This is a genomic window from Halopseudomonas sp. Lyrl_26 (genome assembly GCF_051948695.1).
Taxonomy (GTDB): Bacteria; Pseudomonadota; Gammaproteobacteria; order Pseudomonadales; family Pseudomonadaceae; genus Halopseudomonas; species Halopseudomonas formosensis.
In genome coordinates this window covers 1-56858 of record NZ_JAYJLH010000012.1, presented here as the reverse complement: position 1 = coordinate 56858, position 56858 = coordinate 1, and the positions used below count along the sequence as shown (strand labels likewise).

The 56858-nt window shown below is 63.2% G+C and carries 52 protein-coding genes and 1 other RNA gene (1 of these 53 running past the window's edge); 18 read left to right on the top strand and 35 right to left on the bottom strand.

The features are described from left to right. Positions 1-587 carry the 5' portion of an FKBP-type peptidyl-prolyl cis-trans isomerase gene (locus VF673_RS12695; protein ID WP_440292227.1) on the bottom strand. The gene continues 28 nt to the left of window position 1, outside the view, so 587 of the gene's 615 nt are visible here — the first part of the coding sequence; the start codon lies at positions 585-587; its stop codon lies beyond the left edge, outside the window. A gap of 202 nt (positions 588-789) precedes the next feature. Between VF673_RS12695 and VF673_RS12690 the strand changes: the two genes are divergently transcribed. From VF673_RS12690 to VF673_RS12680, 3 genes are all read left to right on the top strand, one after another. Continuing rightward, a complete protein-coding gene (locus VF673_RS12690) occupies positions 790-2082 on the top strand; it encodes an NCS2 family permease (protein ID WP_440292226.1) in 1293 nt (430 codons plus the stop codon). Next, positions 2082-3170, top strand: a complete 1089-nt coding sequence (gene trmA / locus VF673_RS12685; protein WP_440292225.1) for a tRNA (uridine(54)-C5)-methyltransferase TrmA — start codon at positions 2082-2084, stop codon at positions 3168-3170. Before VF673_RS12690 ends, trmA begins: the two co-directional genes overlap by 1 nt. Positions 3171-3292: 122 nt before the next feature. Then, positions 3293-4744, top strand: a complete 1452-nt coding sequence (locus VF673_RS12680) for a PLP-dependent aminotransferase family protein (protein WP_440292224.1) — start codon at positions 3293-3295, stop codon at positions 4742-4744. Here the strand turns inward: VF673_RS12680 and VF673_RS12675 are convergent. Continuing rightward, entirely contained in the window at positions 4741-6939 is a 2199-nt protein-coding gene (locus VF673_RS12675) for a hypothetical protein (protein ID WP_440292223.1), read from the bottom strand. The genes VF673_RS12680 and VF673_RS12675 overlap by 4 nt on opposite strands. Before the next feature lie 205 nt (positions 6940-7144). Here VF673_RS12675 and VF673_RS12670 point away from each other — a divergent pair, with 205 nt between their 5' ends. Then, a complete protein-coding gene (locus VF673_RS12670; protein ID WP_440292222.1) occupies positions 7145-9532 on the top strand; it encodes a DUF6351 family protein in 2388 nt (795 codons plus the stop codon). Positions 9533-9688: 156 nt separating this feature from the next. Next, positions 9689-10204, top strand: coding sequence for a GspH/FimT family pseudopilin (locus VF673_RS12665; protein ID WP_440292221.1), 516 nt, complete (start codon positions 9689-9691; stop codon positions 10202-10204). 26 nt (positions 10205-10230) lie between these two features. Here VF673_RS12665 and argJ read toward each other — a convergent pair whose 3' ends face one another. From argJ to VF673_RS12650, 3 genes are all read right to left on the bottom strand, one after another. Then, complete coding sequence (gene argJ, locus VF673_RS12660; protein ID WP_090540512.1) at positions 10231-11448, bottom strand: bifunctional glutamate N-acetyltransferase/amino-acid acetyltransferase ArgJ; 1218 nt, start codon at positions 11446-11448, stop codon at positions 10231-10233. A 117-nt stretch (positions 11449-11565) separates the two neighbouring features. Next, positions 11566-14307, bottom strand: coding sequence for a preprotein translocase subunit SecA (gene secA, locus VF673_RS12655; RefSeq protein WP_440292220.1), 2742 nt, complete (start codon positions 14305-14307; stop codon positions 11566-11568). A 180-nt stretch (positions 14308-14487) separates the two neighbouring features. After that, positions 14488-15429 (bottom strand): M23 family metallopeptidase, encoded by a 942-nt coding sequence (locus tag VF673_RS12650; RefSeq protein ID WP_440292219.1) that lies wholly within the window; start codon positions 15427-15429, stop codon positions 14488-14490. Between the two features lie 70 nt (positions 15430-15499). Here VF673_RS12650 and VF673_RS12645 point away from each other — a divergent pair, with 70 nt between their 5' ends. Beyond that, positions 15500-15955 (top strand): DUF721 domain-containing protein, encoded by a 456-nt coding sequence (locus VF673_RS12645; RefSeq protein ID WP_440292218.1) that lies wholly within the window; start codon positions 15500-15502, stop codon positions 15953-15955. Positions 15956-16175: 220 nt separating this feature from the next. Here VF673_RS12645 and lpxC read toward each other — a convergent pair whose 3' ends face one another. From lpxC to rsmI, 18 genes are all read right to left on the bottom strand, one after another. Then, positions 16176-17087, bottom strand: a complete 912-nt coding sequence (gene lpxC, locus VF673_RS12640; RefSeq protein ID WP_090540521.1) for a UDP-3-O-acyl-N-acetylglucosamine deacetylase — start codon at positions 17085-17087, stop codon at positions 16176-16178. Between the two features lie 113 nt (positions 17088-17200). Further along, positions 17201-18373 (bottom strand): cell division protein FtsZ, encoded by a 1173-nt coding sequence (ftsZ, locus tag VF673_RS12635; protein WP_090540523.1) that lies wholly within the window; start codon positions 18371-18373, stop codon positions 17201-17203. 106 nt (positions 18374-18479) lie between these two features. Continuing rightward, positions 18480-19712 (bottom strand): cell division protein FtsA, encoded by a 1233-nt coding sequence (ftsA, locus tag VF673_RS12630; RefSeq protein WP_320330350.1) that lies wholly within the window; start codon positions 19710-19712, stop codon positions 18480-18482. 9 nt (positions 19713-19721) lie between these two features. Then, complete coding sequence (locus tag VF673_RS12625) at positions 19722-20582, bottom strand: cell division protein FtsQ/DivIB (RefSeq protein ID WP_235818654.1); 861 nt, start codon at positions 20580-20582, stop codon at positions 19722-19724. A 14-nt stretch (positions 20583-20596) separates the two neighbouring features. Beyond that, the gene (locus VF673_RS12620) at positions 20597-21514 is read right to left on the bottom strand and encodes a D-alanine--D-alanine ligase (protein WP_440292217.1); all 918 of its coding nucleotides are present in this window, start codon (positions 21512-21514) and stop codon (positions 20597-20599) included. Further along, on the bottom strand, positions 21514-22932 hold the full coding sequence (murC, locus tag VF673_RS12615; protein ID WP_440292231.1) for a UDP-N-acetylmuramate--L-alanine ligase: 1419 nt from the start codon (positions 22930-22932) through the stop codon (positions 21514-21516). Before murC ends, VF673_RS12620 begins: the two co-directional genes overlap by 1 nt. A gap of 34 nt (positions 22933-22966) precedes the next feature. Further along, the gene (gene murG, locus VF673_RS12610) at positions 22967-24040 is read right to left on the bottom strand and encodes an undecaprenyldiphospho-muramoylpentapeptide beta-N-acetylglucosaminyltransferase (protein ID WP_273125586.1); all 1074 of its coding nucleotides are present in this window, start codon (positions 24038-24040) and stop codon (positions 22967-22969) included. Beyond that, positions 24030-25205, bottom strand: coding sequence for a putative lipid II flippase FtsW (gene ftsW, locus VF673_RS12605; RefSeq protein ID WP_177197880.1), 1176 nt, complete (start codon positions 25203-25205; stop codon positions 24030-24032). Before ftsW ends, murG begins: the two co-directional genes overlap by 11 nt. Further along, a complete protein-coding gene (gene murD, locus VF673_RS12600; protein WP_440292216.1) occupies positions 25205-26554 on the bottom strand; it encodes a UDP-N-acetylmuramoyl-L-alanine--D-glutamate ligase in 1350 nt (449 codons plus the stop codon). Before murD ends, ftsW begins: the two co-directional genes overlap by 1 nt. 10 nt (positions 26555-26564) lie before the next feature. Continuing rightward, entirely contained in the window at positions 26565-27647 is a 1083-nt protein-coding gene (gene mraY / locus VF673_RS12595) for a phospho-N-acetylmuramoyl-pentapeptide-transferase (RefSeq protein ID WP_090540536.1), read from the bottom strand. Beyond that, positions 27638-29026, bottom strand: coding sequence for a UDP-N-acetylmuramoyl-tripeptide--D-alanyl-D-alanine ligase (locus VF673_RS12590; protein WP_440292215.1), 1389 nt, complete (start codon positions 29024-29026; stop codon positions 27638-27640). Before VF673_RS12590 ends, mraY begins: the two co-directional genes overlap by 10 nt. Next, positions 29019-30470, bottom strand: a complete 1452-nt coding sequence (locus VF673_RS12585) for a UDP-N-acetylmuramoyl-L-alanyl-D-glutamate--2,6-diaminopimelate ligase (RefSeq protein ID WP_440292214.1) — start codon at positions 30468-30470, stop codon at positions 29019-29021. Before VF673_RS12585 ends, VF673_RS12590 begins: the two co-directional genes overlap by 8 nt. Beyond that, positions 30467-32227, bottom strand: a complete 1761-nt coding sequence (locus VF673_RS12580; protein ID WP_440292213.1) for a peptidoglycan D,D-transpeptidase FtsI family protein — start codon at positions 32225-32227, stop codon at positions 30467-30469. Before VF673_RS12580 ends, VF673_RS12585 begins: the two co-directional genes overlap by 4 nt. After that, positions 32224-32532: a cell division protein FtsL gene (gene ftsL, locus VF673_RS12575; RefSeq protein ID WP_273128149.1), complete on the bottom strand. Its 309-nt coding sequence runs from the start codon at positions 32530-32532 to the stop codon at positions 32224-32226. The genes VF673_RS12580 and ftsL overlap by 4 nt, the downstream gene beginning before the upstream one ends. After that, positions 32532-33470, bottom strand: coding sequence for a 16S rRNA (cytosine(1402)-N(4))-methyltransferase RsmH (gene rsmH / locus VF673_RS12570; RefSeq protein WP_440292212.1), 939 nt, complete (start codon positions 33468-33470; stop codon positions 32532-32534). The genes ftsL and rsmH overlap by 1 nt, the downstream gene beginning before the upstream one ends. After that, positions 33467-33922: a division/cell wall cluster transcriptional repressor MraZ gene (gene mraZ, locus VF673_RS12565; RefSeq protein WP_090540550.1), complete on the bottom strand. Its 456-nt coding sequence runs from the start codon at positions 33920-33922 to the stop codon at positions 33467-33469. Before mraZ ends, rsmH begins: the two co-directional genes overlap by 4 nt. 305 nt (positions 33923-34227) lie before the next feature. Next, an RNA gene (rnpB, locus tag VF673_RS12560) (RNase P RNA component class A) lies at positions 34228-34578 on the bottom strand. A 455-nt stretch (positions 34579-35033) separates the two neighbouring features. Next, positions 35034-35882: a 16S rRNA (cytidine(1402)-2'-O)-methyltransferase gene (rsmI, locus tag VF673_RS12555; RefSeq protein WP_440292211.1), complete on the bottom strand. Its 849-nt coding sequence runs from the start codon at positions 35880-35882 to the stop codon at positions 35034-35036. 126 nt (positions 35883-36008) lie between these two features. On the opposite strand from rsmI, the gene VF673_RS12550 reads away from it, so the two are divergent. From VF673_RS12550 to VF673_RS12535, 4 genes are read left to right on the top strand one after another with little or no spacing between them, the layout of a single operon-like run. Further along, positions 36009-37832, top strand: a complete 1824-nt coding sequence (locus tag VF673_RS12550) for a penicillin-binding protein activator (protein WP_440292210.1) — start codon at positions 36009-36011, stop codon at positions 37830-37832. Continuing rightward, positions 37826-38206, top strand: coding sequence for a YraN family protein (locus VF673_RS12545; RefSeq protein ID WP_090540557.1), 381 nt, complete (start codon positions 37826-37828; stop codon positions 38204-38206). Before VF673_RS12550 ends, VF673_RS12545 begins: the two co-directional genes overlap by 7 nt. Positions 38207-38220: 14 nt before the next feature. Next, a complete protein-coding gene (locus VF673_RS12540; RefSeq protein ID WP_440292209.1) occupies positions 38221-38814 on the top strand; it encodes a phosphoheptose isomerase in 594 nt (197 codons plus the stop codon). Then, positions 38811-39377 carry a BON domain-containing protein gene (locus tag VF673_RS12535; protein ID WP_440292208.1) on the top strand — a complete coding sequence of 189 codons (567 nt, stop codon included), beginning with the start codon at positions 38811-38813 and terminating at the stop codon, positions 39375-39377. Before VF673_RS12540 ends, VF673_RS12535 begins: the two co-directional genes overlap by 4 nt. A 97-nt stretch (positions 39378-39474) precedes the next feature. Here the strand turns inward: VF673_RS12535 and VF673_RS12530 are convergent, their stop codons facing one another. The 7 genes from VF673_RS12530 to rplM form a co-directional block, all read right to left on the bottom strand. After that, entirely contained in the window at positions 39475-39867 is a 393-nt protein-coding gene (locus VF673_RS12530) for a ClpXP protease specificity-enhancing factor (protein WP_440292230.1), read from the bottom strand. Positions 39868-39894: 27 nt separating this feature from the next. Next, entirely contained in the window at positions 39895-40524 is a 630-nt protein-coding gene (gene sspA / locus VF673_RS12525; protein WP_440292207.1) for a stringent starvation protein SspA, read from the bottom strand. 192 nt (positions 40525-40716) lie between these two features. Next, a complete protein-coding gene (locus tag VF673_RS12520; RefSeq protein WP_440292206.1) occupies positions 40717-41496 on the bottom strand; it encodes a cytochrome c1 in 780 nt (259 codons plus the stop codon). Continuing rightward, positions 41496-42719: a cytochrome b gene (locus VF673_RS12515; protein WP_090540568.1), complete on the bottom strand. Its 1224-nt coding sequence runs from the start codon at positions 42717-42719 to the stop codon at positions 41496-41498. Before VF673_RS12515 ends, VF673_RS12520 begins: the two co-directional genes overlap by 1 nt. Beyond that, positions 42719-43315, bottom strand: a complete 597-nt coding sequence (petA, locus tag VF673_RS12510; protein ID WP_440292205.1) for a ubiquinol-cytochrome c reductase iron-sulfur subunit — start codon at positions 43313-43315, stop codon at positions 42719-42721. The genes VF673_RS12515 and petA overlap by 1 nt, the downstream gene beginning before the upstream one ends. Before the next feature lie 269 nt (positions 43316-43584). Continuing rightward, positions 43585-43977 carry a 30S ribosomal protein S9 gene (rpsI, locus tag VF673_RS12505; RefSeq protein WP_273127390.1) on the bottom strand — a complete coding sequence of 131 codons (393 nt, stop codon included), beginning with the start codon at positions 43975-43977 and terminating at the stop codon, positions 43585-43587. Between the two features lie 12 nt (positions 43978-43989). Beyond that, positions 43990-44418: a 50S ribosomal protein L13 gene (gene rplM / locus VF673_RS12500; protein ID WP_440292204.1), complete on the bottom strand. Its 429-nt coding sequence runs from the start codon at positions 44416-44418 to the stop codon at positions 43990-43992. 272 nt (positions 44419-44690) lie between these two features. Here rplM and VF673_RS12495 point away from each other — a divergent pair, with 272 nt between their 5' ends. Further along, complete coding sequence (locus VF673_RS12495) at positions 44691-45731, top strand: NADP(H)-dependent aldo-keto reductase (RefSeq protein ID WP_440292203.1); 1041 nt, start codon at positions 44691-44693, stop codon at positions 45729-45731. An 87-nt stretch (positions 45732-45818) separates the two neighbouring features. Here the strand turns inward: VF673_RS12495 and zapE are convergent, their stop codons facing one another. Together zapE and VF673_RS12485 are read right to left on the bottom strand one after the other, a co-directional pair. Beyond that, positions 45819-46913, bottom strand: a complete 1095-nt coding sequence (zapE, locus tag VF673_RS12490; RefSeq protein WP_440292202.1) for a cell division protein ZapE — start codon at positions 46911-46913, stop codon at positions 45819-45821. Positions 46914-46973: 60 nt separating this feature from the next. Further along, positions 46974-47597 carry an alpha/beta hydrolase gene (locus VF673_RS12485; RefSeq protein ID WP_440292201.1) on the bottom strand — a complete coding sequence of 208 codons (624 nt, stop codon included), beginning with the start codon at positions 47595-47597 and terminating at the stop codon, positions 46974-46976. A 185-nt stretch (positions 47598-47782) separates the two neighbouring features. On the opposite strand from VF673_RS12485, the gene VF673_RS12480 reads away from it, so the two are divergent. From VF673_RS12480 to VF673_RS12460, 5 genes are read left to right on the top strand one after another with little or no spacing between them, the layout of a single operon-like run. Continuing rightward, positions 47783-48232, top strand: a complete 450-nt coding sequence (locus VF673_RS12480; protein ID WP_440292200.1) for a YhcB family protein — start codon at positions 47783-47785, stop codon at positions 48230-48232. A 34-nt stretch (positions 48233-48266) separates the two neighbouring features. Further along, the gene (locus VF673_RS12475; protein WP_440292199.1) at positions 48267-49403 is read left to right on the top strand and encodes an MlaE family ABC transporter permease; all 1137 of its coding nucleotides are present in this window, start codon (positions 48267-48269) and stop codon (positions 49401-49403) included. Next, on the top strand, positions 49400-50206 hold the full coding sequence (locus VF673_RS12470; protein ID WP_440292198.1) for an ABC transporter ATP-binding protein: 807 nt from the start codon (positions 49400-49402) through the stop codon (positions 50204-50206). Before VF673_RS12475 ends, VF673_RS12470 begins: the two co-directional genes overlap by 4 nt. Beyond that, positions 50206-51123: an MlaD family protein gene (locus VF673_RS12465; RefSeq protein ID WP_440292197.1), complete on the top strand. Its 918-nt coding sequence runs from the start codon at positions 50206-50208 to the stop codon at positions 51121-51123. The genes VF673_RS12470 and VF673_RS12465 overlap by 1 nt, the downstream gene beginning before the upstream one ends. After that, a complete protein-coding gene (locus tag VF673_RS12460; RefSeq protein ID WP_440292196.1) occupies positions 51120-51749 on the top strand; it encodes an ABC-type transport auxiliary lipoprotein family protein in 630 nt (209 codons plus the stop codon). The genes VF673_RS12465 and VF673_RS12460 overlap by 4 nt, the downstream gene beginning before the upstream one ends. A 1-nt stretch (position 51750) precedes the next feature. Here VF673_RS12460 and VF673_RS12455 read toward each other — a convergent pair whose 3' ends face one another. The 3 genes from VF673_RS12455 to VF673_RS12445 form a co-directional block, all read right to left on the bottom strand. After that, entirely contained in the window at positions 51751-52656 is a 906-nt protein-coding gene (locus VF673_RS12455; protein ID WP_440292195.1) for an AEC family transporter, read from the bottom strand. Continuing rightward, entirely contained in the window at positions 52653-53894 is a 1242-nt protein-coding gene (locus tag VF673_RS12450; protein WP_440292194.1) for an MFS transporter, read from the bottom strand. Before VF673_RS12450 ends, VF673_RS12455 begins: the two co-directional genes overlap by 4 nt. Positions 53895-54055: 161 nt before the next feature. Beyond that, the gene (locus tag VF673_RS12445; protein ID WP_273128295.1) at positions 54056-54766 is read right to left on the bottom strand and encodes a phosphoribosylaminoimidazolesuccinocarboxamide synthase; all 711 of its coding nucleotides are present in this window, start codon (positions 54764-54766) and stop codon (positions 54056-54058) included. A gap of 450 nt (positions 54767-55216) precedes the next feature. On the opposite strand from VF673_RS12445, the gene sul2 reads away from it, so the two are divergent. Further along, entirely contained in the window at positions 55217-56068 is an 852-nt protein-coding gene (gene sul2 / locus VF673_RS12440; protein WP_011270145.1) for a sulfonamide-resistant dihydropteroate synthase Sul2, read from the top strand. Beyond that, the gene (gene aph(3'')-Ib, locus VF673_RS12435; RefSeq protein ID WP_001082319.1) at positions 56055-56858 is read left to right on the top strand and encodes an aminoglycoside O-phosphotransferase APH(3'')-Ib; all 804 of its coding nucleotides are present in this window, start codon (positions 56055-56057) and stop codon (positions 56856-56858) included. Before sul2 ends, aph(3'')-Ib begins: the two co-directional genes overlap by 14 nt.

The window sequence follows — 56858 nt, the reverse complement described above, 5'->3', positions numbered from 1 at the left end:
AAGATCAGGGTGCTGTGCGGCGGGATGCTGCCGGCGGCGCGGCCGCCGTAGGCCAGATCCGCGGGGATGTAGAGGCGCCATTTGGCACCTTCCTTCATCAATTGCAGTGCTTCGGTCCAGCCGGCGATAACGCCGCCTACCGGGAACTCGGCGGGTTGGCCGCGCTTGTAGGAGCTGTCAAATACCTCACCACTGATCAGGGTGCCTTCGTAGTGGGTACGGACGGTAGAGCTGGCAGTCGGAGTGGCGCCGGTGCCTTCGCTGATCACCTCATACTGCAGACCGGACGGCAGCGTGATCACGCCTTCGCGACTGCTGTTGCGCTCGAGGAACTCCTGACCGGCCTTGCCTGCAGCGCGGGCGGATTCTTCCGCCAGCGCCTGCATCTTGGCCTGCAGGGTCTGGAAGGCAGCCTGCATGGCAGCGTCATCCACCTGACTGGGCTGTTGGGTGTAGGCGTCGTGCAGGCCGGCCAGAACCAGCTCGACGCTCAGATCCGGAATGTGGCTCGACAGCAGCTGATCACCCATCTGCCGGCCAATGCCGTAGCTGACGCGCTGTTCGTCGGTTTCAAAGGTGTGGGTCATGGCTGCTCTCCTGAAAAATGACCGACAAGCCTGACACAAGATCACCGAAAATTCACCTGCGGGTTGCCCGATGGCGTCCCTCCGGCGGTCATCCCGGCCTCTCCTGCCGCACACCACCGCCGCGGCAACCAAAGATGCTGCGTGGGCCCGGCAGATAGGCTAGAATGGCACGCTTTTCGGCCCCTCTACCGAGACCTTCCCCATGCTGGAAAAGCTGTTTCAACTCAAGGCCCATGGCACCAACGTCCGCACCGAGATCCTTGCCGGTGTGACCACCTTCCTGACCATGGCCTATATCATTTTCGTCAACCCCATGATGATGGCCGACGCCGGTATCGATCCGGGCGCCGCCTTCGTCGCCACCTGTCTGGCGGCCGCCCTGGGCTCGCTGATCATGGGCGCCTGGGCCAACTATCCCATCGCCCTGGCTCCGGGCATGGGTCTGAACGCCTTTTTCAGCTACACCGTGGTCGGCTCCATGGGCTACAGCTGGCAGGTCGCCCTGGGTGCGGTATTCGTCTCGGGCTTCCTGTTCTTCATACTGAGCATCTTCCGCGTCCGTGAATGGGTGATCAACAGCATTCCCATGCCGCTGCGCTCGGCGATTGCCGCAGGCATCGGCCTGTTCCTGGCTCTGATCGCCCTGAAGAGCGCGGGCATCGTCGTGGACAACCCGGCCACCCTGGTGAGCGCAGGGGACCTGACTCAGGCCGGCCCCATTCTGGCCGCCCTGGGCTTCATGCTGATCGTGGCTCTGGCCTACCATCAGGTAACCGGCGCGGTCATGATCGGCATCCTGGTGATTACCGGCATCAGCCTGCTGCTGGGGCTGAGCCAGACCACCGGCTTCGTTTCCACACCGCCGAGCCTGGCACCCACCTTCCTCGAACTGGATATCCGCGGAGCGCTGGACGTGGGGCTGGTCGCGGTGATCTTCGCCTTCCTGTTCGTCGACCTGTTCGACACCTCGGGCACCCTGATCGGTGTGGCCCAGAAGGCCGATCTGGTGGACAAGGACGGCAAGCTGCCGCGTCTGGGCCGCGCCCTGATGGCCGACAGCACTGCCACCATGTTCGGCTCCCTGCTGGGCACATCCACCACCACCAGCTACGTCGAATCCGCCGCGGGCACCGCTGTCGGTGGCCGTACCGGTCTGACCGCCTGCGTAGTGGCCGCCCTGTTCCTGCTGAGTCTGTTCCTGTCGCCGCTGGCCGGCGCGGTCCCGGCTTTTGCCACCGCACCGGCACTGTTCTTCGTTGCCGTACTGATGACCAGCGGCCTGGTTCAGGTGAACTGGGAAGACCTGACCGAAGCCGCCCCGGTGGTGGTAACGGCGCTGATGATGCCCCTGACCTTCTCCATCGCCAACGGCATTGCCCTGGGCTTCATTACCTGGACCGCGATCAAGCTGCTGTCCGGTCGCTGGCGTGATCTCAATCCCAGCCTCTACGTGCTGTCTGCCCTGTTCATCGTCAAGCTCGGGTTCTTCAGCTGATGGGGGTGAGCTTTGATCCGGCCGGGTACGAGCAGCAACTGGCGGCCAAGCGCGAGCGACTGACAGAACTGCTCGCGCCCTTCTCAGCCCCCGAGCCGGCGGTGTTTGCCTCGCCCCGGGAGCATTTCCGTCTGCGTGCCGAGTTCCGCCTGTGGTATCAGGATGGCCAGCCACACTACGCCATGTTCGAGCCGGGCAATAACCGCCAGCCGATCCTGATCGAGGAGCTGCCGATTGCCAGCCGCCGCATCAACGAGCTGATGATGCCTCTGCTGGAGGCCTGCAAGGCTGACCCCGAGCTGGGTCGCAAACTGTTCCAGGTGGAGTTTCTCACCACGCTGTCCGGCGAGGCCCTGGTCACCCTCTGCTACCACCGCCCGATTGATGAGCAGTGGGATCAGGCTGCCAGGAAACTCGCAGAGCAGCTGAACATACTGCTGATCGGCCGCAGCCGTGGGCGCCGCCGGGTGCTGGCGCGCGATCATGTAATCGAGGAGCTGCAGGTGGATGGCCGCACCTGGCGTTACCAGCAGGTCGAGGGCGGCTTCACCCAGCCCAACGGCATGGTCAACCAGCATATGCTCAGCTGGGCGCTGGAGGCCGCCGGGCACAATACCGATGACCTGCTGGAGCTGTACTGCGGCAACGGCAACTTCACCCTGCCGCTGTCTACCCGCTTTCGCCGGGTACTGGCCACAGAGCTGTCCAAGAGCTCGGTACGCTCGGCGCTGGAGAACATCGCTGACAATCAGGTAGAGAATGTCACCCTGGTGCGCCTTGCAAGTGAAGAGGTAACCCAGGCGCTGACCGGCGTGCGCGAGTTCCGCCGACTGCAGGGTGTCGACCTGAGCGGCTACCAGTTCGGCACCGTCTTCGTCGACCCGCCCCGGGCTGGCCTGGATCCGGGCACCCTGGAACTGGTCAAGGGCTACAACCGCATCCTGTACATTTCCTGCAATCCGGAGACCCTGGCGGCCAACATCGCCGAGCTTCAGGCCAGCCATCGCATCACCCGCTGCGCCCTGTTCGACCAGTTCCCCTATACCCACCACATGGAAGCCGGAGTGCTGCTGGAGCGCCGGACCTGAGCGCCAGCAGTACAGATCCGCTCCAGGGCGGCGCGACCCCATTCTGGAGTAATGGCTTAAAGCCGTTATACTGATCACCTCAGAGGAACAACAATAATCACTACCTCGAGAGGGACTGACCCTTGCTGGATCAGGATCTTTATCTTTATGAAAGTATCAGTCTGCAACTGCGTCGTCATATCGAGGGCGGCAGTTACAGGCCGGGGCAGCGGTTGCCCTCAGTTCGCAATCTGAGCCGGCTGTTCAATACCAGCGTCAACACCATCATTCAGTGCCTGCGGCAGCTGGAGCAGGAGAACTATATCGAGGTGCGCGCCAGATCCGGCACCTTCGTGGCGGCATCGCCCCCTGCAGGCTTGCACGGCTCCACGGACTTCGACCCGCTTCCCGTGGAAATCTCCCTGAGCGACGACATCCTCCATTACATGGAACCCCATCATCAGGCCGATCTGGTGCATCTGGGCATTGCCCTGCCCCACCCCCGGCTGATGCCCATGGAACGGATCATGACCACCCTGCGTGACATTACCCGGCGCCAGGCCCGGGATGTCTGGGATTACAGCCATCCACAGGGGCATCAGCGCTTCACCCTGCAGTTGGCGCGGCGCAGCCTCCATTACCCCAACCCGATATCCCAGGACGACGTCATCATCACCAACGGTTGCATGGAAGCCATTGACCTGGCATTGCGTACCGTCACCAGACCAGGGGATACGGTGGCCGTCGAGTCCCCCACCTATTACGGAACCCTGCTGGCACTGGAAGTCCTGCGTCGCAAGGTGCTGGAGATCCCGACCTGTCCGGAACGCGGGATCTGCCTCTCCACCCTGGAGCAGGCCTTCAAGCATCGCCGGGTTTCAGCCTGCATCATCTCCGCCAACGCGCAGAACCCGCTGGGCTTCTCCATGCCGGAACAGAACAAGCTCAAGCTGGTAGAGCTGGCCAGCCGACACGGTATTCCCGTGATCGAAAATGACGTCTGGGGTGACACGCTCTATACCGAAGGCGCCATGCCGGCCAAGGCCTATGATCAGGCGGGCATGGTGGTGTACTGTCACTCGTTCTCCAAGTCCCTGATGCCCGGCATCCGTCTTGGCTGGGTAGCACCGGGGCGTTTCCATCACCGGCTGCGTGAACTCAAGCTGGTAAGCAGCATCACTACCGCTTCCGCTCCCCAGCTGCTCATGGCCAGGCTGATGGAAAGCGGCTTTTACGCCCAGCACCTGAGTACACTGCGCCTGCAGCTGGCGAAACAGGCACAGCAGGTCCGCGAGGTGGTGCTGCGCTGTTTCCCCGCGGGTACGCGGGTTCACCAGCCCAGCGGGGGTTGTGTTCTCTGGGTCGAGCTACCCTCCCACATGAATACCGAGATTCTGTTTGAAGATGCTCTGCGGGCCGGCATCCATATCTTCCCGGGCAGCGTGTTTTCCCCGAGTCAGCAGTACGCCCATTGCCTGCGGCTGAATGTGGGCAGTCCCGTGGATACGCCGCTGTTGAAGGCGGTGGCCCGCCTCGGCGAGCTGGCCAGGTATCGATCGGCCCCCCGGGTAGAGGGACCGATCGCAGAACACTAGGGTAAACGGGACACGCCGGTGTAATCGTCGCTGTAGCAGGGTGCGTCGCCACAGACGTCCGTCACCGCGCCATCGCGCTGCATGAAGGCGGACTTCTGCTGACGCGCTGCCACCGTGCTGCGCGGCGAACTGTGCGGGTCGTTGCCAAAGTCGGCGCCAGGGCCCTTGTTAATGGTGGGCGGGAAATCATTGCCGCTCCAGCCTCCGCCGTCGCGTTCCACCTTGGCACCGGAGTCCCATATCATCATCCCATGACCATGGTGAGGATACTGCTCGATCCGCGGGATCGCGAACAGCGGGTTGCTGTCGGGACTTTCGCCAAGCCTGGCCGTGGGCTCATGTACTGCAGCGCCTATGGTGCGCGCCATCACTTCCGCACTCCACTGGGTCACCTGGAAGTCCCCCAGCGCCACATGCAGCAGCACATGCTTGTCCGCCGGTGTATTCGGCAGATGACGACCCGCCAGATGACTGAGATAACCGTTGTTCTCCGCCCGGTCCCAGAGCATCTGCATCAACGCGAAATTGAGCGACTGATCCAGTCCATCGGGATAGGCGGCATAGAGGACGGGGGCAAAACGCTGCTCGAAGGGGCCGTAGCGGCGCAGCAGCAGACTGTAGTTGCTCCCCGGTACCCCCAGCACGCCACGATGGAGGTTGGGCGCGGTGGCAATCAGGGCGCCACCCAGAATGCCACCCTGGCTGTTACCGTCGTAGAACACCTCGGTCGGATCATAGACCAGCTGGCCCTGATGGCGGAATTCGTCAGCGGAGGCGAAGCCATCCGGGTGCTGCATGAGTTCGGCCAGAAACATGAAGTTCAGCAAGCCCTGCTGGCTGCGATCCAGCTGCCGTGGCAGGCCGGTCAGGTCAGCCATGATCTGATGGATATTGCCGGCCAGAATGTCCTCCTGGGACATGCCTATCCAGTCGGTAGCGCAGAACATGATGTTATGTTCGCTCTGCATGGCCCGCACGTTGCTGCTGCCGAATTCGCCCCCACTGATATTGTATGAGCTTTCGCCGAACAGGCCGTGACCGTAGATGGCCGCTCTGGCAGTCTGCACATCGGCTTGCGCGAAGTCGGTTGTCGCCAGGGGAATCTGGCAGCGGAAACCGGCACGCACCACGTCTTCACCCAGGGTCTGCGGCAATGCATCGGGATCATCACTGGCGTAGTTGAAGGTCGCCCCCACCCCACCACCGGTCTGATTGAGGTAGTTGGGTACATCAAAGGTGCCCTTGATGTTGCGACTGAGGCCGCTGGCCGGGTTATCACGCACCTCGGTGATGCGGAAGCTCGGGCTGGCTCCGGCCAGGCGGGCGAAGGCGTCATCACGGCTTGCCAGCAGACGTTCGGTGAGCGACTGCTGACTGGCGATGGTGAAATCCCAGGCCAGAGTCAGTTCCCCGCGCTCCACACCCGCCTGCTCCAGGATGGCAAAGACATCTTCCATCGCCTCGCGGCGCGCCTCGAACACCGGCTCTCCGGTATCGATGCCGTCACGATAGGCCCGAAACAGTTCATTGACCGGCAGCAACTCACCCTCGGCATCTCGAGCATTGCGGACCACTGCGATATAGCGGTTGCCCTCTTCAAAATTCCGTGCTGGCCGGATGATAAGCGCCTGCTCCGCCGGGTCGGTATTGTTGGCGTCCAGCTCGACCCATATCAGCTGCCGCTCGAGCGTCGATGCGTTGATGACCAGAACGGGGGCGTCAGGATCCAGCGAGGGCTCGATGTCCGTGATACGCACGGCGCCGGTCCGCTCCAGATCGATGCCCGGCAGATGTGCCAGCAGCATGGATCCAGGTGAGAAACCATCATTGCGGTTCCACTGGGTCGGCTCGATAGGTGTGGCTTCCGTTGTCCGGATCGGCACGAAGCGGGTGTTGTCCGGCGAGGCGGGCATGTCCACCGGTTGTGCAACCGGCATGGCGCGGATATCGAAGTCGATCCGAAGTCCGGTCGGTGTGGAACCGTCTTCCCGGGTAAACAGGTTGTTGGGGAATGGATACAGACAATGGCCGAGCACGGTATGGTCGCAGTACGCGGCCGACTCCACATCAAAGTCGCTGAGATCGACCTTTTCGGTCTCCACTGGCCGCGAACTGCTCGACCCGCCTGAACTCAGACAGCCCTGAAGCAGCAGTGCCCCGCACGCCGTAGCAACGGCGAGATAGATATGACGCATGGCTCGGTCCCTCTTCTCTTGTTGTTGTCGAGCCAGCCTAGAAAAGTCGGCAAGGCTTTAACAGGCACAGTTACTGCCAACTGACTCAAACAGACTCCTCAGGCAGCGGTTCTGTTTCAGTCAGATACCGCAATCTGTACCTGTTTTCGCTTCTGGGGTGGGCATAGGATCAGATTTCCATAATAAGAAGATGGAGCAAGCCACCATGAAACCTGCAAAGTGCTACTGGCTGCCTTGTGCGGCCGGCCTGCTAGCGATCGCCCTGACCGGATGCCTGAGTGGATCAGGCGGCTCCAGCAGCAAGAACCAGTCAAGACCTGACCTGAGCCTGGCGGTACTCTCGAGTGCACCGGACCAGGTCAGCGGCGGTAATGTGCTGGTTACCATCGAGGGTGATCCGGCCGTCATCGAGAAAGAGCTCGAGCAGCTGGAGTTCTGGGTCAACGACCAGGAAGTCACACCAGCCCTGGTGCGGACCCGCAACAACCAGCTGGAGATCCTGATCGAGGGTCTGGAACTGGGTGACAACCAGCTGGAGCTGCAACACAGCCGCAGCGGCCGTCTGGATCAGCTGGAGCTGGTCAACCACCCCATCACCGGGCCCATCTTCTCCGGCCCGCATCAGTACCCCTTTGTCTGCACCACGGTATCCGAACTGGGCATTCAGCCGCTGGTGGACACCGATGGCGAGATGGGCTTCCCGGTCCTGGACGAAGGCGGGCAGCAGATCGGCCTGAGCAAGGACTGCAGCATCGAGCCTGTGGTGACCTTCCTGTACCGCACCACCGGCGGCGCCTACCGCGATCTGCCGACCGATGGCAGCCGTCCGGCCGACATGGCACGCACCACTCTGACCGACGGCCGCGAGGTGGACTTCATCGTCCGCCGTGAGGTCGGCACCATCAACCGCTTCATCTACAGCATGGCCACCCTGGCCAACCTCGGCGACGCGCCGGACACCGCCTCCACCAACAACTGGAACGGGCGGCTGCTCTATCACTTCGAGGGCGGCGTGGCGATCGGTCACAGCCAGGGGCGCCTGAGCGGCCGGGCACTCAGCCCCGAAGCGCTGGGCCAGGGCTACGCGGTGATCTACTCCACCGGCAACCGGACCAGCACCCACTACAACCTGCAGGTGGGTGGCGAGACGGCGCTGATGGTCAAGGAGCACTTCGTCAAGCGCTTCGGGATGCCCGACTACACCGTGGCCATCGGCGGCTCGGGTGGTGCCATTCAGCAGTATGTGTACGCGCAGAACCATCCCGGGTTGATCGACGCCGGGGTACCGCAGTACTCCTACCCGGACATGGTGACCCAGACCATCCATATCGGCGACTGCGAGCTGCTTGAGCACTACATGGACGTCACCGACAAGGACAACACCCTGTGGACCGATACCCTGAGCCGGCGCCTGCTGGTGGGACTCAATGCCACCGAGGACTACCCTGATCCCTTTGCCGGTGCCAAGGGTCTGCTGGGGTTGAGCACCGCTCCGGGCATGACCGAATGCATCCCTGCCTGGCGTGGACTCTCCCCGCTGGTGATGAACCCGCTGTTCGGCCAGGCGCCCAACCAGGACAAGATGCAGCCGCCGGGCATCATGAATACCGTGCAGTGGAGCCATTACGACGACCTGCGCAATATCTACGGGGTCGACGAGAACGGCAACCCGCGCACCCTGTATGACAACGTCGGTGTGCAGTACGGCCTGCAGGCACTGGTGGAGGGCAACATCACGCCCGACGAGTTTCTCCGTGTCAATGCGCTGATCGGCGGCTGGAAACACCCCAGCGAGATGGTGCAGGAAGGCTTCCCCTTCCTCGGCAGCGTGGACGAAGTACTCGCCGATCCGAGCAAGTTCGACCCCTGGAGCAGCCGCAACATGAACCTGAGTCCGGATGGCGTCACCCCGGCACCGCGCACCCAGGGTGATCTGATCGCGATCAATGCGGCCTATGAATCGGGCATGGTCTTCGACGGCCAGCTGGATATTCCGATCATCGACTGGCGCCATTACCTCGAGGAGGTACTGGACATGCACAACAGCCACCAGTCTTTCTCGGCTCGCCAGCGCATCCGCAACAGGATGGGACATTCGGATAATCAGGTGATCTGGTTCACCGATGCCCGACCGACCATTCTGGACGATCCCGAGGAGCCGGAACCCCGGGACGAGTTCGACCAGACCTGGATGGCGCTGGAGGTACTGCACGAGTGGCTGATGAACATTCGCGCCAACCCCGACCGCAGCATCGGCGAAAACCGCCCAGCCGCGGCCGTGGACAGCTGCTTCAATACCCAGGGCGAGCTGATCGCATCCGGGGCGGATGTGTGGGATGGGATTCTGGATGACCGCCCGGCGGGCACCTGCACCCAGCAGTTCCCCACCTATACCACCTCGCGGATCATCGCGGGCGGCCCCATCGAGGGCAACGTGTTCAAGTGCACGCTCAAGTCCGTGGACACCGCCCTGGCCGATGGTACCTACGGCAGCTGGGTGCCCACACCGGGTCAGGTCGACCGCCTGAAGGAAATCTTCCCCCAGGGCGTCTGCGACTACAGCAAACCTGATCAGGGCCGTCCCGGCGCCTGATGCAAACACAACCGGGCAAGGCCTGCTGGCCTGCCCGGTTGTGATCCTTCTCCCAGTTTCAGTCCCTCGCCCTTGGGTGATTCCCGGGGTATCTATAGCCTTGGCCCTGAACAGGATCGGGCAGCACGGCAGTAGCCCCTGAACGAGGAGCTCGCCATGCGGCACAGAGGCTTTACCCTGATCGAACTCATGGTCGCCGTGGCGGTACTGGCGATTCTGCTCTCCATCGGCGTGCCGGCTTTCGGCACCATGATCGACGCACAGCGCCTGGACAACGAAGCCCACCGGCTGATGCGCAGCGTACAGTTCACCCGCAACGAGGCCGTGCGGCGCAACCGCCATGTGCTGATGCAGCCGGTGAACGGCAGCTGGACCAATGGCTGGGTGGTGTTTCTGGATGACGACCGCAATGGGCAGCACGATCCGGACGACCCCCTGCTCAGGGTCGAGGGCCCCGCCGGCGCGGTTATCCATGCCAACGGCAGCCTGACCGGCTATGTGCGCTACAACAGCCAGGGCGAATCGGAGCTGCTGAACGGAGGCTTCCTGTCAGGTACCTTTTCCCTGTGTCCCCGGCAACCGGGGGTCGAGGCCAGGCAACTGGTCATCAATCGGGTGGGTCGGGTGAGGATGCAGCGGGCGGAGCCCGCTGCAGGGAACTGTCCGGAATGACGGGGCGCCTGCCGCGCCCCCCACTGTCAGGTGCGGTATTCCGCGTTGATGCGCACGTACTCGTGGGACAGGTCGGTGGTCCAGATCGTCTCGCTGACGTTGCCACGGCCCAGTTCGATGCGGATGGTGATTTCCTCCTGGGCCATGACCCGGGCACCCTGCTCTTCGGTGTATTCCGGCGCACGCCCCCCATTGCGGGTGATGCAGACGTCGTCCAGGTACACATCAATGCGCTCGACATCCAGATCGGGCACGCCGGCATAGCCGACCGCGGCGAGAATGCGGCCCCAGTTGGGGTCGGAGGCGAACAACGCGGTCTTGATCAGCGGCGAGTGGGCCACGGCGTAGGCCACATCCAGGCATTCGTCCCGGTTGGCACCGCCGTTGACCCGCACAGTCACGAACTTGGTCGCCCCTTCGCCGTCGCGGACAATCGCCTGGGCCAGCTCGAGCATGACCTCGTTGACCGCCCGCGCCAGCTGGGCGTATTCGGGACTGGTCAGATCATTGATCTCGTCCATCTGCGCCTGGCCGGTGGCAATCAGGATGCAGGAATCGTTGGTGCTGGTGTCGCCGTCGATGGTAATGCGGTTGAACGACAGGTCGGCAGCCTGACGCAGCATATGCTGCAGTACCGGCTGGGTTACCCTGGCGTCGGTGGCCACGTAACCCAGCATGGTCGCCATGTTCGGGCGGATCATGCCGGCACCCTTGGAGATTCCGGTAACGGTCACTGTCCGGCCACCAAGACTGATCTGGCGGCTGGCGCCCTTGGGCAGGGTGTCAGTGGTCATGATGCCCTCGGCCGCCTGGGCCCAGTTACCTTCGGCCAGATCGGCCAGGGCCTGGGGCAGTACCGCGATTATCTTGTCGGCCGGCAGCAGCTCGCCGATGACGCCGGTGCTGAAAGGCAGTACTCGTACCGGCTCGACACCGGTCAGACCGGCCAGCGCTTCACAGGTACGCAGGGCCGCTTCCATGCCCGGCTTGCCGGTACCGGCGTTGGCATTGCCGGTATTGACCAGCAGGTAGCGCGGACCGCTGGGCAGATGCTGTTTGCACAGGGTCACCGGGGCAGCACAGAAGGCGTTACGGGTGAATACCCCGGCCATGCGCGCACCTTCGGCCGCTTCCATGACCACGACGTCCTTGCGCCCGGCACGTTTGATGCCGGCGCAGGCAATACCCAGGCGAAAGCCGGGAACCGGGTGCAGAGTCGGGAGTGGGCCAAGTCCGACGGGCATGATGCGATATCTCCAATTGAGTGAGGTGTACAAAGACAAAGGGGCCGGCACGCTGCCTGCGAGGCGGGTGCCGGCCCTGGGGTGTTACTGCAGTACCCGGATATCCGAATCAGCTGCTCAGACGATGCTGCCGTGACACTGCTTGTATTTCTTGCCCGAGCCGCAGGGGCAGGGGTCGTTGCGCCCTACCTTGGGCCCTTCACGGGTGATGGGACCGGCCGGGGCCGCCGCTGCAGGCTCGCCCTGCGGCTCCTCTGCCTCATTCTCGACCCCCGGCGCTGCTTCATGCTTGAACTGCATGCGCTGGGCCAGCTCCTCGGCCTGACGGCGCAGACGGGCTTCCTCTTCGGCCGGGTCCTCGCGGCGCACCTGCACGTGGCTGAGGATACGCACGGTGTCGTGCTTGATGGAGTCCAGCAGCTGCTCGAACAGCTCGAAGGCCTCGCGCTTGTATTCCTGCTTGGGGTTCTTCTGCGCATAGCCGCGCAGGTGGATGCCCTGACGCAGGTGGTCCATGGTCGCCAGATGCTCCTTCCACAGATCATCCAGCACCCGCAGCAGCATCTGCTTCTCGAAGGTACGCAGCGCTTCCGCGCCGGCCAGGGACTCCTTCTCGGCGTAGGCTGCGCTCAGCGCCTCGCTGATGCGCTCGCGCACGCCATCCTCGTGCAGGGAGTCGTCTTCATCCAGCCACTGCTGTACCGGCAGCTCCAGGGCCAGCTCGGAGCGCAGGTGCTGTTCCAGGCCGGCAATGTCCCACTGCTCGGGCACGCTCTGGGGCGGCATGTGCTGGCTGACGATGCTCTGCACCACGTCCTCGCGGATGGCCTTGATGGTATCTTCCACCGACTCGGCGGCGAGGATCTCATTGCGCTGGGCATAGATCACCTTGCGCTGCTCGTTGGCCACATCATCGTATTCCAGCAGCTGCTTGCGGATATCGAAGTTGCGGCCCTCGACCTTGCGCTGCGCCTTCTCGATGGCGTTGGTAACCATGCGGTGTTCGATGGCCTCGCCCTTCTCCATGCCCAGGGCCTTCATGAAGTTCTTCACCCGGTCAGAGGCGAAGATGCGCATGAGGTTGTCTTCCAGCGACAGGTAGAAGCGGCTGGAGCCCGGGTCACCCTGACGACCGGCGCGGCCACGCAGCTGGTTGTCGATACGGCGGGATTCGTGGCGTTCGCAGGCGATGATGTGCAGGCCGCCGGCATCCAGTACCTGCTGGTGGCGCTCCTGCCACTCGGCCTTGATCTGGTCGATCTGCTCGGGGGTCGGGTTCTCCAGGCTGGCAATCTCGGCCTCCCAGCTACCGCCAAGGATGATGTCGGTACCACGACCGGCCATGTTGGTGGCGATGGTCACGGCGCCGGGGCGACCGGCCTGGGCGATGATCTCCGCTTCCTTCTCATGGTACTTGGCGTTCAGTACCTGGTGGGCGATTCCTTCCTTCTTCAACAGGTTGGAGACCACCTCGGAGGACTCGATCGAGGCGGTACCCACCAGCACCGGGCGGCCACTTTCCATGCAGCCCTTGATGTCCGCGACGATGGCCGCGAACTTCTCGTCGATGGTCAGGTAGACCAGATCGTTGTAGTCCTTGCGGATCATGGGCTTGTTGGTGGGAATCACCACCACGTCCAGGCCGTAGATCTGGCGGAACTCGAAGGCCTCGGTATCGGCGGTGCCTGTCATGCCGGACAGCTTGTTGTACAGGCGGAAGTAGTTCTGGAAGGTGGTGGAGGCCAGGGTCTGGCTCTCGGCCTGGATCTTCAGCCCTTCCTTGGCTTCGATGGCCTGGTGCAGGCCTTCGGAGAGCCGGCGTCCGGGCATGGTCCGACCGGTGTGTTCGTCGACCAGCACCACCTGCCCATCCTGCACTATGTACTCCACGTCCCGGTGGAACAGGGTATGGGCACGCAGGGCCGAATGCACATGGTGCAGCAGGTTGAGGTTCTGCGCCTGATACAGGCTGTCGCCCTCGGCCAGCAGGCCTTCACGGGTGAGCAGCTCCTCGACGTACTGGTGACCGTCCTCATTGAGCTCGACCTGACGGGTCTTCTCATCGATGTAGTAATGGCCGTCGACGCCCTCTTCACCTTCCTCCGGCCGTACGCCGCGCTTGAGGCGGGGAATCAGCTTGTCGATGGTGGTGTACAGCTGGGAGCTGTCCTGGGAGGGGCCGGAAATGATCAGCGGCGTGCGCGCTTCGTCGATGAGGATGGAGTCCACCTCGTCGACGATGGCGAAGTTCAGCTCGCGCTGGAACTTGTCTTCCAGACGGAAGGCCATGTTGTCGCGCAGATAGTCGAAACCGAATTCGTTGTTGGTGCCATAGGTGATGTCGCAGCGGTAAGCGGCGCGCTTCTCCTCGGGATCCTGAAAGGGCACCACCACGCCGACGGTCAGGCCGAGAAACTCGTGGAGCGGACGCATCAGGTTGGCGTCGCGGCGGGCCAGATAATCGTTGACCGTGACCACGTGCACGCCCTTGCCGGACAGGGCATTGAGATAGGCCGGCAGGGTGGACACCAGGGTCTTGCCCTCACCGGTCTTCATCTCGGCAATCTTGCCCTCGTGCAGGACCATGCCACCGATCAGCTGAACGTCGAAATGGCGCATGCCCAGCACCCGCTTGCTGGCCTCGCGGACCAGGGCGAAGGCTTCGGGCAGAATGGAATCCAGGCTTTCGCCCTGGCTTACGCGCTCCTTGAACTCGCCGGTCTTGGCCCGCAGCTGCTCATCACTCAGGCTGTTCAGGCCTTCTTCGAGCGCGTTGATGGCATGCACTGTCTTCTGCATGCGCTTCAACTCGCGCTCGTTCTTGCTTCCAAACATCTTCTTCAATAGAGGCGCAAACATAGTCGACTTCAGTATCCATTTGAGGTGGCTGACGCTGTTCCGTACTAAGGCGGTTCACCGGCAAAAAAACCATTCTACTCTGAAACTCTCGCGACAATAAACCGTAGAGCCGGCAGCGTGATTTCGGAAGCAGCAGCACACTGGCAGGGCCGAGTCAGTTGACCCGACCTGGGGCGGGGATCAGTTCAGAGCGAGGAAGCGGGCCGGATCGATGGCCCTGTCGTTGCGATAGACCTCCAGATGCAGGTGCGGTCCGGTGGAGCGGCCGGTGGAACCCACAGTGGCAATCTGCTCGCCCTTCTTGACCAGATCACCTTTATTCACCATCAACTCCTGGGCATGAGCATAACGGGTCTTGTAGCCGTTGCCGTGAGTGATCTCGACCATGTTGCCATAGGCGCCCCGGCGACCGGCGTAGGTGACCACGCCGGCACCGACGGCGTAGATCGGCGTGCCGCGGGGTGCAGCGAAGTCCAGTCCCGAGTGCATGGCGATACGCCGGGTAATGGGATCGGCACGGCGACCGAAACCGGAGGAGATGTAACCCACGTGCACCGGGGTGAAATCCAGCGCCGAGTCGGCATCGGTCTTGCGGTTGAGCATCAGCTCCTCCAGCAGACGCAGCTGCTGGGTGCGATCTTCAACGCGTGCACTGAGGCGGTCGAGTACCAGCTGCAGGTCCGCCCCTTCACGGGAAACCAGCACGCTGGGCACCTCGGGGCCGCCCATACCGGGATCGGTCTCGGTGCTGAAATCGAATTCGCCATCGGACAGTTCGGCCAGCTCGGTCAGACGCTCGCCCAGGGCGTCAAGACGAGACAGGCGGACCTGCAGACGACCCAGCTGCTGGGTCATGTGCTCGAGCTGAACCCGCGACTCTTCCTTTATATAATCCGCGCCGGTGGCATAATCACCTTGAACTGACTGCTGCCAGAGGGTGTCATAATCCAGGACCGCGGTGTCGGTTTCGATCGGCTGCTGCGATCCCGCCAGATTCCAGGCCAGCAGCCCGGCGAGCAACGGCATCAGCAGGATGCCTGCGAGACCGGCGATCAACCAGGGCGAGGACAGATTCAATGCCCGGCTGGTACCGTCACGCTCGGTAACTATGATGATGTTCAATGAAAGATCCCCAAATTTGTCCCTGCGGTTCTGCTAGGATGATCGCTGTTTCAGTCACACCGAGATAGCCATGTCTTTCTATCCCATGGACGCACGTCGCCCGGGTGACCTGCTGAAAACCCACTCCGCCCTGAAGGGTCTGTTTCGCCAGGCTCGGGCCATAGAACGCATGCAGGTTCTGCTCGACTCGGTATTGGAGCCAGCAGCTCGCGAGCACTGTCGCGCAGCCTCTTACCGCGACGGTGTTCTGAGGGTGCTGGTGACCGATAGCCAGTGGGCTACCCGGGTCCGCTACCAGCAGAAACGCCTCATCCGTCAGTTACAGGCCTACGCGGAGTTCGCCACCTTAACGAAAATCCACTGTAGGGTACAACCGCCACTGGTCAAAAAAACGCCACCAGTTCGCAAAATGAGGCGGTCAATTGTCGCAGCTGAGACCCTGTTCGAAACCTCCAGGGAGATCAGCGACCCCAATCTGCGGGCGGCCCTGGAACGCCTGGCGCGTCATCATAATGGCGAGCCGTGACCCTACGTCATTGGCAAGAACATAACCCTGCATCCCAGACCGCCTGCACACTCCGAGCCGGCGATGGCTTGTCCTGCAGCAGCCAGGAAGTTCCCGTCGTTGCGCGGCCTGCCCGATCTCCCAGGCTGACTTTCTGAAGAACTTCCAGACAGGCTTCCAGATAAACAAATAAGCAAAAAAAACGGCCACCGAAGTGGCCGTCAAACGAAACGAGTAAAAATCAGACTGCAGCGGCGGGACGCATGAAGGAGATGGGTGCGGTCCCGGCGTCTTCGAAGGTTACGATTTCATAGGCATCGGGCTTGGCCAACAGGGCACGCAACAGCTTGTTGTTGAGGGCATGACCGGACTTGAAGCCGCGGAACTCGCCTACCAGGCTCTTGCCCAGCAGGTAGAGGTCACCGATGGCATCGAGGATCTTGTGCTTGACGAATTCGTCCTCGTAGCGCAGGCCGTCTTCGTTCAGTACGCGATACTCGTCCACCACAATGGCATTGTCCACACTGCCACCCAGAGCCAGATTCTGCGAGCGCAGGTATTCGATATCCCGCATGAAGCCGAAGGTACGCGCACGGCTGACTTCCTTGACGAAGGAAGTACTCGAGAAGTCGACACTGGCGGTCTGGCTTCTGCCGCGGAATACCGGATGGTCGAAGTCGATGCCGAAGGTCACCTTGAAGCCCTCGAAGGGCACGAAGGTTGCCGTCTTGCCGTCCTCTTCCACGGTCACTTCACGCTTGATGCGAATGAACTGCTTGGGCGCGTCCTGTTCCTCGATCCCCGCTGACTGGATCAGGAACACGAACGGACCGGCGCTGCCGTCCATGATCGGTACTTCCGGCGCACTGAGCTCCACCACGGCGTTGTCGATACCCAGGCCGGCCATGGCCGACAGCAGGTGCTCGACGGTATCCACCTTGACTCCATCCTTGATCAGCGTGGTAGACATGGTGGTCTCGCCGACGTACTCGGCCCGCGCCGGAACCTCGGCCACGGGGTCGAGATCAGTGCGACGGAACACGATGCCGCTGTCCACCGGCGCCGGTTTCAGAGTGAGGTAGACCTTCTCACCCGAGTGCAGGCCAACACCGGTGGCCCGGATGGTGTTCTTCAGTGTGCGTTGTCTGATCATGCTTGAACTGGCTTCCGCTGTAATTGCGAATAATTTTCAACTAGATGGCGCGTAGCATAGCAAAATTCGCCCCTATTGAACACTAATCAGCCCTATTCAACCGATTGACCCACTCAATCAGCCTGACGCCGCAGGAAGGCCGGAATATCCAGATAATCCAGGTCTTCGTTCGGACGTGCAAGGGCTGTTGCCGCTGTCTGGGCGCCACCGGAATTGCGCATCACGGTCGGACGATCCAGGTCGCGGTAGTTGGTAGCCATGCTCTCGGCCGGACGGCTGGCCTGCACCGGGGCAGCCGTGTTGTCCACAACCTTGACCGGCTTGTCCATGCGTGCGCCCAGACCGGTGGCAACCACAGTTACCCGCAGCTCCTCACGCAGTTCCGGATCGATCACGGTACCCACCACCACGGTGGCGCTCTCGGAAGCAAACTCCTCGACGGTGTTACCCACTTCGGAGAACTCGCCCAGCGACAGGTCAGGACCGGCGGTGATGTTGACCAGGATGCCGCGGGCACCCATCAGGTTGACGTCTTCCAGCAGCGGGCTGCGGATGGCGGCTTCGGCGGCTTCACGGGCGCGGTTCGGGCCGCTGGCGTGGCCGGTACCCATCATGGCCATGCCCATTTCGCTCATCACGGTCTTCACGTCGGCGAAGTCGACGTTGATCATGCCGGGACGGATGATCAGGTCGGCAATGCCCTGGACGGCACCAAGCAGTACGTCGTTGGCCTTGCTGAAGGCAGACAGCAGGCTGGCGTCCTTGCCCAGAACGGTCAGCAGCTTCTCGTTGGGGATGGTGATCAGGGAGTCGACGTGCTGGCTCAGCTCGCGGATACCTTCCTCGGCGATCTGCATGCGCTTGCGGCCTTCGAAGGGGAACGGCTTGGTTACCACGGCAACGGTGAGGATGCCCATTTCACGGGCAACTTCGGCAACGATGGGTGCAGCACCGGTACCGGTACCGCCACCCATGCCGGCGGTGATGAACACCATGTCCGACCCCTGCAGCACCTCGGCGATGCGCTCGCGATCTTCCAGGGCGGCTTCACGGCCGATCAGCGGGTTGGCGCCAGCACCCAGACCCTTGGTCACGGCGGTACCCAGTTGCAGTACGGTACGGGCGGTCATGTTCTTGAGCGCCTGGGCGTCGGTGTTGGCGCAGATGAAGTCCACGCCTTCGACATTGTTGATCACCATATGCTGCAGGGCGTTACCGCCGCCGCCGCCAACGCCGATGACTTTGATGACCGCGTTTTGCGGGAGGTTATCGATCAATTCAAACATGGTCCCATCTCCTCGAGTTGATACTCGTCTTGTTTCGTTGTAAGTCGCTTCGTCTGGTACCGCTGTCCGGTTTCCCGGGTGCCCGCTTGGTTTCCCTGCGGGTCTGTTAAAAATTCCCTTTGAACCACCGCTTGACCTTGATCAGCGGTGATTCCCTGCTCTGTTCCGGCCCCCCGTGCTGGGGGTCACCGTGGTGTTTCATGCCGTAATGCAACAGTCCCACGCCGGTGGCGTAGATGGGATTGCGCACCACGTCGCTCAGCCCCTTGAACTCCTGCGGCACGCCCAGGCGCACCGGCATGTGGAAGATTTCCTCGGCCAGCTCGACCGCCCCTTCCATCTTTGCGGTGCCGCCGGTCAGCACTATGCCGGCGGGGATCATGTCCTCGAAACCGGAGCGGCGCAGTTCAGCCTGGATGAGGGTGAACAGCTCGTCATAGCGCGGCTCCACCACCTCGGCCAGGGCCTGGCGGGACAGATCCCGCGGCGGGCGCTCGCCGACGCTGGGCACCTTGATGGTTTCCTCCGGCCCGGCCAACTTGGCCAGGGCGCAGGCGTAGCGGATCTTGATCTCTTCGGCGTGCTGGGTCGGGGTACGCAGGGCCATGGCGATATCGTTGGTGACCTGGTCGCCGGCAATCGGAATCACGGCGGTATGACGGATGGCACCCTCGGTAAAGATGGCGATATCGGTAGTGCCACCACCGATATCCACCATGCACACGCCCAGTTCCTTCTCGTCCTCGGTCAGCACCGAGTAGCTGGAGGCCAGCTGCTCGAGGATCACGTCCTCCACTTCCAGGCCGCAGCGGCGGATGCACTTCTCGATGTTCTGCACCGCGTTCATGGCGCAGGTCACCAGATGCACCTTGGCTTCCAGACGCACGCCGGACATGCCGCGGGGCTCGCGCACACCCTCCTGGTTATCGATCACGTATTCCTGAGGCAGGATGTGCAGCACCTTCTGGTCCGCCGGAATGGCCACGGCCTGGGCCGCATCCAGTACCCGGTCGATATCCGCCTGCACCACTTCACCTTCGCGGATCGCGACTATGCCGTGGGAGTTCATGCTGCGGATGTGGTTGCCGGCAATCCCCGCATATACGGAATGAATCTGGCAGCCTGCCATCAGCTCGGCTTCTTCAATGGCTCGCTGGATCGACTGCACGGTGGACTCGATATTCACCACCACGCCCTTCTTCATGCCGCGGGACGGATGCGAGCCGATACCGACGATTTCCAGCTCGCCGTCCGTGCCGATTTCGCCGACCAGCGCCACCACCTTGGAGGTGCCGATATCCAGTCCGACGATCATCCTGCTACCCTGCTTGCTTGCCATGATTGCTCGTTACTCCCCGTTAACCGTTACGGGCTCGCGCCACGCCACTGCCATTCCATTGCTGTAGCGCAGGTCCACCCGTGCTATGAGCTCCCGACGCTCGGCCAGCATCAGCCGGTCGATGGTCAGGAACCGTTGCATCTTGTCCAGTACATCATCACGCCCCAGCAGCATCTCGATGCCGCCGCGGGTTGTCAGGAACCAGCTGCCGCGGTCGCGCATTTCCAGCCGCGCCACCTCGTGTCCATGGGGCCGCAGCAGGCGATTGAACTGCTGATAGTTCTGCATCACCCGCTTTTTCGCCCGCTCCGGGCCGTTCAGCAGTGGCAGGCCCTGGAAGCTGTCGATCTGCTCCGGGGTGAAGGCACGGCCGTTGTTGTTCAGCAGCGCGTCATCACCCCAGCGCGCCACCGGCAGGTGCTCGTCGAGATTGATCACCAGCTGATCCGGCCAGACCCGGCGTACACTGGCCCCGGACACCCAGGGCATGGCCAGCAGATCCGCACGCAGGGCATCCAGATCTATGGTGACCAGGCTCTTCTGCTGATAAGGCGCCAGCGCCGCCTGGACCGAGGCGCGATCTATGTACTGCAGATCCCCTTCCACATTGATCACGCTGATCGGACGCTGGGCCAGCGGCTGCAGACGGTCGACCAGCTCGTACAGCCCCATGCCCAGCACCACCAGCAACAGCGGCCAGAGCAGTTGCTGAAGACGCCGACCGCTGCCGCGCAGGCCCTGCAGCGAGGGCATGCCGAGCCGCGGCCAGCTGCGCGGGGCCGGCGGGGTCACGCGCACGGCGCCACGGGTCGGCGCACCACGCCGGCCCGGGTTTCTGCCGCTACGCTGATCCCTGATCATCAGCCCCATGTCGATTCCCTGCCTCAGTAGCGGGCACTGGCGAGAATCGCCAGCACCAGATCGGTGAAATTCAGCCCCGCCGCCGCAGCGGCCATGGGCACCAGGCTGTGGTCGGTCATTCCGGGCGCGGTGTTGACCTCCAGCAGGTAGAAACTGCCATCGGTGTCCTGCATCACATCGACCCGGCCCCAACCGCGGCAGCCCACGGCGTCGAAGGCGCGCAGACACAGGTCGGCCAGCTCTGCTTCGCGCTCCTCGCTCAGGCCGCAGGGGCACTGGTACTGGGTGTCGGAAGCCAGGTACTTGGCCTGGTAGTCATAGAAGGTGTTGGGCGTGCTCAGCCGGATCGCCGGCAGCACCTGACGATCAAGAATGCCGACGGTGAACTCGGCCCCGGTGACCCACTGCTCCACCAGTGCCACGTCGTCGTACTGCCGTGCCTGCTTCCAGGCAGCCTGCAGCTCCTCCAGGGAATGCACCTTGGCCATGCCGATGCTGGAGCCTTCGTGAATCGGTTTGATGATCAGCGGGGTCCCCAGCTGCTCGACCACCCCGGCACACTCGGCCTCGTCGCGCAGGACCGCATAGGCGGGCGTCGGCAAGCCGATGCTCTGCCAGACCTGCTTGGTACGCAGCTTGTCCATGCCCAGGGCAGAAGCCATGACACCACTGCCGGTGTAGGGGATCTGCAGGCATTCCAGCAGACCCTGCAGGCTGCCGTCCTCTCCGCCACGCCCGTGCAGGGCAATGAATACCCGGTCGGGGCGCTCGGCAATCAGACGCTCGACCAGATCGGCCCCCGCATCAATACCGAACGCATCCACACCGGCGCCCTGCAGGGCAGCCAGCACCGCTGCGCCGGATTTGAGCGAAACTTCACGCTCGGCTGAGGTGCCGCCGTAGAGCACCGCGACACGCCCAAAGTCATTAACGTCGACCATCAGGCCTGACCTCCCTTGAGTTCGTTACCCAGCCGCGTCAACGCCTCGGCCAGTTGCGGGGCGAGCCCGCCGATATCGCCAGCGCCCTGGGTCAGCAGGATATCGCCCGGCTGCAGTACCGCGCGCAGCAGCGGCATCAGATCCGCGTCCCGCGCCACATACAGCGGGTCGATCTGGCCACGCAGCCGGATGCTGCGACACAGATGCTTGCTGTCCGCCCCCGGTACCGGCTCTTCGCCAGCGGGATAGACTTCCATCAGCAACAGCACGTTGGTTTCGCCCAGCACCTGAACAAAGTCCTCGTACAGGTCCCGGGTACGGGTGTAACGGTGCGGCTGGTAGACCATGACCAGCCGTCGCTCCGGCCAGCCGCCACGCACGGCCTTGATCACGGCATCCACTTCCCGCGGGTGGTGGCCGTAGTCGTCGACCAGCATCACGCTGCCCTCGTCACCGAGCGGGAACTCGCCATGCACCTGGAACCGGCGGCCCACGCCCTGGAAGCTGGTCAGCCCCTGAACGATGGCCTCGTCGCTGACGCCCTCGTCCGCGGTCACGGCAATGGTCGCAAGCGCATTGAGCACGTTGTGCACGCCGGGCATGTTGACGAATACCCGCAGCGGCTCGCGGCCTTCGCGCAGTACGGTGAAGTGGGTCTGCATGCCCTTCTGCTCGATATCCACGGCGCGGATGTCGGCGTCTTCGGACTGGCCGTAGGTGATCACCTGACGGTTGATCTGCGGCAGAATGTCCCGCACCACCGGATCATCGATGCAGAGCACCGCCAGACCGTAGAACGGCAGGTTGTGCAGGAAGTCGACGAAGGTGCGCTTCAGGCGGTTGAAGTCGCCTTCGTAGGTGGCCATGTGATCGAAATCGATATTGGTGACGATGGCGGCCATCGGCTGCAGGTGCAGGAAGGAGGCATCGCTCTCGTCCGCCTCGGCCACCAGGTAGCGCCCCTCGCCCAGCTGGGCATTGGTGCCGGCGGCGGTGAGTTTGCCGCCGATGACGAAAGTCGGGCTCAGATCTGCTGCGGCCAGCACCGAAGCAATCAGGCTGGTGGTCGTGGTCTTGCCGTGGGTACCGGCTACCGCAATGCCATGGCGGTAGCGCATCAGTTCGGCCAGCATCTGCGCACGGGGCACCACGGGAATGCGTTTTTCCAGGGCCGCGGCGACCTCGGGATTGCTCTTGTTGATGGCGCTGGAAACCACCAGCACATCGGCGTTCTGCACGTTCTCCGCGCGATGGCCGATATCCACCCGGGCGCCGAAGCTTTCCAGCCTGGCAGTGACTGCCGAACGCTTCAGGTCGGAACCGGACACTTCGTACCCGAGGTTGAGCAGCACTTCGGCAATGCCGCACATGCCCACCCCGCCGATACCGACGAAGTGGATGCGACGAATGCGGCGCATGGCCGGCAGACTGAAGGTGGCCTCGGGGCGCTTGTCAGTGCTCACGGGCAACCTCCAGGCAGGCGCGGACCACGTCTGCTGTTGCATTGGGTCGGGCCTGTTTGCGGGCTTGTTCTGCCATCAGTCGTACTGTCTCCGGTTTGCCAAGCAGGGTGCCGAGGCGCTGGGCCAGCAGCTCGGCGGTAAGGGTTTTCTGCGGCAGCAGCTCGGCTGCGCCGCGATCGGCCAGGTAGCGCGCATTGGCTGTCTGGTGATCATCAATGGCATGGGGCAGCGGGATCAGCAGCGCCGGACGGCCGGCTGCGGCCAGCTCGGCCACGGTCAGTGCCCCGGCCCGACATACCACCAGATCGGCCCAGGCATAGGCCTCGGCCATGTCTTCGATGAAGGGCTGCACCTCGGCCTTCACACCCACTGCCGCGTAGGCCTGGCGGGTATCGTCCACATGCTGGCGACCGCACTGGTGGCGGATCTGCGGGCGCTGGCCGGCGGGTAACAGGGCCAGGGCCAGCGGCAGCAGTTTGTTCAGCGGCAGTGCACCCAGGCTCCCGCCCAGCACCAGCAGACGCGGCTGACGCAGCCCGTCCCAGATCAGGGGCGGTACCTGAAAGATGTGCTCACGTACCGGGTTGCCGGTGGTGCGCCGGGCACTGCCGGGGGCAAAGCTGTTGTCGAAACCTTCGCAGCGACGGGTGGCAATGTGCGCCAGCAGCCGGTTGGTGGTGCCGACCACCGCGTTCTGTTCATGAATCACCAGCGGGATACGGCGCAGCCAGGCCGCTACGCCACCGGGTCCGGTAACGTAGCCGCCGGCACCCAGCACCACCGCCGGCTGCAGCTCGCGCAGTACCTGCAGGGACTGCCACAGGGCGCGGACCAGACGTACCGGTGCCAGCAGCAGCCCCAGCTTGCCCTTGCCGCGCAGTCCCTGGATATCGATGAAATGCAAGGGGATGCCGGCCTGCGGGATCAGCTCGGCCTCGATGCCCCGGCGGGTACCCAGCCAGTGCACCTCATAGCCCTGTTCCTGCAGCAGACGGGCACAGGCCAGCGCCGGGAACACGTGCCCGCCGGTACCACCGGCCATGATCAGCACCTTACTGGCCATCGGCAGCCTCCCGCAGCGCCTGACGGCGCTCCCAGTCGATCCGCAGCAGGATGCCCAGGCTGATGCAGCACACCACCAGCGAACTGCCGCCATAGCTGAGGAATGGCAGGGTCAGCCCCTTGGTCGGCAGCAGGCCGATATTCACGCCGACGTTGATCAGCACCTGCCCGCACCACATGATCGCCAGGCCATAGGCCAGATAGGCCGAGAACAGTCGACCGGCGCGCTCGGCCCAGAGTCCGATGTAGAGCGCCCGGCCAGCGATAAACACCAGCAGGGCGAAGGCCGCCAGGGCGCCTACCATGCCCAGCTCCTCGGCCAGTACGGAAAACACGAAGTCGGTATGGGCCTCCGGCAGATAGAACTGCTTCTGGATGCTGTTGCCCAGCCCGACGCCAAGCCACTCGCCACGGCCGAAGGCGATCAGTGCCTGGGTCAGCTGGTAGCCGGTGCCGTAGGGGTCGTTCCACGGATTGAGGAAGCCGGTCAGGCGCTGCAGTCGGTAGGGTTCGGACCACACCAGCAGCGCCGCCATGCCGGCCAGCGAGCCGAACAGCAGGGTGAAGCGCAACAGCCCCACCCCACCGAGGAACATCATGCCCACTGCCGCACCCATCAGCACCACGGTGGCGCCGAAATCCGGTTCCATGATCAGCAGGAAGGCCATGGGGCCCAGCACCAGGAATGGTTTGATGAAGCCCAGCCAGCCTTCCTTGACCTCGTCCTGGCGATGCACCAGGTAACCGGCCAGGAAGACCACAGCGAACAGCTTGGCCAGTTCCGAGGGCTGCACGTTGATCGGCCCGACGGCGATCCAGCGCCAGCTGCCGTTGACCTCGCGGCCGATACCGGGGATCAGCACCGCAATCAGCAGCACGAAGGCCAGCACCAGCAGCAGGAAGCGCGACTGCTCCCAGAATCGCAGCGGCACTGCCAGGGTGCCGAGCAGTGCCAGCACGCCGATGAACATGTATACCAGCTGACGCTTCATGTAATACAGCGGACTGCCGAGCTGGCCGGCTGCCACTTCCATGGAGGCGGAACTGACCATCACCAGCCCCAGCGACAGCAGCGCGATACCACCCAAGAGCAGCGGCATGTCCATGTCGAAGCGGCGCTCCCCGGTCAGGGGGGCCAGGGATCTGTGCAGCATCTGGGTGACCATCATGGCGCCAACCTCCCGACCGCAGCGGCGAACAGCCGACCACGCTCCTCGAAGTTGGCAAACATGTCCAGGCTGGCGCAGGCCGGCGACAGCAGCACCGCGTCACCAGGCTGCGCCAGGCTGGCAGCGGCGTTGACCGCCTCATCCAGACTGCTGACCCGCTGCAGCGGCACATGGCTCTTGAGCACCTGTTCCAGCTTGTCGGCGTCGCGACCGAGCAGCACCACGGCACGGCAATAGCGACTGATCGGCTCGCACAGCGGCGAAAAGTCGGCACCCTTGCCATCGCCGCCGGCAATCAGCACCTGCCTGCCCTGCAGGGTATCGCCGAAACCTTCAATGGCCGCCAGCGCCGCACCGACGTTGGTGGCTTTGGAATCGTCGTAGTAGTCCACGCCGGCGTGCTGCCCGACCCACTGGCAACGGTGGGGCAGACCGGGGAAGTCGCGCAGGGCATCGAGCATGGCCGTCATCGGCAACCCGACAGCGTGACCCAGCGCCAGCGCCGCCAGGGCATTGGCCTGATTGTGGGCGCCGCGGATCTTCAGCTCGCTGACCGGCATCAGCGCCTTGAATTCGAAGGCCAGATGTTTCTGCCCATCCTGCTCGATCAGCCCGAAGCCCCTGAAGTCGGGCTTGTCCAGACCGAAGCTCCAGCAGGGCAGACGATCGGCAACCAGCGGCCGGGTCAGGGCATCATCGCGATTGACTACAACCTGCCGGGCACCACGGAAGATGCGGTGCTTGGCCAGGTGATAGGCGCCCAGATCGGCGTAGCGATCCATGTGGTCTTCGCTGATGTTGAGTACGGTGGCGACCTCGGCATTCAGCGCCTCGGTGGTCTCCAGCTGGAAGCTGGACAGCTCCAGCACATAGAGATCCGCCTTGCTGTCCAGCAGATCCAGTGCCGGAGTGCCGATGTTGCCGCCGACTGCCACACGCCGACCGGCCTTCTCGGCCATCAGCCCGACCAGGGTGGTCACAGTGCTCTTGGCGTTGGAACCTGTGATGGCGACTATGGGCGCCTCCGCGGCACGGGCGAAGAGCTCAATATCACCCACTACCTTCACCCCGGCCTGAATGGCCGTCTGGATGGCTGGTGTGGACAGAGGGATACCCGGATTAACGATCAGCTCGTCAGCCGAACTCAGCAGCTGCGCATCCAGCTCGCCCAGGTAGAGGTCTGCCATGGGCGCAAAGCGCTTGAGCTTGTCCAGGCCGGGCGGATTGGTGCGGGTGTCGCAGACGGCGAACGGCAGATCACGGCCGGCCAGATACCGGGCGACCGATAAACCGGTAACCCCCAGTCCGACTATGATCCGTTGCTTGTCCGTGGAAATCAGCGACACCTTGGGTTCCTCAACGCAGTTTCAGAGTGGACAGACCGATCAGCACCAGAATCACGGTGACGATCCAGAAGCGCACGATGACGCGCGGCTCCGGCCAGCCCTTGAGTTCGAAATGGTGGTGGATGGGTGCCATGCGGAACACCCGGCGGCCGGTCAGCTTGAAGGAGGCCACCTGGACGATCACCGACAGGGTCTCGACCACGAAGATGCCGCCCATGATGAACAGCACGATTTCCTGACGTACCACCACCGCAATCACACCCAGCGCGGCGCCCAGCGCCAGCGCGCCGACGTCACCCATGAACACCTGGGCCGGGTAGGTGTTGAACCAGAGAAAGCCCAGGCCTGCACCGATCAATGCCCCGCAGAAGATCAGCAGCTCGCCTGAGCCCTGCACATAGGGGATCAGCAGGTACTGGGAGAACTGCACGTTGCCGGACAGGTAGGCAAAGATGCCCAGGGCGCCACCGACCATCACCGTCGGCATGATGGCCAGCCCGTCCAGACCATCGGTCAGGTTGACGGCGTTGCTGGCCCCGACGATGACGAAGTAGGTCAGTACGATGAAGAAGGCACCCAGCTGGAACTCGACGCTCTTGAAGAACGGCAGGATCAGGGTGGTCTCTGCGGGGGTGTCGGCGGCCAGATAAAGGATCACGGCGGCGACCAGGCCGAACACCGACTGCCAGAAATACTTCCAGCGCGACGGCAGACCGCGGGAGTTCTTCTCGATCACCTTGCGGTAGTCATCTACCCAGCCGATGGCGCCGAAGCTGATGGTCACACCCAGCACCACCCAGATATAGAGGTTGCTCAGGTCCGCCCACAGCAGGGTACTGATGGTGATGGCGGTGAGGATCAGAGCGCCCCCCATGGTCGGGGTGCCCTTCTTGGACAGGTGAGACTGGGGACCATCGTTGCGCACGGCCTGGCCGATCTGGCGCAGTTGCAGGGTGCGGATCATCCAGGGACCGAGGAACAGCGCCATGCCCAGGGCAGTCAGCACGCCGAGGATGCCGCGCAGGGTCAGGTACTGGAAAACACCGAAGCCGGTGTGAAATTGTTGCAGGTATTGCGCGAGTATCAGCAGCATGTCGGCTTGCCCTCTTCCTGATGTTGCGAGCCTTCAACCAGAGCGGCGACGACCTCTTCCATACCCGCACTACGCGAGCCTTTTACCAGAACCCGGGTGTGCGGGTTCAATTCTTTGTTCAATGCCGCAGCCAGTGCAGCGCGATCGGCAAAACTGTGACCGCCGGGACCGAAGGCCCGGGCGGCCAGTGCCGACAGCGGGCCGGTGCTGTACAGGGCATCCAGGCCGCGGCTGCGTGCGTACTCGCCGATGTCCCGGTGGGCCTGCTGTTCGGTTGCACCCAGCTCGCCCATATCCCCCAGCGCCAGTATCCGCTGACCGTCCAGGGCAGCCAGCACATCGATGGCAGCGCGGACCGAGGCCGGGTTGGCGTTGTAGGTGTCGTCGATGACCAGTGCGCCGTTGTGCCCGGGCAGGCTGCGGCCGCGACCGGAGACCGGCTGCAGGGCCGCCAGGCCGTCGGCGATGGCCTGCAGGGGAATGTCCAGCGCCAGGGCGGCTGCGGCCGCAGCCAGGGCGTTGGCCACGTTGTGCCGACCCAGCAGGTTGAGCTGCACGTGCTGACTGCCCAGCGGCGACATCAGTTCGAAACCCGGACAGCCACGCTGGTCGAGCTGGATATTGCGGGCATGCAGATCGGCGCGGCAGTCCTCGATACTGAAGCTCCAGCGCTTGCGCTGACCCAGAGTGGCCTGCCAGTCCGCCTGCCAGGGGCTGTCGAGGTTGATCACGCCCTGTCCATCGGCATCCAGACCGGCGAAGATTTCGCCCTTGGTCCGGGCAATGGCCTCTTCGCTGCCGAAACGGCCGATATGGGCCACGCCGGCATTGGTCAGCACGCCCACCTGCGGGCGGGCCAGCTGCATGCAGTAGGCGATGTCGCCCACCGCGCCGGCGCCCATCTCGACCACGGCAAAACGGTGCTCGGGAGCCAGCTCCAGCAGGGTCAGGGGTACGCCCAGCTCGTTGTTCAGATTGCCGCGGGTGGCCAGCACCGGTCCGCAGCCACGCAGGATGGCGGCGAGCATTTCCTTGACCGTGGTCTTGCCGCTGGAGCCGGTGATCGCCACCAGCGGATGGCGGAAGGCGGTGCGGTTCAGCGCACCCAGCTGGCCCAGGGCGAGCTGACAGTCGCTGACGATCAGTTGTGGCAGTGCGTCGTCCAGCGGCCGTTGCACCAGGGCGGCGACGGCGCCATTGGCGCGGGCCTGGGCGATGAAGTCGTGCCCATCCACACGGCTGCCGGGCAGGGCCACGAACAGGCCGCCGGGCTGCACCCGACGGGCATCGATGCTGACGCTGTCAAAGCTGACGTCGGCACCCTTGAGTGTGGCATTGAGCGGTGTGGTCAGGGCGGAGAGGCGCATGGCTTCAAGCATGATGCCCCCCCCGGCCAAGCAGAGCGCGTTCGGCCTGTTCGATGTCGCTGAAAGGGTGACGCACCCCGTTTATCTCCTGATAAGTCTCGTGCCCCTTGCCGGCCAGCAGAATGACATCCCCTGCGGCGGCAGCAGCGATGGTCTGGGCGATCGCCTCGGCACGGTTGGCTATGACTGTGACCTGTTCGGTTCGTTCAATGCCGGCGAGAATATCCTCGATGATGGCCGCCGACACCTCGGTGCGCGGGTTGTCATCGGTAATCACCAGCTGATCGGCGCCCTGCTCGGCGATCCGACCCATCAGCGGCCGCTTGCCGCGATCGCGGTCACCGCCGCAGCCGAAGACACAGATCAGTCTCCCGGCCACATGGGCGCGCAGGGCGGCGAGCGCCTTTTCCAGCGCGTCCGGCGTATGCGCGTAATCGATGACTACCAGCGGCTGCCCTTCCCCGCCCAGACGCTGCATGCGACCGGCCGGGGGTACCAGCAGCCCCAGCTGCGCGGCAATCTGGGCCAGCGGCAGCTCCAGCGACAGGAGCACACCGGCGACCGCCAGCAGGTTGGAGAGGTTGAAGGTGCCCAGCAGCGGGCTGCGCAGCTCGGTGCTGGCCTGGGCCGTATGCAGCCGGGCGCTGATACCCTGGGCATCGAAGCGAATATCACTGCAGTACAGGTCGGCATTGCTGTCGCTCAGGCTGTAGCCTATCAGCGGCAGGGTGCACTCTTCAGCCAGTTGGCGACCAAAGGTGTCATCAAGATTGATCACCGCGTGCTCGGCCTGATCGAAGAGGCGGGCCTTGGCCTGGCCATAGGCAGCCATGTCGCCGTGATAATCCAGATGATCCCGGCTCAGGTTGGTGAATACCGCCACCTCGAACATCAGCGCGGCCACGCGGTCCTGCGCCAGGGCGTGGGAGGAGACCTCCATGCTGACCCGGCAGGCACCCTGATCGCGCAGATGCGCCAGCTGCTGCTGCAGGCTGAGTGCATCCGGGGTGGTCATGCCGTGGTCCAGCAGGGCGCTGGGCATGCCGCTGCCAAGGGTGCCGATCACGCCACAGGGCTGACCCAGATTGTTCAGTGCCTGGGCGAGCATCTGGCTGACGCTGGTCTTGCCGTTGGTGCCGGTAATGCCCACCAGCTTCATCTGGCAGGCAGGCTCGCCATGGAAGCGGCCGGCAATGGCCGACAGCTGGCTGGCCAGGTGACCGATCGGCAGCACGGGTACGGCCGCGCGGCAGGTGAATCCGTCCGCCGCCTCGTAGGCTACCGCAGCGGCACCGGCAGCAACCGCCTGGTCGATGTGATCGCGACCATCATGACGCAGGCCGGGCACCGCCAGGAACAGATAGCCAGGTTTCACCTGGCGGCTGTCGGTGGTCAGGCCGGTAAGGGTCACCAGATCACCCTGCCATTGCGGGAAAAGCTGCTGCAGCTGGATCATCCGCGTCCCTCCGGGCGTTCCGGGCTGGGCAGTTCGACCTGCTGCAGCTCATTGAGATTGTCCGGGGTGATGTTCAGCAGACGCAGGGCGTTGGACATCAGGCCGCTGAACACCGGCGCGGCGACCAGACCACCGTAGTAACCACCCTTGCTCGGCTCGTCGATCACCACGGCAATCGCCAGTCGCGGATTGCTGCCGGGCGCGAAACCGGCGAACAGCGAACGGTAGGCGTCCTGCTGATAACCTCTGGAACCGCTGGCGGTCTTGCGCGCGGTGCCGCTCTTGCCGCCGACGTGGTAACCGGGAACCCGGGCGCGGTGGGTGCCGCCGGTGCCTTCGACCACTTCCTGCAGCATGCCCTGAATGGTACGTGCCACCTGCTCTGGCATGACCTGCTGGGCCGCCGGCTGTTCGTTCAGGCGCAGCAGCGACATGGGCACCTTGCGTCCGTTGTTGGCCAGAATCGCGTAGGCCTGGGCCAGCTGGACGGTCGTTACCGACAGGCCGTAGCCGTACGACAGGGCAGCGGTTTCTGCCCGGCGCCACTCGCGGAAGCTCGGCAGGTTGCCGACCCGCTCGCCCGGGAACCCAAGCCCGGTGTACTGGCCGAAGCCGACCGCGTGCATGGTTTCATACAGCGCCGGACCGCCGACATCAAAGGCGACCTTGCTCATGCCCACGTTACTGGACTTGAGCAGGATGCCAGTCAGGTCGAGCATGCCGCCGGGGGCGCGGGACACGTCGCGGATGGTATAGCGGCCGATCTGCAGGGTGCCGGGGTAGACATTCACCTGATCGCGGGGCGACCAGCGGCCGGTGGCCAGGGCTGCACTCATGGAAATCGGCTTGACCGTGGAGCCGGGCTCGAACACGTCGATCAGCGCCCGGTTGCGCATGGCATCGGGCTGCAGGTTGGCACGGTTGTTGGGGTTGTAGCTGGGGTGGTTGGCCATGGCCAGAACCTCCCCGGTGCGCACGTCGATCATCACGATGGAGCCGGCGCGCGCTTCGAATTCCTGCAGCGCCTCGCGCAGCTGGCGGTGAGCCAGATACTGCAGGCGCAGGTCGATGGACAGGGCCAGGTCGTTGCCGGGGCGGGCATTGCTGACCACCTGCACGTCCTTGATCAGACGGCCACGGCGGTCCTGCAGTACCTGACGCTTGCCGGGCACCCCTTCGAGCCAGTGGTCATAGGCCAGCTCGATGCCTTCCTGGCCCTTCTCGTCGACGTTGGTGAATCCCACCAGATGGGCTGCCACCTCACCGGCCGGATAGAAGCGGCGGTATTCCTCGATGCTGTAGACGCCGGGCACCCGCAGGCCCATGACCGCCTCGCCATCGGCGGGCACCATGCGCCGGCGCAGGTAGATGAATTCCTTGTCGGCGTTGGCCTTGAGCCGCTCGCTGAAGGTCGCCAGATCGGTCCCCAGCTCCCTGGCCAGTTCCGGCCAGCGGTCCGGATGCTTGATCAGCTGGGTCGGGTTGGCCCAGATGGTCAGTACCGGCGTACTGACGGCCAGCGGCTCGCCATTGCGGTCGGTGATCTGGCCGCGGTGGGCAGGGATGGGCACATGGCGCACGCTGCGCTTGTCACCCTGATTCTTCAGGAAGCCCTCATCCAGCACGTGCAGCTCGACGATGCGCCAGCAGACAGCGAGGCTGCACAGCGCGAGCATGCCGATGACGATCCGGAAGCGCCAGGGGTGCAGGCTGCCGTTGTTCGGATGGATGAATGATGTCCAGTCGGGCTTCTTCATGGGCGCACCAGAATCACTTCACTGGGTTCAGGTACGCGCATGCCCAGCTGCCGGGTGGCAATGCTTTCCACCCGGCTGTGCGCGGTCCAGGTGCTCTGTTCCAGCACCAGACGACCCCATTCAGCCTGCGCTTTCTCCCGCTGCTGCATCTCGCCCGCCAGCTCATTGAGCAGCTGGCGGCTCCAGTGAGCGCTGTAGGGCACAGCCAGGGCGGTCACCAGGGTGAGGCCCCAGATCAGCAGCAGCCAGCCGCTGCCGGTGGGCAGGCCGGCGCGGGCGGTATTGGCAGCATTCGGCGTGCTCATCAGCGTTTCTCCGCCACGCGCAACACCGCACTGCGGGCACGGGGATTGGCAGCGATCTCCGCAGCGGAAGGCTTGATGGCCTTGCCGATCAGTTTCAGGCTGACCTTGATCTCGGCGTCGCGAATCGGCAGATTGCGCGGCAGCGGGTCGCCCTTGGCTTCGCGGCGCATGAACTGTTTGACCTGGCGATCTTCCAGCGAATGGAAGCTGATCACTGCCAGGCGTCCGCCGGGAGCCAGCGCCGCGAGTGCGGCCTGCAGCCCCTCGGCCAGATCTTCAAGCTCGCGGTTGATGAAGATGCGGATACCCTGGAAGGCACGGGTAGCCGGATGCTTGTGCTTTTCCCAGGCCGGGTTGGCCTGCTTGATCACCTCGGCCAGATCGGCGGTGGTGGTGAACGGCTGTTCCGCACGGCGGGCTACAATGGCGCGCGCCATGCGGCGAGAGAAGCGCTCCTCGCCATATTCGTACAACACGGTAGCGATATCCGCCTCGTCGGCACTGTTGATCCAGTCGGCGGCGCTCTGGCCGGCGGCGGGATTCATGCGCATGTCCAGCGGACCATCGTTGAGAAAACTGAAGCCGCGACCCGGGTCATCCAGCTGCGGCGAGGATACACCGAGATCCAGCAGGACGCCGTCCACCTGCCCCAGCAGGCCACGGGACTCCAGCTCGTCGGCCATCTCGGCAAACGAGCGCTGTACAACGACAAAGCGGCCGTCTTCGGCCGCCAGCTGATTTCCGACCCGGATCGCCTCCGGGTCCTTGTCGAAGCCGATCAGTCGCCCCTCGGGAGAAAGCTGGGCGAGTATCGCCCGGCTGTGGCCTCCCCGGCCGAAGGTGCCGTCTATATAGAGGCCGTCCGGCCTTACTGCGAGCCCTTCCAGCGCTTCGCTCAGCAGTACACTGACATGTTTCAATTCGGTCTGCTGATTCATAGGCTCAATGTGTGCAGTTCCGCCGGCAGCTCGCCGACGCCCTGCTCCTCTTCCATATAGGCTGCAGTGGTGGCCTGCCAGGCCTCTTCACTCCACAGCTCGAATTTGCTCAGTTGCCCGACCAGCATCACCTTCTTGTCCAGACCGGCGTGCTCACGCAGCAGCGGCGGCACGACGAAACGACCGTTGCCATCCAGCTCGATCTCGTTGGCGTTACCGATCAGCAGGCGGCTCAAACGCTTGACCGCCGGATGCATGTTGGGCGCATTGCGCAGCTGCTGTTCGACCGCTTCCCAGGCCGGCAGCGGGTAGATCCACAGGCAGCGCTCTTCCAGGGCAATGGTCGCGATCATCTGGCCGCCACAGGACTCGAGCAGACGGTCGCGATACCTTGCAGGCATCGCGAGTCGGCCCTTGGCGTCCAGATTGACAGCGCTCGCTCCCCGAAACACTTCTTGTTATTCCCCTGTTCGACCCACTGTTAGGACCACAATCCGCCCAAAAAAATCCACTTTGATCCACTACACACCACTTTCGCACACTATAGAAAGGCACCCATACAGCGTCAAGTGACCAGTTCACGGAAAAGCCTTATATGGCGAGGGTTTAGCGGCCAAACGGGGGCAAAAAAGCGCTCGAGGGAGGCAATTTCAAGAAGGAATTTTCATGAGGAACAAGAGGATACTCATGCAACTTAAAGTTAAACATGAGGTTGAAAATATTTTTCGCTGCCGGAAGAGGCGGTCAGGAAGGAAAAAATGGGAGCTGGCCTGTAAGCCGGGTTCTGTCGAGGACAGTCATTCCTCTGCGACAGCCATCACTGACTGCCTGTAGCAACCTACCCGAACCCAGTGCGGGCCGCACCAACGGGTTCCTATTTGGTCTTGCTCCGAGTGGGGTTTACCATGCCACGAACTGTTACCAGTCGCGCGGTGCGCTCTTACCGCACCCTTTCACCCTTACCGGCGCTTGCGCGCTTAGGCGGTCTGCTCTCTGCTGCACTTTCCGTGGGCTCACACCCCCCAGGCGTTACCTGGCACTCTGCCCTGTGGAGCCCGGACTTTCCTCCATATCACCGAAGCGATACAGCGACTGTCCAGCCAACTCCTGAACGCAAGGGTAGCGACATTGAAGCCAGACGGCAAGCCTTGATGGCTCAAGGGCGTGGGTTTGTAGCGGGTGCCGACCTCCTCACCTTAAATTCTTCGTGCTCTGCAAGGCTGAAGCGGATCGCGATTGGCCGGCAGGGCTGTGCCGACACGCCGTGAATACGTCCATGTAGGCTCGCGGTTTTCATCCCTGAAAACCGACGGTCGGCCCAGCCCTGCCGGCCAACCACGTCAGTGGATTCTGTGCTGCTGCGAGTTTGAAAACCCATCAGCCACCGCAAAAGGCAATACCTTTGAGCTGGGTATGACCTGCCTGAGACCGTTTGATGACAGGGATGTCATCAACGAGCCCACAGGGATGTGTTTACGGCGTGTCTCAGGTGGGTCATACCCGGCGCAAAGAGGACTCCGCTCGTGCAGCGGCAGCCGGCCCTCACAACCAGACCGGCTCGGTTCAGCGCCCCTTCTCCAGAGCAAGCTGATACAGGCGATTCTTCTTCACCCCGGTAATGCGCGCCGCCAGCGCTGCAGCCTGCTTGACCGGGAGCTCCTCCAGCAGGATATCCAGCACGCGCGCGGCAGCCGGATCGAGTGCATCTTCGTCAGTGGACTGCGGCGCGCCCTCCACTACCAGCACGCATTCACCGCGTTGCTGATCCGGATCGTTGCGGACCCATTCCACCAGTTCGGCCAGGGGCGCGCCCCTGATGGTCTCGAAGGTCTTGGTCAGTTCCCGGGCCAGCACCACATGCCGTTCGGAGCCCAGGATGTCCAGCAGATCCTCCAGACACTCCAGCAGACGATGCGGCGCCTCATAGAGCATCCAGGTGCGCGGCTCGGCTGCCAGCGCCTCGATGCGCTGCCGACGGCCGTGAGCCTTGGCCGGGAGGAAGCCCTCGAAGCTGAATCTGTCCGAGGGCAGCCCTGCCGCGCTGAGCGCAGCGATCAGGGCGCAGGCGCCGGGTATCGGTGAGACCCGCACCCCGGCCTCCCGGGCCTGGCGCACCAGATGGAAGCCGGGATCGGAGATCAGCGGGGTGCCGGCATCGGAGATCAGCGCCATGTCCTCGCCGGCCAGCAGCCGCTCGACCAGCCGGGCGCTCTTGTCGCGCTCGTTATGGTCATGACAGGCGGTGGTGGCGGTGGTGATGCCGAAGTGCTGCAGCAACCGGGCGCTGTGGCGGGTGTCTTCGGCGGCGATCAGGCTTACCGAGCGGAGCACTTCCAGCGCCCGCGGTGTCAGATCCTGCAGATTGCCGATCGGCGTGGCGACAACGTAGAGAGTACCGGCAGTGGTAGACATGACAAATCCTGAGAACGGTGACCCTTGATTGTACAGGACGTGACCGGTTTCCCGCCAAGCACATGGCAGCCCATGCCCCCGGCGGTTACACTATGCGGCAAAGTGCCCCAATCCAAGGTAGCCCTGATGTTCCGCATGTTTCGCCTGCCGCTTGCCGGCCTGATCCTCGCTTCTCTGATTGCCGGCTGCTCGGCGCCGCCCCGCCAGTTGGCGGACCTGCCTGCGTCCACCGACGCGCCGATCAGTGACATCCTGCGGCAGGCAGAACGACGCTCCGGGGCAGAAGCCAACCTGCTGCGTCTGCATGCCGCCCAGACTGCCTGGAATCGTGAGCAGCCCGAGGAAGTCCGGCGCATTCTGGCGTTGATCCCGCAGAGCGAGCTGCCCCTGGACCAGCAACAGCGCTTCAGTGAACTCCAGGCCCGCAGCGAACTGGCCCTGGGTCAGCCGGCGGCTGCGCTGCGGGCCCTGCAACATCCTTCCCTGCAACAGCTGGAGGGGCTGCCCCCCTCAAGCCAGGTGCAGATTCACCTGCTGCGGGCCGAGGCGCTGAGCGCCAATGGTAACCACCTGAAAGCCGCCCAGGAGCGGATGTTCGTCCATGATCTGCTGCCCGACGTGGACCAGCAGAAGAATCTCGTGAAGATCTGGCAGCAGCTCGACCAGGTACCGACCGGGCCGCTGCGCGAAGCCGCCGGCGCGGCCAGCGGTGAAACTGCAGGCTGGCTGAATCTTGCCCTGATCCAGCGCGAACATGGCAGCCTGGACCTTCAGGTCCATGCGCTTCAGCAGTGGCAGCGGCAGTATCCTGACCACCCGGCAGTGCAGAACCCGCCGGAAGGCGTGACCCGTCTGCTGGAACTGCACGCGCAACGCCCACGCCACCTGGCCCTGCTGCTGCCCTTCGACGGCAACCTGGCCAGCGCTGCCGACGCCCTGCGCGATGGCTTTCTTGCCGCCCAGTACAACGCACTCGGTCAGGGCCTGGAGCAACCGCAGGTCAGTCTGTATGACAGTGGCAACTATGCCGACCTGATGCAGTTCTACCGCCAGGCCGAGGCCGACGGGGTGCAGTGGGTGATTGGCCCGCTGGACCGCCAGCAGGTCGCCCGGCTGGCCAGCCTGCCGCAACTGCCGCTGCCAACCCTGGCACTGAACTATGCCGACAGCACCAGCACCCCGCCCCCGGGGCTGTTCCAGTTCGGCCTGTCGCCGGAGGATGAAGCGCGCTCGGCAGCGCAGCGGGCCTGGCAGGACGGGCACCGGCAGATGGCGATCCTGGCCAGCCAGGAAGACTGGGGCCAGCGCGCCGCCCGGGCCTTTGCCGAGCAGTGGCAGGCACTGGGCGGCACGCTGGTCGGACATGAGACGATCGACCAGCCAGCGGCAATCGCCAACCAGATCGCCGGCCTGCTGCGCGTCCAGGAAAGCGAGCGCCGCAACCAGCGCATCCGGAGTGTTCTGGGTGACAGCGTGACCGTGCAGCCGACTCCCCGTGCGGAGCTGGAGGCCCTGTTCCTCGCCGCCAACCCGCTTCAGGCGCGACAGATCAAGCCGACGCTGGTATTCCAGTACGCCGGTGATCTGCCGGTGTACGCCACCTCCCATGCCTATCGCCTCTCCGTACATGGTGAGCCGAACCCGGATATCGATGGTTTGCTGATAGCAGAGATTCCCTGGCTGCTGCACAACTCCGACTCCCTGTACGACACCGTGGTCAGCTCCTGGCCGGCCGCCGCCGGCCCGATGGGGCGTCTCTATGCCATGGGCGTCGACGCCCAGCGCATTTTCAATCGTTTACTGCAGATGCAGGAGCACCCGGAGACCCGCATTCATGGCGCCACCGGCACCCTGTCGCTGGACCCCAGCGGCCGCGTGCGCCGGGAGCTGTCATGGGGCCAGATCGTGGATGGTCAGCTGCAGCCGACCGGTGACCTGACGCCGTGGTAAGCGGCCGTCGGACCCTGCGTCAGATCAGCGGCGACCAGGCGGAGCGGCACGCCGAACAGCTGCTGCTCGGTGCCGGAATGCGCCTGCTGGCCCGCAACTACCGTTGCAAACAGGGCGAGCTTGATCTGGTCATGCGGGATGCCGATACAGTAGTATTCGTCGAAGTGCGCTACAGGCGGCGAGACCTGTGGGGCGACGCCGCGGAAACCGTGGACTGGCGCAAGCAGAAACGCGTGATTGCCGCTGCCCACCACTATCTGCTGACCCACCCCCACCTGGCCAACCAACCCTGTCGTTTCGATGTCATCGCCGCCATCGGCGACCCCGCGGACCCGGCATCCTACCGCTGGCTCCGGGAAGCTTTCACTTGCTAGCGAGCCTTTTTTCTATGGACATGCAACACCGTATCAGACAGCTGTTTACCGACAGCATCGAAACCAAAACCCGTGCCATGGACGTGCTCGGCCCACCGATCGAGCAGGCCAGCCAGCTGATGGTCAATGCCCTGCTGAACGAGCGCAAGATCCTCAGTTGCGGCAACGGCGGCTCAGCCGGTGATGCCCAGCATTTCTCCTCGGAGCTGCTCAACCGCTTCGAGCGCGAGCGCCCCAGCCTGCCCGCCATCGCCCTGACCACCGACAGCTCCACCATCACCTCTATTGCCAACGACTACAGCTACGAGGAGGTATTCTCCAAGCAGATCCGCGCCCTGGGTCAGGCCGGTGACGTGTTGCTGGCGATCTCCACCAGCGGCAACTCCGCGAACGTGATGCAGGCTATTCAGGCCGCCCACGACCGCGAGATGCTGGTGGTTGCCCTGACCGGACGCGACGGCGGCGCGATGACCTCCCTGCTGCTGCCCGACGATGTGGAAATCCGTGTGCCGGCGCGCTCCACTGCGCGCATCCAGGAAGTGCATCTGCTGGCCATCCACTGTCTGTGCGACCTGATCGACCGCCAACTGTTCGGGAGTGAGGAATGATACGTATCACCGCCGTTCTGCTTGCCCTGACCCTGGCTGGCTGCAGCGGAGTACTGACAGCGACCCGGGAAACGCCGATGGAGCCGAATTATGGCACCCGCACCCTGGGCAGCAGTATCGATGATCAACTGATAGAAACCCGCGCCAGCGTCAACATCGCCAAGGCCCACCCGGACCTGGAAGCCCAGTCACGCTTCAGCGTAACCAGCTACAACGGCGTGGTATTGCTCACCGGACAGGTGCCGCGGGCCGAGCTGGTGCAGCTGGCCGGCGATACCGCCCGACGAGTACAACGGGTCAAGGTAGTGCATAACGAGCTGACCGTCGGGCCGCGACTGTCCCTGCTGGCCCGCAACAATGACACCCTGATCACCTCCAGCGCCAAGACCCGGATGCTCGCAGACAGCACCATCCCGGGCCGACGCATCAAGGTGGTTACCGAGGCCGGTGCTGTCTATCTGATGGGGCTGGTTACCCGCGCCGAGGCGGATGCCGCCGTGGCTGCCGTCCAGCAGGTCGGCGGTGTGCAGCGGATCGTGAAGCTGTTCGAATATATCGACTGAGACTGACACCGGGGTGTAGCGCACCTGCGCTACGCCTCAGCGACCGAGCGGACACCCCGGCGTCGAGCGATGCTCGACACCCGTATCGTCATCCCTGCTACTTGACGACCTTGAGTGACGGCCTGCCGCTCGGCTTGGGCGGCTCATCGGACGGGCCTTCGTCCTGCGGGGGCGGTGTTTCGGTATCGATCTCGAAGACCATGCCCTGACCATTTTCCCGCGCATAGATCGCCATTACCGCGCCGATCGGAATCCACACCTGCTGTGCCACGCCGCCGAAACGGCCATCGAAGCAGATGCGGTCGTTATCCATGTCCAGTGACCGGATCGCCGAGGGTGACAGGTTCAGGACGATCTGACCGCCTTCGACGAAGCCTTCCGGCACAGCGGTACCGGGATATCCTGCGTTGACCAGGATATAGGGCGTGCAGTCGTTATCCAGAATCCACTCGTAGAGCGCGCGGATCAGGTAGGGGCGACTGGAGTTCATCTGCATGGGCTGAAGTCCTTGACGGCTTTACTGCATATTGCGTTCAGCAGCCGAGAGACTGCCAATGAAGCCCTCTCGGGCGAAGATGCGGTCCATGTACTCCTGCAGCGGACGAGCCTGCCGGGGGAGCTCGATGCCGAGCACCGGCAGACGCCAGAGGATCGGTGCCAGGCAACAGTCCACCAGACTGAATTCCTCACTCATGAAGAAGGGCATCTCGGCGAATACCGGGGCCACGCCAGTCAGGCTCTCGCGCAGCTCTTTGCGCGCCTTGGTGGTAGCGGCATCGGAACTGGTCGGGTTGGTCAGTACATCGACCAGGGCGCTCCAATCACGCTGGATGCGGTACATCAACAGGCGGCTGTTGGCCCGCGCCACGGGGTAGACCGGCAGCAGCGGAGGATGCGGAAAGCGCTCGTCCAGGTATTCCATCATGATGTTGGGCTCGTAGAGCACCAGATCACGATCAAGCAGAGTGGGAACTGTGTTGTAGGGGTTAACCTCGGCCAACTCCTGGGGGTGGTTATCCGGCTCCACGTTCACGATGTCGACGGTGACACCCTTTTCCGCCAGGACAATACGTACCCGGTGGCAATACTGATCGCTCGGATCGGAAAAGAAAGCCATCGAGGAACGCTTGTTGGCACTGACACTCATATTTCAACTCCCATCCTACAGAAACACACGGCAAGACCGAGCAGCATCCCTGCGGCCTGATCGAAAGCGGCTAGTATACCACATCAGCCAGGAACCCCGGCGGCCTGGACCGACGCGCCGGCAGGACAGGATCTGCACAAACGAAAACGCGCCCCGGAGGGCGCGTTTTCGTGATCAGAAGATCGACAAGCCTTACTTGACGTCTTTCCAGTACTCACGCTTGAGCAGGTAGGCGAAGACAAAGAAGAAGGCCAGGTACAGCAGCACGTAGACACCAATACGGTGACGGGTTTCCTTGATCGGATCAGCCGAGTAGCTGAGGAAGGCAACCAGGTTACGCACTGTGGTGTCGTACTCGTCGGCGCTCTGGGTACCGGTACCCTCGACAACGGTCAGCACGTCGCACTGCTCGGCCAGCATGGGCTCGCCGGTCAGGGAGTCACGCACTACCTTGCCGTTTTCCTTCACCGGTACCGGCGCGCAACCCTTGACCTGCTTGCCCTGCAGCTCGGCCAGTACGTGCGGCATACCAACGTTCTCGAACACGGTGTTGTTCCAGCCGAACGGACGGGAACGATCCTCGTAGAAAGAGCGCATGTAGGTATACAGCCAGTCCTCACCGCGTACGCGGGCCACCATGGTCAGATCTGGCGGCGCAGCGCCGAACCAGACCTTGGAGTCCTCGGGACGCATGCCGATCTTCATGTGATCGCCGTACAGCGCACCGGTGAAGACCATGTTTTCCATCATCAGCTCTTCCGGGATACCCAGGTCAGTAGCCACGCGCTCATAGCGCTGGTACTGGGCCGAGTGGCAGCCCATGCAGTAGTTGACGAAGGTACGAGCGCCGTCCTGCAGTGCAGCCTTGTCGGACAGGTCGATGTTGGCCTTGTCCAGCTGCACACTCGGCCCCGCTGCCAGGGCCAGGCCCGGCAGCAGCGCGAACATCAATGCAATCAGTTGTTTTTTCATCAGCCAGTAACCCTCTCCGGAACGGGTTTGGTCTTCTCCATACGGGTGTAGAACGGCATCAGGATGAAGAAGGCGAAATACAGAACGGTGCACACCTGCGACAGCAGCGTACGGCCCGGGGTAGCCGGGATGGCACCCAGAACACCGAGGACCACGAAGCTGACACAGAAGATCACCAGCCACAGCTTGCTCAGCCAGCCCTTGTAGCGGATCGACTTGACCGGGCTGCGATCCAGCCAGGGCAGGACGAACAGCACAGCGATGGCAGCACCCATGGCCAGCACACCCGGGAACGCGGAGCCGGCGATGGCCGGAACGGCACGCAGGATGGCGTAGAAGGGCGTGAAGTACCATACCGGAGCAATATGGTCAGGGGTCTTCAGCGGGTTGGAGATCTCGAAGTTCGGTTTCTCCAGGAAGTAGCCACCCATCTCCGGGAAGAAGAACACCACGGTGCAGAAGACGAACAGGAACACCGCAACACCGACAATATCCTTCACGGTGTAGTACGGGTGGAAGGGAATGCCATCCAGCGGCACGCCGTTCTCGTCCTTCAGCTTCTTGATCTCGATGCCGTCAGGGTTGTTGGAACCCACTTCATGCAGGGCGATGATGTGCAGCACGACCAGACCCAGCAGGACGATCGGCACGGCAATCACGTGCAGCGCGAAGAAGCGGTTCAGGGTGATACCGGAGATCAGGTAGTCACCACGTACCCACTGGGCCAGATCCGGGCCGATGACCGGAATCGCGCCGAACAGGGAGATGATCACCTGGGCACCCCAGTAGGACATCTGACCCCAGGGCAGCAGGTAGCCCATGAACGCCTCGGCCATCAGCGCCAGGTAGATCAGCATGCCGAAGATCCACACCAGCTCGCGGGGTTTGCGGTAGGAACCGTACATGATGCCGCGCAGCATGTGCAGGTAGACCACCACGAAGAACGCGGAAGCGCCGGTGGAGTGCAGGTAGCGCAGCAGCCAGCCCCATTCCACATCACGCATGATGTATTCGACGGAGGCAAAGGCGGTGGCCCCGGAGGGCTCGTAGCTCATGGTCAGCCAGATACCGGTGATGATCTGGTTGACCAGCACCAGCAGCGCCAGGGAGCCGAAGAAGTAGAAGAAGTTGAAGTTCTTCGGTGCGTAGTACTTGCTCAGGTGATCTTCCCAGACGCGGGTGACCGCCATGCGTTCGTTGACCCAATCAAGCAGCTTGCTCATCAGGCTGTCTCCTCCTGATCGATCCCGATGATGATGACATCATCCGACTCATAGCTATGGGGCGGTACGGGGAGGTTCAGCGGAGCGGGCATGCTCTTGAACACACGACCGGACATGTCGTAGTAGGAACCGTGGCAGGGGCAGAAGTAACCGCCCTTCCAGTCGGCGCCCATATCGACGGCACCGACTTCCGGCTTGAACAGCGGCGAACAGCCCAGGTGGGTACAGATACCCAGCACCACCAGGATTTCGGGCTTGATCGAGCGGGTCTTGCCATCCACATAGGCGGGCTGGCTCGATGCGCTGGACTCGGGGTCGGCGACGACGCTGTCCATTTCATCCAACAGGGCCAGCGCTTCCGGTGTCCGGCGTGAGATGAATATCGGCTGACCACGCCATTCGGCAACAATCTGCTGCCCCGGCTCGATCTTGCTGATATTTACCTTAACCGGCGCACCTGCCGCCTTGGCTCTTGCGCTTGGGAACCATGACCCTACAAAGGGCACAGCCACCCCCACTACACCAGCGGCACCCACGACACTCGTGGCTGCCACCAGGAAGCGACGCCGGCCGTTATTTACGCCGTCATTACTCATCCAGTCGTCTCCCATCAGCTAAACAGACCTTTGCAAAAGGCCTTTTTCAAGTATTGAACTGCCTGCACAAAATGAAACAGATGGTAATGAAAAACCCCTATCGTGACAAGGCGATCTCCCATTATCCCGGAACCTGCGAAGTGTACCCGAACCTGCGTATTTCGGGGCGTCGGGCAGCGCTCATGTTCACGCGACACCTTGTCGCAGATACAAGAACGCCCGGCATCCTGGGCAGGATCCGGGCGTCTTGGAACGCTGAGTCTGTCGACTTAACGCTTGGAGTATTGCGGACGCTTACGCGCTTTACGCAGACCCACTTTCTTCCGCTCGACCTCACGGGCGTCGCGGGTAACGAAACCAGCCTTGCGCAGTTCGCTGCGCAGGGTCTCGTCGTATTCCATCAGCGCACGAGTGATACCGTGACGGATGGCACCGGCCTGACCGGAGATACCGCCACCCTGAACAGTGACGTAAACGTCGAACTTTTCAGTGTTGCCGGTCAGTTCCAGCGGCTGACGCACGACCATGCGTGCAGTCTCGCGACCGAAGAACTGCTCGATGGTGCGGTTGTTGATGGAGATATTGCCAGTACCCGGACGCAGGAACACCCGAGCGGTGGCGGTTTTACGACGGCCAGTACCGTAGTTTTGTGTCACCGACATAGTGAGCTCCTGTTAGATCTTGAGTTCTTGGGGCTGCTGGGCAGCATGCGGATGGTTGGCACCGGCGTAGACTTTCATCTTGCGGTACATTGCCCGACCCAGGGGGTTCTTGGGCAGCATGCCTTTAACAGCGATCTCAATGATACGCGCAGGAGCACGCTGGTTCAGCTTCTCGAAGTTGATACTCTTGAGACCACCCGGGAAACCGGTGTGGCTGTAGTACATCTTGTCCTGAGCCTTGTTACCAGTGACCTGAATCTTCTCGGCATTCACGATCACGATGTAGTCACCGGTATCAACGTGCGGAGTGTACTCAGGCTTGTGCTTGCCACGCAGGCGGCTGGCAACTTCGGTAGCCAGGCGACCAAGGGTCAGACCGGTGGCATCTACTACGTACCAGTCGCGTTTTACTGTTTCCGGTTTGGCGCTGAAGGTTTTCATTAAATCCTAGCCTCAGAGGCCGCTCTATGAATTTCAAAGAGGGCGAATCTTACAGAGTGATATGTGTTTTTACAACCAGTGAGCCTGGGCAGACACTCAGTGGGGGCTGTGGGGTCTGGGTGGCATTCCGGGCTGTAACAACAACGACAGGCTAGGCATCCTGTCGAGAGTGCGGGGCATTATGCCAATGGGGCGAAAAATTACAACCTTTATTTCACCATTGACCGATAATGTCCCCCCTGACTGCCTCTACCACCTGATCGGAGTCCGACATGCTCTATCGCCCCCTCGGCACCAGCTCACTCAAGGTCAGCGCCCTGTGTCTGGGTACCATGACCTGGGGTGAACAGAACACCCAGCGCGAAGCCTTTGCCCAGATCGACCGTGCGCGCGACGCCGGCGTCAACTTCATCGACTGCGCGGAGATGTACCCGGTACCGCCGCGGGCGGAAACCCAGGGTGCCAGTGAGCGCATCATCGGCGAGTATCTGCGCCAGCGGGGCAATCGCGACCAGTGGGTGCTGGCCAGCAAGGTCGCCGGCCCGAACCGCGACATGCAGCACATCCGTGACGGCGCCACCCGCTTCACCCGCCAGCACATCACCGCCGCGCTGGAGGGCAGCCTGAAGCGACTGCAGACCGAGCATATCGACCTCTATCAGCTGCACTGGCCTGACCGGCACACCAACTTCTTCGGCCAGCTCGGTTACCAGCACGACCCCGACGAGCAGATCACACCCATCGAGGACACCCTGGAGGTGCTGGACGATCTGGTGCGCGCCGGCAAGATCCGCCATATCGGCCTGTCCAACGACACCCCCTGGGGCACCAGCCGCTTCCTGCAGCTGGCCGAAACCCGCGGCTGGCCACGCATCGTCAGCGTGCAGAACCCCTACAACCTGCTCAACCGCAGCTACGAGATAGGCATGGCGGAAATTTCCATCCGCGAGCAGGTCGGTCTGCTCGCCTACTCACCGCTGGCCTTCGGCACCCTGACCGGCAAGTATCTCAACGGCCTGCGGCCGGAGAAGGCCCGACTGACCCTGTTCAGCCGCTTCAGCCGCTACACCAACCCCCAGGCCCAGAAGGCCTGCGCACGCTATGTGCAGCTGGCCCGGGACCACGGCCTGGATCCGGCACAGATGGCCCTGGCGTTCGTCACCCGTCAACCCTTCGTCACCAGCAACATCATAGGGGCGACCAATATGGACCAGCTCAATCGCAACCTGACCAGCGTGCACATGGGACTGACCGACAAGATCCTGGAGGCCATCGAGGAGATCCATCGCAGCCAGCCGAACCCCGCGCCCTGAGCCGGGCGGGGGTGCAGCGCAGCCGCGCTGCGCCTGGGTGGACCTGGAATGGTACGTCGTCGCGCAGATGCGCGACGACCCGTTGAATTACGGCTTGTGCGGTCTTGCGAGGAACTCGTGGGACTGCATTTCCAGCAGTCGACTGAGGGTGCGCTGGAATTCGAAATCCAGCCGCCCGCCGGCATACAGGTCCTTGAGCGGTACCTCGGCGGAGATGATCAGCTTGACGTTGCGGTCGTAGAACTCGTCCACAAGGTTGATGAAGCGGCGGGCCATGTCGTCCTTGGTAGCGCCCATCTGCTCGACATTGGCCAGCAGTACCGCCTGGAAGATCTTGGCCAGTGCGATGTAGTCGTTCTGGCTGCGCGGGCCATCACAGAGTTCGCGGAACTCGAACCAGGCAACGTTCTCGTACAGACGCACCGCCTGGATCGCCCGGTTCTCGATGGTCAGCTCGGCATTCAGCCGCACGTGCTCCGGCTCCAGCACCAGACTGCAGAAACTGCGGTCCAGACTGGCCTCGGCCTCCGCGCCCAGCGGGTAATGATAGAGGTCGGCCTGCTCCAGCGCCCGCAACCGGTAGTCCACGCCGTTATCCACGTTGACCACTTCAGTATGCTCCTTGAGCAGGGCAATGGCCGGCAGGAACCGGGCCCGCTGCAGACCGTCCTTGTACAGACCGTCCGGCACGATGTTGGAGGTCGCAACCAGCACCACGCCGTTACTGAACAGCTCTTCCATAAGGGTGCCGAGAATCATGGCATCGGTGATGTCGGTGACAAAAAACTCATCGAAGCAGATCACCCGAGCCTCATCGGCAAACTTGCGGGCGATGACCTTCAGCGGATTCTTCTCGCCCTTGAGTTCACGCAGCTCCTGATGCACGCGCTGCATGAACCTGTGGAAGTGGGTGCGCATCTTGTGCTCGATGGGCAGCGCCTCGAAGAAGGTATCCACCAGATAGGTCTTGCCCCTGCCTACGCCACCCCAGAAGTACAGCCCCTTGACGGGCAGACTGCGCTTGGCTCGGAAGCGACCGAACAGGCCGACACCGCGTGGCGGACCAGCCCGGAGAATATCGTCATAGAGCCGCTGCAGATGCTTGACGGCATTTTCCTGCGCGGGATCGTGGAAAAAATCCGGACGCTTGAGGTCCGCCTGATAGCGTTCAAGGGGCGTCATACTGGGGGTCCAGGGTAAAACAGGGGTCGATACTCTACCCGCCGGACCGCCTGATGGCAATCAGCGCAGGACTTCCTCCACCGCCGCCTTAAGCTCCACCAGCTTGCCATGGAAGAAATGCCCGGTATCGGCAAAGCGCACCAGGTTCACGCCCTCCCTGCCCTCGAGCAGTTCGAATACGGCAGCGGAGGCCACCACATCATCCGCCTCGCCCATCATCACGTTGACCGGACCAGGCAGCGGCAGCAGGTCGGCAAAGGGCAGCCGCTCCACCGAGGGTGCCACCAGCACCACCGCCTCGGGCCAGATGTTCAGGCTTCGCGCCGTCGCGGCGGCGACATAGCCTCCGAAGGAAAACCCCATCAGCCACAGCGGCAGACCGGGGAACTCGCGCGCCGCCCAGTCGACCACTGCCCTGCAGTCCTCGGTTTCGCCGCTGCCATCGGCATGCTGGCCGGCACTCTGCCCAACCCCGCGAAAGTTGAAACGCACCGTATTGGCGCCCTGGTCCCGTGCGGCACGCATCAGGGTCGATACCACCTTGTTATGCATGGTGCCGCCGTGCAGCGGGTGCGGATGGCAGATCACCGCTACCGCCCGGGCCTCGGGCGAGCGGGTGGCGAGGACTTCCAGCTCGCCGGCCGGGCCGCTGATGAGAAAGTGTTCTTCGCTGCTGTGATTCATGGACTGTGCTCCGTGACTGATTCGTGGCTGGTTCGTGACTGGGCGCGGGGCATCTGCGTCGGATAGGCCAGGCAGGACTGAAACATCGATCAGCCCCTAGCCTTGTTTGCCAAATGCCGTTACCGTAACAGCAGTTCCTGGCGGTGCAACAGCACCGCGTGACAAGATTCAACGAGGTACCCAAGGTGGATACAAGCGAAAACCTGTGGATTGCAGTTGTGATTGCCCTGGCCGTGGGCTTTATCGTGGGCATCATTGTAGCGCGACTGGCGCCGCGTCTGAGCGGTGGTTCCGCCTCCAGCACCCAGGCCCAGCTGGAAAGCCTGCAGCTGCGCTTCGAGGAGTACCAGCAGGAGGTGGCCAGTCACTTCAACACCACCGCGAACCTCGTTTCCCGCCTGAACAGGAGCTATCAGGACATTCAGGAACATATGGGTCAGGCCGCAGTCGAACTGGCACCCGACGAGATGACGCGTCAGCGCCTGCTCGCCGCACTGGATCACGATGCAGTGCCGGACAGCCGGGAGCGGGTCGAACCGGTATTCGACAGTCTGGAGCCCCCCCGCGATTATGCGGACAAGACATCGGACAGTCCCGGTACGCTCTCCGAGGAGTTCGGCGTGAAGCGCACCTGATTCATCCTGCTGTCGTCCTCTAACGGAAGCGCCGATGCCGGATGTTACCACCAGCCACTTCATCAGCACGTCATCGGATGACCCTGCCCACCTGACTCTGCAGGGCGATTGGGTGCTGGAGCACTACGCACAGCTGCGACAGCAGGTACGCGAGCTGAGTCGCTCCGGCACGTCGTATCGCTCCGCCGACCTGCACCGGATCGGCCGCCTGGACACCGCCGGCGGCCAGTTACTGGCCGACCTCCTGGGGGCCGAACTGATTCGGCAACTGGCCGACAGCGACCGGGACCTTCCCGAGGAGCGCCGGGTGCTGCTGACACGCATCGCCGACAGTCTGCAAGAAGAGCCTCCAACCCATCCACAGCAGAATGCGGCACTGGAACTGCTCGGCAATCTGGGGCAGTACGTGGTGGGTCTGTGCCAACACACCCTCGTGCTGCTGGCCTTCATCGGCATGACCCTGGCCGGCATGGCCGCCGGCCTGCTGCGCCCCGGTACGTGGCGCATTACCTCCATCGTCGCCCAGATCGAACAGATCGCATTGAACGCGGTGGCCATCGTCGCCCTGCTGACCTTCATGGTCGGCGCTGTCATCGCATTCCTCGGCGCTACCGTCCTGGCCGACTTCGGCGCCACCATCTATACCGTCGACCTGGTCGCCTTCTCCTTCCTGCGCGAATTCGCCGTGCTGCTGACAGCCATCCTCATGGCCGGGCGCACCGCCAGCGCCTTCACCGCCCAGATCGGCTCGATGAAAGCGAACGAGGAGATCGACGCCATCCGCGCCCTGGGGCTCAATCCGCTGCATATCCTGGTGATTCCCCGGGTCATCGCCATGATCATATCCCTGCCGGCACTGACCTTCATCGGCATGCTTTCGGGCATGCTCGGCGGCGCCGTGGTCTGCTCCCTGGCACTGGACATCTCGCCGACCATGTTCCTCCACATCCTGGAGCAAAACGTGGCAGTCCGGCACTTCTACCTGGGTATGGCCAAGGCGCCGCTGTTTGCCTTCCTGATTGCCATCATCGGCTGCATGGAAGGCTTCAAGGTGAGTGGCAGCGCCGAGTCGGTAGGCGAACACACTACCTCGGCGGTGGTGCAGTCGATTTTCGTGGTGATACTGCTGGATGCGCTGGCTGCACTGTTCTTCATGGAGATGGGTTGGTGAGCCGGGACGAAGACAAACCGCTGGTGGAGATCCGCGGGCTGGTCAACCGCTTCGGCAGCCAGACCGTGCACGAGAATCTGGATCTGGACATCCGACCGGGGGAAATCCTTGGCGTGGTGGGTGGCTCGGGTACCGGCAAGTCGGTCCTGCTGCGCTCCATCGTCGGATTGCGCCGCCCCAATGGCGGCAGTGTCAGGGTGTTCGGCGAGCAGCTGGACAAGCTTGATGAACAGAGCCGCTCAAAGGTCGAACGGCGCTTCGGTGTGCTGTTCCAGCGCGGCGCGCTGTTCTCCTCGCTGACCGTCACCGAGAACGTTGCCCTGCCGCTGATTGAGCATGCCGGCCTCAGTCGCGATGACGCCGAGCACCTGGCCGGCATGAAGCTGGCCCTGGCTGGCCTGCCGCCCCACGCGGGGGGCAAGTTTCCCTCCGAACTGTCCGGCGGCATGGTCAAGCGCGCTGCTCTGGCCCGGGCACTGGCGCTGGATCCGGACATCCTCTTTCTCGACGAGCCCACCGCCGGTCTGGACCCCATAGGAGCGGCGGCCTTCGACCAGCTGATTCTCACCCTGCGCGACGCCCTCGGCCTCAGCGTATTCCTGGTCACCCATGACCTGGACACGCTGTACACGATCTGCGACCGGGTCGCCGTGCTGGCGGAAAAGCGCGTGCTGGTGGCTGATACGCTCGAACGCGTGGCTGCAACCGACAACAGCTGGATTCAGGATTACTTCCATGGCCCCCGCGGCCGCGCTGCCGCCAGCGCGGCCAGTCATACACCTCAGCCGGAGCAGAGCCCCTAATGGAAACCCGTGCCCATCACGTCATCATCGGCTTGTTCACCCTGCTGGCCGGCGCCGGCGCCGTGCTGTTTGCGGTGTGGATCAGCAATGCCACCACCAGTTCGGATTACCGCTACTACACGGTGGTTTTCCGCGAGGCTGTCACCGGCCTGTCCCGCGGCAGCGCGGTGCAGTACCGCGGCATTCCCATCGGCGATATCACCGAACTGGGCCTCGACCCGGAAGATCCGTCGCAGGTGCTCGCCGGCATCCGCATCAGCGGTACCGCGCCGATCACCCGGGACACCAAGGCCCGCCTGACTTTCACCGGCATCACCGGCAACACGGTGATCGAGCTGGTTCCCGGCGACCCGAATAGCCCCCTGCTGGACGGCGACGGCACCCAGGCCGCCCGCATACCGGCCACACCCTCGCCCATTTCCAGCCTGCTGGCCAACGGCGAGGATCTGATGACCAACATCAATCAGTTGGTCAGCAACGCCCGCAACATGCTGTCCGACGAGAACGCCGAACGCATCGCACGCACGCTGGAATCGATTGAGGTGGCCGCCGGCAGCCTGTCGAGCCAGGGCGATGACGTGAAGGCGCTGATCAGTGAACTGACCGCCGCCAGCGAGCAGGCCACCGAGCTGATGAGCAGCATCAACGTGCTGGTCAACGAGCAGGGTACCCGAACCCTGGACAACATTGAGCAGACCCTGGCGTCGATTGCCAGTACCAGCGAAACCCTGGAACAGATGCTCACCGACAACAGCGACGCCTTTGCCAGCGGCATGCAGGGCCTCGGACAACTGGAGCCGGCCATCTCCGAACTGCGCGGCAGTCTGACGGCGCTGCGCTCCATCACCCGGCGCCTGGAGGACAACCCTGCCCGCTTCCTGCTCGGTCGCGATACCTTCGAGGAGTATGAGCCATGATCCGCCTGCCCCTGACCACAGGCCTGCTGGCTGCCCTGCTGACCCTGGGTGGCTGTTCGCTGCTGCCCGAATCCGAACCGGTGGCGGTGTATCAGTATTCGCAACCACCGCAGAACCTGATCCAGCAACGCCCCCAGAGCCTGCCCCTGTCCCTGCGGGTCGACACACCCCAGGCCGGCTACGCCCACACCGGACCGCGTCTGATGGTACAGACCCGTGACAATCAGCTGCTCAGCTACCGCGGCGTACGCTGGAGCGACCCGACCCCGACCCTGCTGCGCGAATATCTGGTGCAGGCCTTCCAGCGCCAGGGTGGACTGCGGGCGGTGACCACCGACGAGAACGCGCTGCATGCCGATGTGCATCTGGGCAGTGATCTGCGCCGCTTCCAGGTGGTCGACGGTGAACAACCGCACATCCTCATCGAGCTGCAGGCCCGACTGGTGAACCCGGAAAGCCGCCGGATCTACGTCAGCCGCGATTTCCGTATCGAGCAGCCGATCGGTAACACCCAGATTGCCCAGGTGCTCGAGGGCCATGAGCGGGCGGCCCAGACCCTGGCGCGCCAGTTGCTGGAATGGGCATTGCCGCAGATGGCAGCCATCCCCCCCGACAGCCGCCCCTGAGTCAGAGCGCCAGCAGCAATACCAGCGGCAGGCTGAGCATGGCCAGCAGGGTCTGCAGGGTGATGATGCCGGCCATCAGCTCCGCATCCCCATGCAGCTGGCGGGCCAGCACGTAGGCCGTGGGCGCACAGGGCAGCGCGAAGAGCAACACCACGGCGACCTGCTCCATGCCGGCCATGCCCATCCAGCCGCTGAGCAGCCAGGCGCCCAGCGGCATCAGCAGCAGCCGCCCCATGCTGTTGATCAGTAGCGGCAGGGTTTCCCGGCGCAGGTCCTGTGGCTGCAGCGCTGCCCCTACACAGAGCAGACCCAGTGGCAGACTGCTGGCCGCCAGCAGCCCGAGCAATTCGCTTACCCCGCCGCCCAGAGGCAATCCCACCAGATTGGCCATCACGCCACCTATACAGGCGAGGATCAGCGGATTTCTCAGCAAGGTACCGATCAGGGCCGGCATACCGAGACTGCCGCCGGGGGTCAGCGCCAGCACTGACAGGGTGTTGACCGCCGGCACCGTTACCGCCAGCAGCAGTGCCATCAGGCTCAGTCCGGCATCCCCGAACAGCGCACCCACCGCCGCCAGACCAATGTAGGTGTTGAAGCGCAGGGTCCCCTGCACCAGCACGCCGAAGCGCGAGGCAGGCCAGGCACGCCAGCGACGCAGGAGCACCAGCACACCCCAGCCCACGCCCAGGATCAGCGCCACGCACCCGGCAATGCGCCCCAGGTGCGGACTGTCCAGCGGCGCCCTGGCCAGACTGCTGAACAGCAGCGCAGGGAACAGGACGAAGTAGTTGAGCCGCTCCGCCCCCGGCCAGAAAGCACTGCTTGGAAAACCCGCGCGCCGCAGCAGATAACCGCCGAGAATCAGCGCGAACAGCGGCCAGAGGGCCGCCAGCAGGTAGCTCATGAGGCTGATCCCATGTCTGCCGCGGGTTGCGGCTCTGCGACCGCCAGCTCACGGGGGAAGCGGCGGATCAGCAGGGTGAGACCGAAGCCGGCACTCAGCACCGCCACGGTGAAACCGAAGGCGCTGGTGAAGTTGCCGGTACTGCCGATCAGCCAGCCGGCGATGGCCGGGCCGAAGAACTGGCCGATGGCGAAGAACAGGGTGGCGAAGCTGAAAGCGATGGGAATGTAGCGCGGCGCCACCTGGTCGGTGGCACTGGTCTGGATCATGGCAAACAGGCCGTTGATCGACAGGCCCATGATCAGGAAGTGGAAGAAGAACACCGGCAGCGTCTGGGCGAACAGCGGCAGGGCCATGGCGCCCACCACCAGGGCGATGGAGATCGCCAGGGCATTGCCCCTGCCCCAGTGATCGGACAGGCCGCCCCACACCGGACCGGTCGCCACCGACAGCAGACCGGACATGGCCATCAGCCGCCCGGCGACCACCTCGCCATGGCCGCTCTCGACCATGAAGCTGACCATGAAGATGGTCTGCACTATGTAACCCAGGCCGATGATCCCGTAGGTGCCGGCAACGATCAGCACCCGCGGATTGCGATAGACCCGCCACTTCTCCGCGGCGGACAGCTTGCCACTGACACCGTTGGCCGCCTGCGGGGGATTGCGGACGAACAGCGCGATCAGCAGGGTTGCCGACAGTGCCACGGCACCGAACAGCCCCCAGCTGGCCCGCCAGCCCTGATCACCGAACAGGTCGAGCAGCGCCGGCACCAGCAGCCCCGCCGAGAGGGTGCCTATGCCTACCCCGCTGCTCATGTAGCCGATGACCAGTCCACGCTTTTCCGGGAACCAGGTGGCCAGCAGCGTGACCATGGGGGCGAAGGCGAAGGCGGTACCGAAACCCAGCAGGCCCATGAGCAACGCAATCAGCCAGAATGACGAGGCCAGGGCGAGTCCGGCGAAGCCCAGCACCACTATACCCAGACCGAACAGCACCGAAGCGCGGGCGCCCCAGCGTGCCGCCGCCAGCCCGCCCGACAGCACGAAGCACACGTAGCACAGGGCGGTGATGGTGCCGAGAATGCCGGCCTGCTGGTAGCTCAGGCCCAGGTCCGCACGCATCGACGGCAGTATGATGCCGTAGGCCAGGCGGGCAAAGCCGATTACCACCATGGAGGTGAGGGTGCCACACAGAACGGTGATCACCATGTTCGGGCGGATTGTACTGCGGGTCATGACGACTCTCTTATCGATGGCTCGAACACTGGAAGGCAGTGGCGGCCAGTCGGCCAGACGTACCCCACCCTCCGAAGATGACAAAGCCCGCGAAGGCGGGCTTTGCTGACTATACCGGGACGGCTCCAGCGGAGCCCGGCCGGGCAACCATGAGGGGAATTCTAACCGATCAGCTGCTGGCACAGCACGGCATGGTCGAGCAGCTTGCCCGCCTGATCCATGACCCGCATCGCATCCGCGGAGACCTCATCGATGACCACGACCTGACCGTCGACCAGACCGATCTCGATCTTCATGTCGATCAGCACCAGTCCCTTGCCACGCAGATCGGCCTCGACAATACGGCAGACCTGACGGGTCAGCTCCTTGGCCTGAGCCAGATGCTCGGCGCTGAGCAGGCCCAGGGCCAGGATGGCGTCATCATTGATCAGCGGGTCACCGCGCTCGTCATCCTTGATGGTGATCTCGACCAGATAGTCCAGACCCCGCTCGGCGTCGCTGATGTAATTGCGGTAGCGACGCAGGAAGCTGCCCCAGGGACGGGTGCGGCAGATGAACTCGAAACCGCCCGCGCCCTTCACGTCCTTGCCCAGGGGCTCGGCGCGACGCACTTCCATGGTGCCCTTGTCGAGGTCGGCCGCGACGAAATGGGTGGGAACAGCTGCGGCATGCAGACGCTTGAAGAAGTAGTCGGTCATGGCCAGGGATTTGCGACCCTTGCCTTCGACCTGGCCGATCACGGTGTTGGCACCCGGATCGATGACCCCGTCCTCACCGGTGACGTCGTCCTTGAAGACCAGCAGGATGTTGCCATTGTCCAGGGCGTATACGTCCTTGGTCTTGCCGGTGTAGATCTTTTCGTTTGTGCTCATGACTCTGCTCGCTGGTAATTCCGATTGTGCATTCGACGCCGCGCAAAGGTGGCCTGTGAGTATACACACCCAGTAAAAGGCCCGCCTTCTGGCGGGCCTGGATCACATCCTGCCATCCGCTGCCTGGCTGTGCCAGATGGGGATCACTCCCACTCTATTGTAAACAAGACATTTTTATCTTTTATATTCAATGGCTTATTTTCCTGCTAATTGGTAATACCATGAAAAATACCATGCTCAGAAAAGGCTTAACAATATTTTGAAAAATTGCCTACTGAGCGCTGCCGCACAGCTCCATAGGCCGCTTTCCTGGCTTTGCTTCCAGATGTATGCTCTTCTGCTCCTGCAGCTAATGGATCACCGCAAACAGGTTACTCGCCTGGGGATTCCCTTTCGACCCGAGCATCCGTATGAGACTCATGCTTGATTATTATTATTATAGAAGCCCCCATGAATAAATCGCTCATCATTTTCGGCATCGTCAACATAACCTCGGACAGTTTCTCCGATGGAGGCCGGTATCTGGCGCCAGACGCAGCCATTGCGCAGGCGCGTAAGCTGATGGCCGAGGGGGCAGATGTGATCGACCTCGGTCCGGCATCCAGCAATCCCGACGCCGCGCCTGTTTCGTCCGACACAGAAATCGCGCGTATCGCGCCGGTGCTGGACGCGCTCAAGGCAGATGGCATTCCCGTCTCGCTCGACAGTTATCAACCCGCGACGCAAGCCTATGCCTTGTCGCGTGGTGTGGCCTATCTCAATGATATTCGCGGTTTTCCAGACGCTGCGTTCTATCCGCAATTGGCGAAATCATCTGCCAAACTCGTCGTTATGCATTCGGTGCAAGACGGGCAGGCAGATCGGCGCGAGGCACCCGCTGGCGACATCATGGATCACATTGCGGCGTTCTTTGACGCGCGCATCGCGGCGCTGACGGGTGCCGGTATCAAACGCAACCGCCTTGTCCTTGATCCCGGCATGGGGTTTTTTCTGGGGGCTGCTCCCGAAACCTCGCTCTCGGTGCTGGCGCGGTTCGATGAATTGCGGCTGCGCTTCGATTTGCCGGTGCTTCTGTCTGTTTCGCGCAAATCCTTTCTGCGCGCGCTCACAGGCCGTGGTCCGGGGGATGTCGGGGCCGCGACACTCGCTGCAGAGCTTGCCGCCGCCGCAGGTGGAGCTGACTTCATCCGCACACACGAGCCGCGCCCCTTGCGCGACGGGCTGGCGGTATTGGCGGCGCTGAAAGAAACCGCAAGAATTCGTTATCAGAAAACTGAAGGAACCTCCATTGAATCGAACTAATATTTTTTTTGGTGAATCGCATTCTGACTGGTTGCCTGTCAGAGGCGGAGAATCCGGTGATTTTGTTTTTCGACGTGGTGACGGGCATGCCTTCGCGAAAATCGCACCTGCTTCCCGCCGCGGTGAGCTCGCTGGAGAGCGTGACCGCCTCATTTGGCTCAAAGGTCGAGGTGTGGCTTGCCCCGAGGTGATCAACTGGCAGGAGGAACAGGAGGGTGCATGCTTGGTGATAACGGCAATTCCGGGAGTACCGGCGGCTGATCTGTCTGGAGCGGATTTGCTCAAAGCGTGGCCGTCAATGGGGCAGCAACTTGGCGCTGTTCACAGCCTATCGGTTGATCAATGTCCGTTTGAGCGCAGGCTGTCGCGAATGTTCGGACGCGCCGTTGATGTGGTGTCCCGCAATGCCGTCAATCCCGACTTCTTACCGGACGAGGACAAGAGTACGCCGCAGCTCGATCTTTTGGCTCGTGTCGAACGAGAGCTACCGGTGCGGCTCGACCAAGAGCGCACCGATATGGTTGTTTGCCATGGTGATCCCTGCATGCCGAACTTCATGGTGGACCCTAAAACTCTTCAATGCACGGGTCTGATCGACCTTGGGCGGCTCGGAACAGCAGATCGCTATGCCGATTTGGCACTCATGATTGCTAACGCCGAAGAGAACTGGGCAGCGCCAGATGAAGCAGAGCGCGCCTTCGCTGTCCTATTCAATGTATTGGGGATCGAAGCCCCCGACCGCGAACGCCTTGCCTTCTATCTGCGATTGGACCCTCTGACTTGGGGTTGA

Bases quoted from the DNA above. Each gene is read 5' to 3' on its own strand.
- VF673_RS12465 (WP_440292197.1), top strand. From the start codon at position 50,206: ATGGAAACCCGTGCCCATCACGTCATCATCGGCTTGTTCACCCTGCTG.
- mraY (WP_090540536.1), bottom strand. From the start codon at position 27,647: ATGCTGCTGATACTCGCGCAATACCTGCAACAATTTCACACCGGCTTC.
- VF673_RS12620 (WP_440292217.1), bottom strand. From the start codon at position 21,514: ATGGTCGACGTTAATGACTTTGGGCGTGTCGCGGTGCTCTACGGCGGC.
- VF673_RS12520 (WP_440292206.1), bottom strand. From the start codon at position 41,496: ATGAAAAAACAACTGATTGCATTGATGTTCGCGCTGCTGCCGGGCCTG.
- VF673_RS12515 (WP_090540568.1), bottom strand. From the start codon at position 42,719: ATGAGCAAGCTGCTTGATTGGGTCAACGAACGCATGGCGGTCACCCGC.
- VF673_RS12550 (WP_440292210.1), top strand. From the start codon at position 36,009: ATGTTCCGCATGTTTCGCCTGCCGCTTGCCGGCCTGATCCTCGCTTCT.
- VF673_RS12625 (WP_235818654.1), bottom strand. From the start codon at position 20,582: ATGGGGCTGATGATCAGGGATCAGCGTAGCGGCAGAAACCCGGGCCGG.
- VF673_RS12590 (WP_440292215.1), bottom strand. From the start codon at position 29,026: ATGCTTGAAGCCATGCGCCTCTCCGCCCTGACCACACCGCTCAATGCC.
- rsmI (WP_440292211.1), bottom strand. From the start codon at position 35,882: ATGTCTACCACTGCCGGTACTCTCTACGTTGTCGCCACGCCGATCGGC.
- VF673_RS12665 (WP_440292221.1), top strand. From the start codon at position 9,689: ATGCGGCACAGAGGCTTTACCCTGATCGAACTCATGGTCGCCGTGGCG.
- VF673_RS12485 (WP_440292201.1), bottom strand. From the start codon at position 47,597: ATGAATCACAGCAGCGAAGAACACTTTCTCATCAGCGGCCCGGCCGGC.
- VF673_RS12645 (WP_440292218.1), top strand. From the start codon at position 15,500: ATGTCTTTCTATCCCATGGACGCACGTCGCCCGGGTGACCTGCTGAAA.
- murG (WP_273125586.1), bottom strand. From the start codon at position 24,040: ATGGCCAGTAAGGTGCTGATCATGGCCGGTGGTACCGGCGGGCACGTG.
- VF673_RS12690 (WP_440292226.1), top strand. From the start codon at position 790: ATGCTGGAAAAGCTGTTTCAACTCAAGGCCCATGGCACCAACGTCCGC.
- secA (WP_440292220.1), bottom strand. From the start codon at position 14,307: ATGTTTGCGCCTCTATTGAAGAAGATGTTTGGAAGCAAGAACGAGCGC.
- lpxC (WP_090540521.1), bottom strand. From the start codon at position 17,087: ATGATCAGACAACGCACACTGAAGAACACCATCCGGGCCACCGGTGTT.
- sul2 (WP_011270145.1), top strand. From the start codon at position 55,217: ATGAATAAATCGCTCATCATTTTCGGCATCGTCAACATAACCTCGGAC.
- VF673_RS12450 (WP_440292194.1), bottom strand. From the start codon at position 53,894: ATGACCCGCAGTACAATCCGCCCGAACATGGTGATCACCGTTCTGTGT.
- VF673_RS12535 (WP_440292208.1), top strand. From the start codon at position 38,811: ATGATACGTATCACCGCCGTTCTGCTTGCCCTGACCCTGGCTGGCTGC.
- VF673_RS12540 (WP_440292209.1), top strand. From the start codon at position 38,221: ATGGACATGCAACACCGTATCAGACAGCTGTTTACCGACAGCATCGAA.
- zapE (WP_440292202.1), bottom strand. From the start codon at position 46,913: ATGACGCCCCTTGAACGCTATCAGGCGGACCTCAAGCGTCCGGATTTT.
- VF673_RS12585 (WP_440292214.1), bottom strand. From the start codon at position 30,470: ATGATCCAGCTGCAGCAGCTTTTCCCGCAATGGCAGGGTGATCTGGTG.
- VF673_RS12675 (WP_440292223.1), bottom strand. From the start codon at position 6,939: ATGCGTCATATCTATCTCGCCGTTGCTACGGCGTGCGGGGCACTGCTG.
- VF673_RS12580 (WP_440292213.1), bottom strand. From the start codon at position 32,227: ATGAAGAAGCCCGACTGGACATCATTCATCCATCCGAACAACGGCAGC.
- petA (WP_440292205.1), bottom strand. From the start codon at position 43,315: ATGAGTAATGACGGCGTAAATAACGGCCGGCGTCGCTTCCTGGTGGCA.
- rpsI (WP_273127390.1), bottom strand. From the start codon at position 43,977: ATGTCGGTGACACAAAACTACGGTACTGGCCGTCGTAAAACCGCCACC.
- rplM (WP_440292204.1), bottom strand. From the start codon at position 44,418: ATGAAAACCTTCAGCGCCAAACCGGAAACAGTAAAACGCGACTGGTAC.
- VF673_RS12455 (WP_440292195.1), bottom strand. From the start codon at position 52,656: ATGAGCTACCTGCTGGCGGCCCTCTGGCCGCTGTTCGCGCTGATTCTC.
- argJ (WP_090540512.1), bottom strand. From the start codon at position 11,448: ATGCCCGTCGGACTTGGCCCACTCCCGACTCTGCACCCGGTTCCCGGC.
- murC (WP_440292231.1), bottom strand. From the start codon at position 22,932: ATGCGCCGCATTCGTCGCATCCACTTCGTCGGTATCGGCGGGGTGGGC.
- ftsZ (WP_090540523.1), bottom strand. From the start codon at position 18,373: ATGTTTGAATTGATCGATAACCTCCCGCAAAACGCGGTCATCAAAGTC.
- trmA (WP_440292225.1), top strand. From the start codon at position 2,082: ATGGGGGTGAGCTTTGATCCGGCCGGGTACGAGCAGCAACTGGCGGCC.
- VF673_RS12445 (WP_273128295.1), bottom strand. From the start codon at position 54,766: ATGAGCACAAACGAAAAGATCTACACCGGCAAGACCAAGGACGTATAC.
- ftsW (WP_177197880.1), bottom strand. From the start codon at position 25,205: ATGGTCACCCAGATGCTGCACAGATCCCTGGCCCCCCTGACCGGGGAG.
- VF673_RS12495 (WP_440292203.1), top strand. From the start codon at position 44,691: ATGCTCTATCGCCCCCTCGGCACCAGCTCACTCAAGGTCAGCGCCCTG.
- VF673_RS12670 (WP_440292222.1), top strand. From the start codon at position 7,145: ATGAAACCTGCAAAGTGCTACTGGCTGCCTTGTGCGGCCGGCCTGCTA.
- VF673_RS12475 (WP_440292199.1), top strand. From the start codon at position 48,267: ATGCCGGATGTTACCACCAGCCACTTCATCAGCACGTCATCGGATGAC.
- VF673_RS12530 (WP_440292230.1), bottom strand. From the start codon at position 39,867: ATGAACTCCAGTCGCCCCTACCTGATCCGCGCGCTCTACGAGTGGATT.
- VF673_RS12460 (WP_440292196.1), top strand. From the start codon at position 51,120: ATGATCCGCCTGCCCCTGACCACAGGCCTGCTGGCTGCCCTGCTGACC.
- ftsA (WP_320330350.1), bottom strand. From the start codon at position 19,712: ATGGCAAGCAAGCAGGGTAGCAGGATGATCGTCGGACTGGATATCGGC.
- rsmH (WP_440292212.1), bottom strand. From the start codon at position 33,470: ATGAATCAGCAGACCGAATTGAAACATGTCAGTGTACTGCTGAGCGAA.
- ftsL (WP_273128149.1), bottom strand. From the start codon at position 32,532: ATGAGCACGCCGAATGCTGCCAATACCGCCCGCGCCGGCCTGCCCACC.
- sspA (WP_440292207.1), bottom strand. From the start codon at position 40,524: ATGAGTGTCAGTGCCAACAAGCGTTCCTCGATGGCTTTCTTTTCCGAT.